Source organism: Azoarcus sp. KH32C (genome assembly GCF_000349945.1).
GTDB lineage: Bacteria > Pseudomonadota > Gammaproteobacteria > Burkholderiales > Rhodocyclaceae > Aromatoleum.
On the sequence record NC_020516.1, the window covers coordinates 964,038 to 1,021,708 of the forward strand.

51 protein-coding genes (2 of these 51 cut by a window edge) are annotated in these 57,671 nt (G+C 64.0%); 18 read left to right on the forward strand and 33 right to left on the reverse strand.

Annotation, left to right across the window (positions count from 1 at the left end; translation table 11 throughout):
- The 4 genes from AZKH_RS04370 to argH all read right to left on the reverse strand — a co-directional run.
- Positions 1-170: the start of an HprK-related kinase A gene (locus AZKH_RS04370; RefSeq protein ID WP_015434529.1), read on the reverse strand. The gene continues 694 nt to the left of window position 1, outside the view; the window shows 170 of its 864 coding nt (coding positions 1-170); its start codon is at positions 168-170; the stop codon falls past the left edge of the window.
- A 35-nt stretch (positions 171-205) separates the two neighbouring features.
- Entirely contained in the window at positions 206-508 is a 303-nt protein-coding gene (locus tag AZKH_RS04375; RefSeq protein WP_015434530.1) for a hypothetical protein, read from the reverse strand.
- Positions 509-529: 21 nt separating this feature from the next.
- On the reverse strand, positions 530-1,306 hold the full coding sequence (locus AZKH_RS04380) for a hypothetical protein (protein WP_041655898.1): 777 nt from the start codon (positions 1,304-1,306) through the stop codon (positions 530-532).
- A gap of 331 nt (positions 1,307-1,637) precedes the next feature.
- Positions 1,638-3,056, reverse strand: a complete 1,419-nt coding sequence (gene argH, locus AZKH_RS04385; protein WP_015434532.1) for an argininosuccinate lyase — start codon at positions 3,054-3,056, stop codon at positions 1,638-1,640.
- A 195-nt stretch (positions 3,057-3,251) separates the two neighbouring features.
- Here argH and AZKH_RS04390 point away from each other — a divergent pair, with 195 nt between their 5' ends.
- The 8 genes from AZKH_RS04390 to AZKH_RS04425 all read left to right on the forward strand — a co-directional run bounded on the left by AZKH_RS04390 (position 3,252) and on the right by AZKH_RS04425 (position 12,092).
- Entirely contained in the window at positions 3,252-4,013 is a 762-nt protein-coding gene (locus AZKH_RS04390) for a LytTR family DNA-binding domain-containing protein (protein WP_015434533.1), read from the forward strand.
- A 157-nt stretch (positions 4,014-4,170) separates the two neighbouring features.
- Entirely contained in the window at positions 4,171-4,542 is a 372-nt protein-coding gene (locus tag AZKH_RS26150) for a hypothetical protein (protein WP_051071640.1), read from the forward strand.
- An 88-nt stretch (positions 4,543-4,630) separates the two neighbouring features.
- Entirely contained in the window at positions 4,631-5,740 is a 1,110-nt protein-coding gene (locus tag AZKH_RS04400) for a polysaccharide biosynthesis/export family protein (protein ID WP_015434534.1), read from the forward strand.
- Positions 5,741-5,823: 83 nt separating this feature from the next.
- Entirely contained in the window at positions 5,824-6,432 is a 609-nt protein-coding gene (locus tag AZKH_RS04405; RefSeq protein ID WP_255345700.1) for a YjbF family lipoprotein, read from the forward strand.
- A complete protein-coding gene (locus AZKH_RS04410) occupies positions 6,429-7,211 on the forward strand; it encodes a capsule biosynthesis GfcC family protein (protein WP_015434536.1) in 783 nt (260 codons plus the stop codon). Before AZKH_RS04405 ends, AZKH_RS04410 begins: the two co-directional genes overlap by 4 nt.
- Positions 7,208-9,361 carry a YjbH domain-containing protein gene (locus AZKH_RS04415; RefSeq protein ID WP_015434537.1) on the forward strand — a complete coding sequence of 718 codons (2,154 nt, stop codon included), beginning with the start codon at positions 7,208-7,210 and terminating at the stop codon, positions 9,359-9,361. Before AZKH_RS04410 ends, AZKH_RS04415 begins: the two co-directional genes overlap by 4 nt.
- A complete protein-coding gene (locus AZKH_RS04420) occupies positions 9,361-9,828 on the forward strand; it encodes a low molecular weight protein-tyrosine-phosphatase (RefSeq protein ID WP_015434538.1) in 468 nt (155 codons plus the stop codon). Before AZKH_RS04415 ends, AZKH_RS04420 begins: the two co-directional genes overlap by 1 nt.
- A gap of 23 nt (positions 9,829-9,851) precedes the next feature.
- The gene (locus tag AZKH_RS04425; RefSeq protein WP_041656845.1) at positions 9,852-12,092 is read left to right on the forward strand and encodes a polysaccharide biosynthesis tyrosine autokinase; all 2,241 of its coding nucleotides are present in this window, start codon (positions 9,852-9,854) and stop codon (positions 12,090-12,092) included.
- A gap of 102 nt (positions 12,093-12,194) precedes the next feature.
- On the opposite strand, the gene AZKH_RS04430 is transcribed toward AZKH_RS04425, so the two are convergent.
- From AZKH_RS04430 to AZKH_RS04485, 14 genes are all read right to left on the reverse strand, one after another.
- Positions 12,195-13,382, reverse strand: a complete 1,188-nt coding sequence (locus AZKH_RS04430; RefSeq protein WP_015434540.1) for a glycosyltransferase family 4 protein — start codon at positions 13,380-13,382, stop codon at positions 12,195-12,197.
- Between the two features lie 10 nt (positions 13,383-13,392).
- Positions 13,393-14,529 carry a UDP-N-acetyl glucosamine 2-epimerase gene (locus AZKH_RS04435; protein ID WP_015434541.1) on the reverse strand — a complete coding sequence of 379 codons (1,137 nt, stop codon included), beginning with the start codon at positions 14,527-14,529 and terminating at the stop codon, positions 13,393-13,395.
- A gap of 9 nt (positions 14,530-14,538) precedes the next feature.
- Positions 14,539-15,666 (reverse strand): NAD-dependent epimerase/dehydratase family protein, encoded by a 1,128-nt coding sequence (locus AZKH_RS04440; protein ID WP_015434542.1) that lies wholly within the window; start codon positions 15,664-15,666, stop codon positions 14,539-14,541.
- Between the two features lie 4 nt (positions 15,667-15,670).
- The gene (locus AZKH_RS04445; protein ID WP_015434543.1) at positions 15,671-16,717 is read right to left on the reverse strand and encodes a polysaccharide biosynthesis protein; all 1,047 of its coding nucleotides are present in this window, start codon (positions 16,715-16,717) and stop codon (positions 15,671-15,673) included.
- A gap of 59 nt (positions 16,718-16,776) precedes the next feature.
- A complete protein-coding gene (locus AZKH_RS04450; RefSeq protein WP_172642453.1) occupies positions 16,777-17,259 on the reverse strand; it encodes a YdcF family protein in 483 nt (160 codons plus the stop codon).
- 88 nt (positions 17,260-17,347) lie between these two features.
- Positions 17,348-18,199, reverse strand: coding sequence for a glycosyltransferase family 2 protein (locus tag AZKH_RS04455; protein ID WP_041655904.1), 852 nt, complete (start codon positions 18,197-18,199; stop codon positions 17,348-17,350).
- Between the two features lie 81 nt (positions 18,200-18,280).
- On the reverse strand, positions 18,281-18,841 hold the full coding sequence (locus AZKH_RS26655) for a DapH/DapD/GlmU-related protein (protein ID WP_015434546.1): 561 nt from the start codon (positions 18,839-18,841) through the stop codon (positions 18,281-18,283).
- A gap of 52 nt (positions 18,842-18,893) precedes the next feature.
- The gene (locus tag AZKH_RS26660) at positions 18,894-20,048 is read right to left on the reverse strand and encodes a glycosyltransferase (protein ID WP_083902987.1); all 1,155 of its coding nucleotides are present in this window, start codon (positions 20,046-20,048) and stop codon (positions 18,894-18,896) included.
- Between the two features lie 135 nt (positions 20,049-20,183).
- Positions 20,184-21,278 (reverse strand): glycosyltransferase, encoded by a 1,095-nt coding sequence (locus AZKH_RS04460; RefSeq protein ID WP_015434548.1) that lies wholly within the window; start codon positions 21,276-21,278, stop codon positions 20,184-20,186.
- A complete protein-coding gene (locus AZKH_RS04465) occupies positions 21,271-22,740 on the reverse strand; it encodes a hypothetical protein (protein WP_015434549.1) in 1,470 nt (489 codons plus the stop codon). Before AZKH_RS04465 ends, AZKH_RS04460 begins: the two co-directional genes overlap by 8 nt.
- 78 nt (positions 22,741-22,818) lie before the next feature.
- A complete protein-coding gene (locus AZKH_RS04470; RefSeq protein ID WP_041655906.1) occupies positions 22,819-24,087 on the reverse strand; it encodes a lipopolysaccharide biosynthesis protein in 1,269 nt (422 codons plus the stop codon).
- A gap of 2 nt (positions 24,088-24,089) precedes the next feature.
- Complete coding sequence (locus AZKH_RS04475) at positions 24,090-25,124, reverse strand: glycosyltransferase family 4 protein (RefSeq protein ID WP_041655907.1); 1,035 nt, start codon at positions 25,122-25,124, stop codon at positions 24,090-24,092.
- 304 nt (positions 25,125-25,428) lie between these two features.
- A complete protein-coding gene (gene tviB, locus AZKH_RS04480; RefSeq protein ID WP_015434552.1) occupies positions 25,429-26,709 on the reverse strand; it encodes a Vi polysaccharide biosynthesis UDP-N-acetylglucosamine C-6 dehydrogenase TviB in 1,281 nt (426 codons plus the stop codon).
- A gap of 83 nt (positions 26,710-26,792) precedes the next feature.
- Entirely contained in the window at positions 26,793-27,161 is a 369-nt protein-coding gene (locus tag AZKH_RS04485; RefSeq protein WP_015434553.1) for a MarR family EPS-associated transcriptional regulator, read from the reverse strand.
- A gap of 486 nt (positions 27,162-27,647) precedes the next feature.
- On the opposite strand from AZKH_RS04485, the gene AZKH_RS26155 reads away from it, so the two are divergent.
- Positions 27,648-28,406, forward strand: a complete 759-nt coding sequence (locus AZKH_RS26155; protein WP_015434554.1) for a hypothetical protein — start codon at positions 27,648-27,650, stop codon at positions 28,404-28,406.
- Between the two features lie 632 nt (positions 28,407-29,038).
- Positions 29,039-29,905 (forward strand): MraY family glycosyltransferase, encoded by an 867-nt coding sequence (locus AZKH_RS04495; RefSeq protein WP_015434555.1) that lies wholly within the window; start codon positions 29,039-29,041, stop codon positions 29,903-29,905.
- A 54-nt stretch (positions 29,906-29,959) separates the two neighbouring features.
- On the opposite strand, the gene ppc is transcribed toward AZKH_RS04495, so the two are convergent.
- Positions 29,960-32,707 (reverse strand): phosphoenolpyruvate carboxylase, encoded by a 2,748-nt coding sequence (gene ppc, locus AZKH_RS04500; protein WP_015434556.1) that lies wholly within the window; start codon positions 32,705-32,707, stop codon positions 29,960-29,962.
- A gap of 214 nt (positions 32,708-32,921) precedes the next feature.
- Between ppc and hemC the strand changes: the two genes are divergently transcribed.
- From hemC to AZKH_RS04520, 4 genes are read left to right on the forward strand one after another with little or no spacing between them, the layout of a single operon-like run.
- Complete coding sequence (gene hemC, locus AZKH_RS04505; protein WP_041655911.1) at positions 32,922-33,869, forward strand: hydroxymethylbilane synthase; 948 nt, start codon at positions 32,922-32,924, stop codon at positions 33,867-33,869.
- A gap of 11 nt (positions 33,870-33,880) precedes the next feature.
- A complete protein-coding gene (locus tag AZKH_RS04510) occupies positions 33,881-34,660 on the forward strand; it encodes a uroporphyrinogen-III synthase (protein WP_015434558.1) in 780 nt (259 codons plus the stop codon).
- 23 nt (positions 34,661-34,683) lie between these two features.
- Positions 34,684-35,901 (forward strand): uroporphyrinogen-III C-methyltransferase, encoded by a 1,218-nt coding sequence (locus AZKH_RS04515; RefSeq protein WP_041656850.1) that lies wholly within the window; start codon positions 34,684-34,686, stop codon positions 35,899-35,901.
- Positions 35,902-35,910: 9 nt separating this feature from the next.
- A complete protein-coding gene (locus AZKH_RS04520) occupies positions 35,911-37,089 on the forward strand; it encodes a heme biosynthesis HemY N-terminal domain-containing protein (RefSeq protein ID WP_015434560.1) in 1,179 nt (392 codons plus the stop codon).
- An 86-nt stretch (positions 37,090-37,175) separates the two neighbouring features.
- On the opposite strand, the gene hemF is transcribed toward AZKH_RS04520, so the two are convergent.
- From hemF to AZKH_RS04570, 10 genes are all read right to left on the reverse strand, one after another.
- Positions 37,176-38,105 (reverse strand): oxygen-dependent coproporphyrinogen oxidase, encoded by a 930-nt coding sequence (gene hemF, locus AZKH_RS04525; RefSeq protein ID WP_015434561.1) that lies wholly within the window; start codon positions 38,103-38,105, stop codon positions 37,176-37,178.
- A gap of 13 nt (positions 38,106-38,118) precedes the next feature.
- Positions 38,119-39,396, reverse strand: a complete 1,278-nt coding sequence (gene purD / locus AZKH_RS04530; RefSeq protein ID WP_015434562.1) for a phosphoribosylamine--glycine ligase — start codon at positions 39,394-39,396, stop codon at positions 38,119-38,121.
- A gap of 19 nt (positions 39,397-39,415) precedes the next feature.
- Positions 39,416-41,005, reverse strand: a complete 1,590-nt coding sequence (gene purH, locus AZKH_RS04535; protein WP_041656852.1) for a bifunctional phosphoribosylaminoimidazolecarboxamide formyltransferase/IMP cyclohydrolase — start codon at positions 41,003-41,005, stop codon at positions 39,416-39,418.
- A gap of 70 nt (positions 41,006-41,075) precedes the next feature.
- Positions 41,076-41,312 (reverse strand): helix-turn-helix domain-containing protein, encoded by a 237-nt coding sequence (locus AZKH_RS04540; RefSeq protein ID WP_015434564.1) that lies wholly within the window; start codon positions 41,310-41,312, stop codon positions 41,076-41,078.
- Positions 41,309-42,337 carry a tRNA dihydrouridine synthase DusB gene (dusB, locus tag AZKH_RS04545; RefSeq protein ID WP_015434565.1) on the reverse strand — a complete coding sequence of 343 codons (1,029 nt, stop codon included), beginning with the start codon at positions 42,335-42,337 and terminating at the stop codon, positions 41,309-41,311. The genes AZKH_RS04540 and dusB overlap by 4 nt, the downstream gene beginning before the upstream one ends.
- A gap of 88 nt (positions 42,338-42,425) precedes the next feature.
- Positions 42,426-44,150: a GGDEF domain-containing protein gene (locus tag AZKH_RS26160; protein WP_231874468.1), complete on the reverse strand. Its 1,725-nt coding sequence runs from the start codon at positions 44,148-44,150 to the stop codon at positions 42,426-42,428.
- 215 nt (positions 44,151-44,365) lie between these two features.
- A complete protein-coding gene (locus AZKH_RS04555; protein WP_015434567.1) occupies positions 44,366-45,517 on the reverse strand; it encodes an FAD-dependent monooxygenase in 1,152 nt (383 codons plus the stop codon).
- Positions 45,510-46,859, reverse strand: coding sequence for an aminopeptidase P N-terminal domain-containing protein (locus AZKH_RS04560; protein WP_015434568.1), 1,350 nt, complete (start codon positions 46,857-46,859; stop codon positions 45,510-45,512). Before AZKH_RS04560 ends, AZKH_RS04555 begins: the two co-directional genes overlap by 8 nt.
- Positions 46,860-46,932: 73 nt before the next feature.
- Positions 46,933-47,604, reverse strand: coding sequence for an N-acetylmuramate alpha-1-phosphate uridylyltransferase MurU (gene murU / locus AZKH_RS04565; protein ID WP_015434569.1), 672 nt, complete (start codon positions 47,602-47,604; stop codon positions 46,933-46,935).
- A 19-nt stretch (positions 47,605-47,623) separates the two neighbouring features.
- A complete protein-coding gene (locus AZKH_RS04570) occupies positions 47,624-48,625 on the reverse strand; it encodes an aminoglycoside phosphotransferase family protein (RefSeq protein WP_015434570.1) in 1,002 nt (333 codons plus the stop codon).
- 108 nt (positions 48,626-48,733) lie between these two features.
- On the opposite strand from AZKH_RS04570, the gene lptD reads away from it, so the two are divergent.
- The 4 genes from lptD (at position 48,734) to rsmA (ending at position 54,556) form a co-directional block, all read left to right on the forward strand.
- The gene (lptD, locus tag AZKH_RS04575) at positions 48,734-51,268 is read left to right on the forward strand and encodes an LPS-assembly protein LptD (RefSeq protein ID WP_015434571.1); all 2,535 of its coding nucleotides are present in this window, start codon (positions 48,734-48,736) and stop codon (positions 51,266-51,268) included.
- 35 nt (positions 51,269-51,303) lie between these two features.
- Positions 51,304-52,620, forward strand: coding sequence for a peptidylprolyl isomerase (locus AZKH_RS04580; protein WP_015434572.1), 1,317 nt, complete (start codon positions 51,304-51,306; stop codon positions 52,618-52,620).
- An 8-nt stretch (positions 52,621-52,628) separates the two neighbouring features.
- A complete protein-coding gene (gene pdxA, locus AZKH_RS04585) occupies positions 52,629-53,603 on the forward strand; it encodes a 4-hydroxythreonine-4-phosphate dehydrogenase PdxA (RefSeq protein ID WP_015434573.1) in 975 nt (324 codons plus the stop codon).
- A gap of 170 nt (positions 53,604-53,773) precedes the next feature.
- Positions 53,774-54,556: a 16S rRNA (adenine(1518)-N(6)/adenine(1519)-N(6))-dimethyltransferase RsmA gene (rsmA, locus tag AZKH_RS04590; RefSeq protein ID WP_015434574.1), complete on the forward strand. Its 783-nt coding sequence runs from the start codon at positions 53,774-53,776 to the stop codon at positions 54,554-54,556.
- Between the two features lie 54 nt (positions 54,557-54,610).
- Here the strand turns inward: rsmA and AZKH_RS04595 are convergent, their stop codons facing one another.
- The 4 genes from AZKH_RS04595 to AZKH_RS04610 all read right to left on the reverse strand — a co-directional run.
- Positions 54,611-54,805 (reverse strand): DUF2892 domain-containing protein, encoded by a 195-nt coding sequence (locus AZKH_RS04595; protein WP_015434575.1) that lies wholly within the window; start codon positions 54,803-54,805, stop codon positions 54,611-54,613.
- Positions 54,806-54,897: 92 nt separating this feature from the next.
- Positions 54,898-55,569 carry a Crp/Fnr family transcriptional regulator gene (locus AZKH_RS04600; protein WP_015434576.1) on the reverse strand — a complete coding sequence of 224 codons (672 nt, stop codon included), beginning with the start codon at positions 55,567-55,569 and terminating at the stop codon, positions 54,898-54,900.
- Positions 55,570-55,595: 26 nt separating this feature from the next.
- Entirely contained in the window at positions 55,596-56,357 is a 762-nt protein-coding gene (xth, locus tag AZKH_RS04605; RefSeq protein ID WP_015434577.1) for an exodeoxyribonuclease III, read from the reverse strand.
- 113 nt (positions 56,358-56,470) lie between these two features.
- A protein-coding gene (locus AZKH_RS04610; protein WP_015434578.1) for an undecaprenyl-phosphate glucose phosphotransferase crosses the window boundary here: on the reverse strand, positions 56,471-57,671 show its 3' portion. It continues 197 nt past the right edge of the window; 1,201 of the gene's 1,398 nt are visible here — the last part of the coding sequence; its start codon lies off the right edge, out of view; it ends in the stop codon at positions 56,471-56,473.

The following is a 57,671-nucleotide window of genomic DNA, read 5'->3' on the forward strand; positions in this document are numbered from 1 at the left end:
CTGCGCACCCCGGCCCCCCGCGCGATGCGGACGTCGAAGTCCGTGAAGGTGTCGGCGCGCCCGGTCTCGACGGCGTCGGGGTAGAAGAAGTCGACATGCGCGCGAACCGACCCGAACGGCGAGCGGAGTCGCAGCGTGACGGGGGCGATTCGGAGGGTTGTGTCGATCAATGCCGTTGCCTCGTCGATGAGGGGCGAGGCCAGTTTTACGCATCCGTCAGGATTTCACGCTGTACCAGTTCACGGATCACGCCGATCACGGTTGTTTCCGTGTCGGTGGTGCGGGATCCGGCGTCGGTGAGATGGTGGACGAGTTCCGCCGTATCCTCCTGGCCCGTCGTGACGATGCGCCGGACGACTTCGTGCGCGAGGGGCGACACGATCCAGTAGTCGCCGGAGTTCCGATCGAAGACGACGGCCGCACCGTCGCCGTCCCACGCGGGCGAGAGAGCAAGGGATCGCCCGGGGTACGGGCGGATCGACGGTCCCGGTGGCAAGGGTGTGGCCAAGCGTGAGGTTGCGACAGGCGGTTACTTGCCCTTCTTGCCGCCGCCGGTCGTCGTTGTGGTGGTGCCGGAGCTGTTGGTGCTGGTTCCCGCGATCGTGCAGACGGATACGAGGTCTGAGGTGAAATCGTAGGTCTGTGTGATGAAGGCGATCACTTCGCTCTCGGTCATGCCGGTGTTGCCAGGGCAGGTCATCGAGGAAGGACAATAGGTGCCGGTGGTCTTTAGCGCATTCCACATTTCCAGAACCTGCCAGCGCTGGATCGGATAGCTCGCGAAGGAACCACCGCCGTTCAGCCATGCGGCAATCAGGTGGCTCATTAGCACGCCGCCGGAAAAGTTGGCCGGAAAGGCCAGGATGGCCCACAGGCTGGTATTGGAAATGGCTCCCGGCAGGATGCTGCTGACCAGGGTGCCCGGCTGGCCGATGACCGACGCCGGATCCAGTATCGAGTGCCCGTTGTTGCAGCCGAGAGAGTCCGTGAGCCCAGTATTGAAGGTCGGTGGAGTGGCGCCGGCCGGCCACTTGGAAAGCGTGTCCTGAAGCTTCCAAACCGTCGGCGAATTTCCGCCGGTACAGGTCACGCTGGCAGGCTGAGCGCTGAGATTGCCACTGATGGCGGCCGACGGGCTTTGACAGCTGACGGCGCCGAGCGCGGTACGTGCCTGGACGGAGAGGAACACCCCCGCACCGCCCGCGGCGGCGCCGATGAAGCCACGCCGGGACCGCACGCTCAAGGGGGGCGTTGCGGCATCGGGCGCTTCAAGCGCCTCTTGGCCGGGCATCGGATTCTTATTCATGGGCATCTCGTTTCCCGTTTGCAGCATCGGTGCGTAGAACAGGCATGGTCTGCTGAAGCCTCAGCAAGATTGGTGCCGCTTTTTACAACATTGCAGATGCCTGTTTTTAAGGTAATTTTTTGTCTGCTGATACACGCGTACTTGGAAGTGTAAGAATCGCCGACACTTCCGGATGGAATGCGCTTCTGGGGCGCACGTTTCCAACCTAGCTCAGGCGAAGGGCCCGAACAAGCCGTTTGTCATGGCCTTCGTGAATTGATTCATGCGGGAGCGTTCGGTGCGCCGGACGGCGCACCGAGGGGGATGCCGCCGGGCGGCGGCATGGACAGCTTTACTGCAGGGCGGCGCGGGCGCGTGCGACAGCGGCGCGGACCTGTTCGGGGGCGGTGCCGCCGATGTGGTTGCGCGAGGCCAGCGAGCCTTCGACGGTGAGCACGCCGAATACATCGTCCTGCAGGCGCTCGGGAGCTCCCGGCACGTGCGCCATCGCCGCCCGCAGCTCGTCGAGCGAGAATTGCGGCAGGTCGCAGCCCTTCACGTCGGCGGCGCGGACCGCCAGGGCGACGGCTTCGTGGGCGTCGCGGAAGGGTAGGCCCTTCTTGACGAGGTAGTCGGCGAGATCGGTCGCGGTCGCGTAGCCCTGCTTCAGCGCGTCGCGCATCGCATCGGCCTTCACGCGGATGCCGGTGATCATGTCAGCGTAAATGCGCAGCGTGTCGATGACGGTGTCCGCCGTGTCGAACAGCGGTTCCTTGTCTTCCTGGTTGTCCTTGTTGTACGCAAGCGGCTGGCCCTTCATCAGCGTCAGCAGCGAGATCAGGCTGCCGTTGACGCGGCCGGTCTTGCCGCGCACGAGTTCGGGGACGTCCGGGTTCTTCTTCTGCGGCATGATCGAGCTGCCGGTGCAGAAGCGGTCGGCGAGGTCGATGAAGCCGACGCGCGGGCTCATCCACAGGATCAGTTCCTCGGAGAAGCGCGACAGGTGGGTCATCAGCAGCGACGACGCAGCGCAGAACTCGATCGCGAAGTCGCGGTCGCTGACGGCATCGAGCGAGTTGTAGCAGACTTCGTCGAAGCCGAGCTCCTGCGCGACGAATTCGCGGTCGATCGGGTAGCTCGTGCCGGCCAGCGCGGCGCTGCCCAGTGGCAGGCGGTTCACGCGCTTGCGGCAGTCGGCGAAGCGCTCGGCGTCGCGGCGGCTCATCTCGAAGTAGGCCATCAGGTGATGGCCGAAGGTCACCGGCTGGGCGACCTGCAGGTGGGTGAAGCCCGGCATCGGCGTCGCGGCGTTGGCTTCGGCGACGTCGAGCAGGTTCTTCTGGAAGTCGCCGATCAGCGTGAGGATCTGGTCGATCGCGTCGCGCAGCCATAGGCGGATGTCGGTCGCGACCTGGTCGTTGCGGCTGCGGCCGGTGTGCAGGCGCTTGCCGGCGTCGCCGACGAGCGCGGTGAGGCGCTTTTCGATGTTGAGGTGCACGTCCTCGTCATCGAGGTTCCAGCCGAATTCGCCGCGCTCGATCTCGTCGAGGATCTGCGCCATGCCGCGCTCGATGTCGGCGAGGTCCTGCGCGCCGATGATGCCCTGGCGGGCGAGCATCTTCGCGTGCGCGAGCGAACCGCGAATATCCTGGCGCGCCATGCGCTGGTCGAAGAACACCGAGGCGGTGTAACGTTTGACGAGGTCGGAGACCGGTTCGGTGAAGCGGCCGGACCAGGCCTTGGCGGGCTGCGAGGAAGTGGTGTCTGTCATAATGTCCGTCTTGCGATGACTGCGCCGTGGCCGACCGGGCGAAGGTCGCGCAGTTCCAGCCGCGGGCGGGGTGCGCCATGATGGCCGCGCGTGCGGTCAACTGGCGGAAAAGGCCGAAAGTATAAAGCAAAAGCCGGGGGACTTCCGGCGGGCGTCCCAGGGCTGCGGGTGCGCGAAACAGGGGGAAAGGTGGCGATGAACGAAGGCGTGTTGCGGGTGGTGATCGTCGATGACGAGGCGCCGGCGAGGGCGCGCCTGCGCGATCTGCTGGGGGACGTCGCGGCGACCCAGCCGACGGTGCTGGCCGGCATGGCGGCGAACGGCGTCGAGGCGCTGCGGCTGATCGAGGCCGGCGAGGTCGATGTCGTGTTGGCGGACATCCGGATGCCGGTGATGGACGGGGTCGAACTTGCCCGCCACCTGGGACGCCTGGAGCGGCCACCGGCCGTGGTCTTCACGACGGCGTACGACCAGTACGCCGTGCAGGCCTTCGAGTTGGCGGCGGCGGATTACCTGCTGAAACCGGTGAGGGCCGAGCGACTCGCGGAGGCGCTTGCGCGGGCGCGACGCAGCCTGCGGCCGGCCGATGAGGCCTTGCAGCGCATTGCACCGGGCGCGCGCCAGCATTTCGGCGTCAGCGAGCGCGGGCGGATCCTGCTCGTGCCGATCGCCGAGGTGTTGTTCCTGCGTGCCGAGCTGAAGTATGTCACCGCGCACACCGCCGAGCGCGAATACCTGCTCGACGAGTCCCTGGTGCAACTCGAAACCGAATTCGCCGGACGATTCCTGCGCATCCACCGCAACTGCCTCGTCGCGCGCAGCGCCGTCGTCGGCGTCGAGCGCGCCGGCGAGCAGGAAGGCGAGGCGCACTGGGAGATCTTGCTCGCCAATGATGCCGGGCGCCTGCCGGTCAGCCGCCGGCAGTGGCCGACGGTGAAGCAGGTGCTCGGAATCTAGGCGGTGGATCGATTCGCGGTCCGGATATGCTCTTCATTTTTAAAGAGATATAGGCCGATGTACTTGTCGTTGTAATGTTATTTGCCTTGCGGCATGCGTATGGATTTAGTACTCTTGCAAGTTGAAATGTACAAATTCTTGCAAATAGGGAGCGAGCATGAAAATCGTTTTCAGTGCTGTTCTTGTCGGGTTGATTGGCATCACCAACGCATACGCCCAGGATCAGGCAGGAGCCCAAGCGGCGCAGTCTGGGGCGGCGTCGGCCAGTTCGGCTGGGTCTGCGGGTTCGGCGGCGGGAACTGAAGCAGCGGCGGGGGCTGAAACGGCCGCAGGGGCTGCGGCGTCGGAAGCCGCATCGGCCGCCGCCATATCCGGCGAGTTGGCGACCGCCGCTCAAGCGGTCGGACTTGCGGGGCTCTCTACCACGAGCCTCGTGGCCATCGGTGCCGGTGTCGTCGCGGTTGGCGCGGCTGCCGGCGGCGCTGCGGGCGGAGGCGGCGGCACGACCGGTACGACCGGTACGAGATAAGCAGCGCCTTCATATTGCTACGCCAATCACCCGCCGATTTTCAGGGCGGGTGATTTTGTTTCACGCATCCCTCCGGTAGTTTCCTTTCATGCTTCGCGTCTCGGTTGTTCTCCCGGCACTTGTCGCCGGCGTGTTTCTTCACGGCTGTGCGTTTGCTCCTGGCCAGTATCTCGATACCGCGCAGTTTGCCGGCGAGCAGTCTCCCGAGAATGCGCGGGTGGAGCTGGTGTCCATCACGCCCAAGCTCCTTGCAATACAGGAGGCCGGACGCAAGGCGGACCAAGTGCCTCGCGCCCTGTTGGACTACTCCCCGGATTCGTATCGCATCGGATCTAACGATGTTCTGCACATCACCGTGTGGGATCACCCGGAGATGACCGCGCCTTCGGGGCCGCAGCAAACGCTGGAAGCGAATGGCCGGGTCGTGCGGCCGGATGGAAGTCTGTTCTACCCTTATATTGGCGAAATCAAGGCCGCCGGCCTGACGATAGAGGAATTGCGAGCCACCATTGCGCGGCAGTTGACGAAGGTCGTCACGAAGCCCCAGGTGGACGTCGCGGTCATCAAGTACGCGAGCCGCAAGGTGGTGCTGTCCGGCGCGTTCAACGACACGACCCAGCAGCCCATCACGTCGGTGCCGCTCACACTGCTCGAGGCGGTCGGCAAGGCCGGCGTCAAGACGCTCGACGCGGACTTGTCCAGCCTCATCCTGAAGCGTGATGGACGCGAATACCGCCTCGATCTCGATGCCCTCAATCGCAACGGCGCGAATCTAGATGGCATTAAGCTGAAAGATGGCGACCAGATCCATCTCGCCTATAACGATCGCCGCCGCGTCTATGTCATGGGCGAAGTCGGCCAGCCGCGTGCCCTGCCGTTCAAGACACGCGACCTTAACCTCTCGGACGTCATTGGCAGTGTTGGTGGCCTGCGCCAGGAAACCGCCGACGGCAAGGCGATCTACGTGATCCGCGGCGTCGAGGATCTCGAGCGCGACACCGCCAAGGTGTTCCAGCTCGATGCTAAGTCGCCGGTGGCCTTCGTGCTCGCAGAGCGCTTCATGCTCCAGCCGCAGGACGTCGTGTTTGTCGGGCCCGCCGGGATCACGCGCTGGAACCGCTTCATCAGCCAGTTGCTGCCGTCTGCCACTCTCCTAAGAACGGGCGTTGGCATCGAAAACGACATTCGCGTCCGCTAATCGGCTTCGGCATCTTGGTTCCCTATCGTGTTCCGGTTGCGGCGTTGTTTGCCGCAGGCGCGCTGAGCGCCTGCTCGCCGCTCATGCGTGGCGCAGTCGACACGTTTCGTGCGAGTGTCGCGTCCCCGCCGGAACTCAACGTGAAACGCGACGACGTCATGGCACGTCCGCGTTATCAGCTCCGGCTCGATAGCCCCTTCGGTGCGGCAGTGATGGTCCTCGGGCGAGTCACCGGATCTGAAGAGTACTGGGTAACGTCGAGCCGGCAGGTGTTCGTCATCGAGCACGGTCTCATTCGGCGTAGCGCTGGTTTTCCCGAGAATCTGGAAGGGACGCGCTTCATCGCCGAATCCGGGCAGTCACCCGATCCTTTTGTGGCTGGTCTGCATCGTATCGGAACCGACACCTACAGCACCCGCGAAGTCGATTGGATGCCCGGCTATCGCTACGGGGTGCGCATCCGCTCGCGTTTTCAACGCGTCGGCATCGAGGAGCATGAAATTCTCGGCGAGCGGCGAAGCTTGCTCCATATCGACGAGCATCTAAGGGGTGAGGGCACCGGCTTCGAGGCGACCAACCGCTACTGGGTCGATCCGCAGGATGGTTTCGTCTTCATCAGCGAGCAATCGCTGTTTCCGGGCCTCAGCGTCCGGCTTACCCAGTTGCGCCCCCGCCGGGAGGCGTCGCGATGATGCGTACGATCCAGCAACTTTTCTTCGTGTTGGTGATGCTGGTCGGGGGAGGTGCCTCGGCGCAGGTCGCGGTGGCCGTGGAGGGCAGGGTCGCGCATCCGGGAGTGCTGGCACTGACGGGGCAGGCGAGGCTACTGGACGCGCTGCGTGCGGCGGATGTGCAGCCGGATGCCTATCTGCTCGGCGCGGCGTGGCTCCATCGGGATGCGATCGCCGCGCAGCGCGAACTCAAGGTCGGCCTGCTGTTCGATCTGGCGGTGGTGGAGCAGGCCGCGCGTCTCGAAGGCAAGGCCGACCTCGGTGAGCTCGCCGGGCGTCTGGCCGACCGAGTGCGTGCCCAGCCGGTCACCGGGCGCCGGACCGACACGCTCGATCCGGTGCGGGTCGAACTCGAGGCGCGCAGCAATCGCCGACTCGGCGACGGCGATCGACTCGTCTTTCCCTCCCGTCCAGTCGACGTGACCGTCACCGGCGCGGTGCAGGCCGACTGCGTGTTGCCCTTCGTCGGCCTGCGCTCGGCCACGCAATATCGTTCCGACTGTCCGCTGCATCCTCACGCCGACCCGGACTGGCTCTACATCGTCCAGCCGGACGGGCAGGTCCTGCGGCGCGGCGTGGCGCTGTGGAACCAGGATCGCGACCAGGCGCTCGCACCCGGGGCGCGTCTCGTCGTGCCGTTGAGCGGAAAGGCGCTCCGCGGCCGTGCTGAAGGTCTGAACGAGGAGCTTGCCGGTTTTCTTGCTACGCAGCCGGTTCCTTCAGCGGAGAGCGCGCGATGACGCGCTCGCCGCTCGCCGTCGCCCTGGCCCTCGCCGGTGCATTCGCCGGTGCATGCGCCGGAAGCGCCGGCGCGCGTGCCGGAGACGCGCTTCCGGCGGGCCCGATGCCGGTAACCGGCGATTTCGGCGGCATCGGCCTGCTGCAGATGCCATCGGCGCGCATGGCCGAGGCGGGTGAACTCGCCGTGTTCTACAGTCGCGTCTCGCCGTATGGCCGATTCGGTTTCACGCTGCAGCCCTTCGATTGGCTGGAAGGCACCTTCCGTTACGCCAGCATCTACAACCGCCGCTATGGTCCGGACGCGCTTAGCGGCAACCAGAGCTTCAAGGACAAGGCCTTCGACCTCAAGCTGCGCCTGCTCCAGGAGGATGCGTTGTGGCCTCAGGTCTCGGTCGGCGGACGGGACATTGCCGGAACGGGCCTCTTCTCCGGCGAATATGTGGCCGCGAGCAAGCGTTTCGGGGACCTCGACCTCAGTTTGGGCATGGGCTGGGGCTACGTCGGCAACGCGGGCCGTGTCGACAATCCCCTGAGCTGGATCGACAAGCGTTTCGATGTCCGCCACGATGGTACGCAAGGCGGGCAGGGCGGCGAATTCAACGCCCGCAGCTGGTTCCGCGGCCGTGCATCGTTGTTCGGTGGCGTGCAGTGGCAGACGCCTGTCCCCGGCCTACAACTGATGCTCGAATACGACGGGAACGACTACCGCAACGAGCCTCTGCACAACCGTCAGGAGCAGGCGTCGCCGTTCAACGTCGGCGCTATCTACCGGCTGTCGGACTGGATCGATGTCCGTGCAGGCTGGGAACGCGGCAATACCGCGATGATCGGCATCGTCATCCATTCCAATCTGAGCCGGCGCAGCGCGCCGACCAAGCTCATGGATCCGCCGGCGCCGCCATTGCGCAAGACGCCGCCGCCGAGCCCGGCGTCCGAGGCCGGCCAGGACTGGTCGCAGGTCGCCCGCACGCTCGAAGACAACGCCGGCTATCGCGTCAGCCGGATCGCGCGGCGCGAGCGCGAGATCGTAGTCGAAGGCGAGCAGACGCGCTATTTCCACGCATCGAAGGCGATCGGTCGGGCCGCGCGCATTCTCGACGCAAACGCCGCAGGCGATGTCGACTGGCTCACCGTCGTCGACACGCGCTACGGCATGCCACTGACCGAAACGAGCATCAAGCGCGACCGCTTCCGCGACGCCGCAGGGCAGGATGGCGATGCCGAGGCGCTCGAAGATCTGCGGCGCACCGTCGAACGCATCGCTCCGTCGCCGCACGTGGACCGCGAGCTTCATCGCGCCAGCGCGTCGCCGCTCACCTACGGTGCCAGCGTCGGCTACCGCCAGAACCTGGGCGGGCCAGACAATTTCATCCTGTACCAGTTCAATGCCAACTTCGACGCCGAATACCGGCTGAGCCCCGGCACCTGGGTGGCCGGGCGGATCAGCGCCAACCTGCTGAACAACTTCGACAGCTTCGATTACACCGCGCCCAGCGGGCTGCCGCGCGTGAGGACCAATCTGCGCGAGTACTGGACACGCTCGGACGTCATCCTGCCGTATCTGCAGCTCGGCCACGCGCGCCGGCTCGACCAGGATCTATACGGGATGATGTATGGCGGCTTGCTCGAATCGATGTTCGCGGGTGTCGGCGGCGAGCTGCTGTACCGGCCGATGAACGAGCGCTGGGCGCTCGGTGTCGACGTCAATGCGGTGAAGCAGCGCGGGTTCGAGCAGGACTTCAGCCTGCGCGACTACAGGACCGTAACTGGCCATGTCACTGGTTACTACCGCGGCGTCCACGACGTATTGGCCAAGGTCAGCGCGGGGCGGTACCTCGCTGGCGACTACGGCGTGACGCTGGACCTGTCGCGCGAATTCTCCAATGGCGTGCGCTTCGGCGCCTGGGCGACCGTCACCGACGCGTCCAAGAAGGCCTTCGGCGAAGGCAGCTTCGACAAAGGCATCTACATCTCGATCCCCTTCGACGAACTCATGACCACATCGACGATGCGTCGCGCCGATCTCGCCTTCGCTCCGCTCACGCGCGACGGTGGCGCGCGTCTCGACCGCGCCTTCCCGCTGTTCGAGCTCACCGAAGGCCGCAATCTCGACCTGTTCCATCAAAATTTCAGCAAGATCATCGAGTGATGCCGAACGAGCCTTTCTTCAAACGCATCCTGGTCGTCTGTGTCGGCAACATCTGCCGCAGTCCGACCGCCGAGCACATCCTCCGCCAAGCGCTTGAAGGCAGCGGCTGCACGGTCGAATCGGCTGGGCTGGCAGCGCTCGTCGGCAAACCGATCGACCCCACCGCGCTCGAAATCCTGACCGGGAAGGAGCAGTCGCCCGCGCCGCACGCCGCACGTCAGGTTACCCCGGCGATGCTCGCGCAGGCCGATCTGATCCTGGTCATGGAAAAGCGCCACCTGCAGGATATTGTCGGCGCTGTGCCGCAGGTTCGCGGCAAGACCTTTCTGCTCGGAAAGTGGCTCGGCGATGCAGAAATCCCCGACCCCTTCCGCAAGGATCGCGACGCCTTCGAGCACGCCTATGTCCTCATCGATCAGAGCGTGACCGCCTGGGCCCGCAAGATATGCCCGACCGTCAGCGCCTGACCGCCCTCCTATACCGAAACTTCATGAAGCCCGCACCCATGCCGCAGCAACAGAAACTGGCACCTCAGATTGCCGAAGACGATGACGAGATCGACCTGCTCCGCCTTTTCGGCACGCTCGTCGATCACAAGTGGCTGATCGGCGGTGTCACCGCGGCCTTCTGCGTCGCCGGCATCGCCTATAGCACCCTCGCGACGCCGATCTACCGCGCCGACGCGATGGTCCAGGTAGAGAAGAAGGCGGCCGGCATTCCCGGCCTGTCCGATGTCGGCGAAATGCTCGGCAAGGAGTCGAAGGCCCTCACGGAAATCGAACTCATCAAGTCGCGTTCCGTTATCGGCAAGGCCGTCGATAACCTCAGGCTCGACGTCATCGCGCAACCGGTACGGCTGCCGCTGCTCGGAAAGTGGTTCGCGCGCCGCTTCAAGCCTTCCGCGGCGGGGGAAGTGTCCGAGGCCCGCTTCGGCCTGAGCAGCTATGCGTGGGGAGGAGAGCGGATCGAACTGTTCCGCTTCGACCTCCCGTCCTACCTGATCGATCGCGATCTGGAACTCACCGTCGGCGAGGATGGCCGCTACGCCGTCGTCGACGACGACGGTGCGCCGCTTCTCGAAGGGCGGGTCGGGGATGAAGTGCAGTCCGGTGAAATCCGCATACTCGTCAGCGATCTCGCCGCGCGCCCCGGGACACGCTTCCGGCTGCGTCGCGCGGACCGCATCAAGACCGTGAGTGATTACCAGAAAAACGTTGAGGTCAGCGAGCGCGGCAAGGATACCGGCATCATCGCTCTGGCGCTCGAAGACAGCGATCCGCGCCGTGCCGCCGAGGTCCTGGACGAAATCAGCAAGCAGTTCGTGCGCCAGAACGTCGAGCGCATGTCAGCCGAGGCAGCGAGCAGCCTCGAGTTCCTCCGTGGCCAGTTGCCGCAGGTGCGCAAGGAGCTGGAAAAGGCCGAGTCCGCGCTCAATGCCTATCAGACCCGCTCGCGCACCGTCGACATCAGCATGGAAGCGCAGGCCGTGCTCAACCAGACCGTTGCGCTCGAAACGCAGATCTCGACCCTGCGGATGCAGCAGGCGGAGATGGACCGCAAGCTCACGCCCGAGCATCCGCGCTACCAGGCCCTGGTCAGCCAACTCGCCGAGCTCACGCGCCAAAAGGCCGCGCTCACAGGCAAGATCCAGAACCTGCCTGAAACCCAGCAGGAGGTGTTGCGCCTCGCGCGCGACGTCAAGGTCAGCACTGAAATCTACACTCTGCTGCTCAACAAGACACAGGAGCTCGACGTCGTTCGCGCGGGAACGGTCGGCAATGCACGAGTCATCGATTCCGCCGTCACATTGGCCGAGGCGGTCAAACCGAAGAAGGCCCTGATCGTGCTGGTTGCGACGCTGCTCGGCGCCATCAGCGGCACTGGCTTCGTGCTCGTGCGCCGTGCCCTCAACCCCGGTCTCGAAAGCCCCGAGGCCATCGAGCAACTCGGCCTTCCGGTGTATGCCGCGGTTCCCTTCAGCGAGCAGCAGAGGATCATTCTGCAGCACAGCCGACGCAGTGCCCCGGGGCGCCCGGCGGATATGTCGCTGCTCGCCGTCAGGCATCCGCATGACCTGGCCGTGGAATCGCTTCGCAGCCTGCGCACCAGCCTGCATTTCGCGATGCTCGAGGCAAATAACAACCGCCTCATGATTTCCGGTCCCAGTCCGGCGGTCGGCAAGTCCTTCATCTCCGCCAACCTCGCCGCGATCGTCGCCCAGGCCGGCCAGCGCGTGCTGCTCGTCGATGCGGACATGCGCAAGGGCCACCTGCACAAGCTGCTCGGCACCGACGCCGAGAACGGCCTGTCCGACCTCCTTGTCCGGCGCTGCGACCTCGCGACGGCAATCCGCGACTCGGCCGTCGAGAATCTTTCCTTCATCCCGCGCGGCCAGATCCCGCCGAACCCGTCGGAACTACTGATGCACGCGAACTTCACCGCCTTCCTCGACGAAGTCGGCAAGCAGTTCGACCTCGTCATTGTCGACACGCCGCCGCTGCTCGCAGTCACCGATGCCGCGGTCGTAGGACGCCACGCCGGCACCAGCCTCATCGTCACCCGCTTCGGCATGAACCCTGCACGCGAGATCGAACTGACGCTGCGGCGTTTCGCGCAGAACGGCATCGAGATCAAGGGCGCCATCTTCAACGGCGTCGAGAAGCGTGCGTCGGCCTACGGTTACGGTAGTTACCGTTACTACCAGTACGAATACAAGTCCGAGAAGGCGTGAGGAACCGAGGTTCTCGGTGACGGAGTGGGGGAGGTGCTGCTGCCGTTGGTCACGCGTGCGGTGATGCGGACGACGATTGAGTGCTTGGCGCGATGGTGGTACTCAACCAAGCGCCCCCACAATCTGCCGCACCGCCTGTTCAGCGGAAAACTGTCGCGCAAACAACTGCCGGCAACGGGTAGGGAGAGCGGGGTCCGCTTCGACCTGCTCCAACAACGCTTCAGCCAGCCTCACCAGTTCATTGACCTCGTTGCGCTCGCACACCTGGCCAACCTTCTCATCACGGACCAACGCCGCCAGATCATTGCCGCGGTTGACGTTGGCCAGCGCCGGCAAGCCACTTTGCATGTAGGTCAGGAATTTGCCGGGAATGTTATGCGACTTGTGGCGCGGGTCCAGCGCCACAATGCCGACGCTGCACTGCGCGTACAGGTCCGGAATCTCGTCGGGGTCGATCTCGTCGAAGAACACCACGTTCGTCAGCCCGCGTGTCTGCGCAGCGGCTTTCAATCGTGCGGCGTCGCTGCCACGTCCCACGAACAAGAAGCCGACATCGCTCCGTGGCCGCAGCCGTTCCGCCAGGTCGAGCAGGATGTCCATGCCTTGCGCCACGCCCATGTTGCCCGCGTACACGAAGACCTTGCGCCCGGCGAGCGGTGTATCGTCCACGCGAATCGTGCACCGGGCTTGCGCAGGCTTGTCCAGCCAGTTCTGCAGCACCTCCAGCGAACGGCCAGATTGTTGGCGCCACTTCTCGAAGTAGGTCAGGTTGCCCGGCGTCTGCACCCCGATCGCATCCGCCACCGAGTACTGGTAGCGCGCCACGGCATCAAAAAACCGGTAGGGCAGGCCGCGCCCCATTAGGCCCATGTCCACCGCCCACTCCGGAAAAATGTCGCGGACGATCAGGTAGCCCTTGCAGCCACTCGCGCGCTTCAGCGCGCTGGCCAACGGCCCGTGAAAAATCGACGGGGCGTACCACACCACGCCGTCCCATCTTTCCCGCGCCAGCGGGCTCTTGCGCACATTGCGCAGCATGGCGAAGGGCATCACCAGCTCACCCAGGGTGCGCCGCACATAGCCAATGTCCTTGGTGCGGGGGGCCCGCAGGCGGAGTACCTCCACGCCGCCGGTGTCCTCCAGGTGCCAGTCGTGATCCAGGTCAGCCGCGGGGAGCATCACCGTCAGCCGATGCCCTTGCCGGGCAAATTCCCGTGACAAATCCCGCAACTGCACCGCCCCGGACGTGCGCAGGGGAGGGAAAGTGTCAGCAATCAGTGCGATTCGCATCCGTGGCCGCTCAATATTTCTTCCACACCACGCGGTTCACGTAGTCCGTATAGCTGTGAATGATGCGCACCACCTTGTCGCTGACATTCGGCATGCCGTAGTCCGCCACCAGCCGCAGGCCACGCTCGGCGCCACGCGGCTGACTGTGCAAAATGGCCAGCCCTTGGCGCACCCGTTCCACCTCCAGCCCGACCATCATCACTGCCGCCTCTTCCATGCCTTCGGGGCGCTCGTGGGCTTCACGCAGGTTCAGTGCGGGAAAGTTCAGGATCGACGATTCCTCGTTGATCGTGCCGCTATCCGACAACACGGCCCTGGCGCGCATCTGCAACTTCACATAGTCGTGAAAGCCCAGCGGCTTCAGCAGGCGCACCAGCGGATGAAAGCGCGCCCCGGTCGCGTCCACGCGCTTTTGGGTGCGCGGGTGGGTCGACACCACCACCGGCAGACCATGGTCTTCGGCCACGGCATTGAGTACCTGCACCAACTTGGCAAAGCTACGGTCGGACTCGATGTTCTCTTCGCGGTGGGCGCTCACCACAAAAAACTGCCCGACCGACAATCCCAGACGCTCCAGTGCACCCGACGCCTCGATCCGGGGCAGGTAGTGGCGCAGCACCTCGTACATCGGGCTGCCCGTCTTGATCACCTGGTCGGGCGGCAAGCCCTCGCGCAGCAGGTAGTCGCGCGCGATCGTGCTGTAGGTGAGGTTGATGTCGGCCGTGTGGTCGACGATGCGGCGGTTCGTTTCCTCCGGCACACGCTGGTCAAAGCAGCGATTGCCCGCCTCCATATGGAAGATGGGCACCTTGCGCCGCTTGGCCGGGATCACCGACAGGCAACTGTTCGTGTCGCCCAACACCAGCATCGCCTCTGGCTGAACTTGGGCCAGCAGACCGTCCACCGCGGTAATGAGGTTGCCAATGGTGTTGGCGGCACCGGTGCTGCCTTCTGCACTGTTCAAAAAGAAATCCGGCTTTCGCACCCCCAGGTCGTCGAAGAAGACCTGGTTCAGCTCGTAATCGTAGTTCTGGCCGGTATGCACCAGCACGTGTTCGCAATGCGCGTCCAGCGCCGCCAGCACGCGCGACAGGCGAATAATCTCGGGCCGGGTGCCGATCACGGACATGACTTTAAGTTTTTTCATCTTCTTCCTTTACAACGGGCAGGCGTAGGTATCCGGCCGCGCCCGGTCGAACACTTCGTTCGCCCACAGCATCACCACCATCTCCTCGCTGCCGATGTTCGTGATGTCGTGCGTCCAGCCCGGCACGGTTTCGACAATCTCGGCCTTGTCGCCGCGCGTCACCAGGTCGTGAGTCTCACCGGTCTGCATGTGGCGGAACTTGAAGCGTGCCTCGCCCTTGATCACCAGGAACTTCTCGGTCTTCGTGTGGTGGTAATGGCCGCCACGGGTGATGCCGGGGTGTGCGGTAAAGAAGGAGAACTGCCCGCAGTCGGGTGTCTTCAGCATCTCGACGAACACGCCGCGCGCATCGCCGTGCTGCGGCACAGCGTAGGCGAAGGATTCGGGCGGCAGGTAGCTCACATAGGTGGCGTACAGCGCACGAACGAAGCCGGTGCCCACGCGCTCAGTCATCAGCGTGTCGCGGCTCGCGCGGAAGGTTTCGATCAACCGCGCCATCTCGCCCACCGTGGTGGTGTATTGCGGCGTCACCGTCGCAAAGCCCTCGGCATCCACCGCCGCATCGGCGCCGTCCATGACCTGGATGAAGCGCTCGACCACGTCGTCCACGTACACCAGCGTCACCGATGCCGCCGGCTCATTGATCCGGATGGGCAGGCCGCGCGCGATGTTGTGGCAGAAGGTCGCCACCGCCGAGTTGTAGTCGGGCTTGCACCACTTGCCGAACACGTTGGGCAGGCGGAACACGTGCGCCGCGGCCCCGGTGCGCGCCGCAAAAGCCTGCAGCGCCACCTCTGCCATCCGCTTGCTGGTGCCGTAGGGGTTGTCGCGCGCCGCCTGGATCGACGACGTGTAGACGATCGGCAGCAGTTTACCGCGCGCCTGCATCTCCGCGTCCACCGCCGCGACCAGTGCCGCGGTCAGTTCGGCATTGCCGGTCAGAAACGCGCGCGGGTCCTGCGGGCGGTTCTCGCCCGCGAGGTGAAACACGAAGTCCACCCCCTGCAGCAGGCGGGGCAAATCGGCCACCGCTTGCGCGCGGGTGAAGCACATCACCTCCACGTCCTTGCGCTCGGCCAGATGCTGCCGCAGGTTCTTGCCGACAAAACCGTTGGCGCCGGTGATCAGGACCCTCATCGCCTCAGCACTCCTCGACCGCCGCCGCTTCACCGCGCGCAATGCGCTGCATGCCTTCCAACTTCAGCAGCAGCTTCGTCATGCCCTCGATATCCAGGCGCGTGGTGTTGTGTGAGTTGTAGTCCTCGCCGTGCGTGGTCTGCGTCAACTTTGCCTCGCCTTCGTCCACGAACTTGGCGTAGTTCAGGTCGCGCCCGTCGGGGGGCACGCGGAAGTATTCGCCCATGTCGTCGGCGCAGGCGCGCTCCTCGCGGCTTAGCAGCGCCTCATACAGCTTTTCGCCGTGGCGGGTGCCGATGATGTGCACCGGGTGGTCCGGCTTGCCCATCAAGCCGGTGATCGCGCGCGCCAGAGTCTCCACCGTCGTGGCCGGCGCCTTCTGCACGAAGATGTCGCCGTTGTTGCCATGCTGGAACGCGTACAACACGAGGTCCACCGCATCGGCGAGCGTCATCATGAAGCGGGTCATGGTCGGGTCAGTGATCGTGATCGGCTTGCCCGCCCGCACCTGCTCCACGAACAGAGGAATCACCGAGCCGCGCGATGCCATCACGTTGCCGTAGCGCGTGCCGCAGATCGTAGTGCCAGTGCCTTCCAGATTGCGGCTGGCGGCCACCATCACCTTCTCCATCATCGCCTTGGAAATGCCCATCGCGTTGATCGGATACACCGCCTTGTCGGTGCTCAGGCACACCACGCGCTTCACCCCGGCCGCAATCGCGCCATTGAGCACGTTTTCGGTGCCCAGCACGTTCGTGCGCACGGCCTGCATCGGATGGAACTCGCATGACGGCACCTGTTTCAGCGCCGCCGCGTGGAACACGTAATCCACCCCGCGCAATGCGCTGGCGACGCTGCGTTCGTCGCGCACGTCGCCGATGTAAAACTTCAGCTTGGCGTGGTTGTAACGCTTGCGCATGTCGTCCTGTTTCTTCTCGTCGCGGCTGAAGACGCGAATTTCGTCAATATTCGTATCCAAAAACCGCTTCAGAACGGCATTACCAAACGAGCCGGTGCCACCAGTAATCAACAACGTCTTGCCTGAAAACATAAGCCAATCCCAAAATATCGCCGTACAGACATACGCCAATACATCAAAGCGCAAAATTGTCAATACCGCATGCGGTAGTAAATATAGGCCAAAGGTTCCCGAAACCAGAACATAACCACGCGAAATACATAATCTAGGTCAAAGCGATGAATCAACCGGCTTTGGCGCAAATAGACAGAACCTGCAAGGCCGAGGCGATTTCGCAAATAACGAAGTCGGGGCATATGCAAAGCGTCACTAACCACAATCGCAATGCATCTTGAATCTCCGGCCAATTCGCGCTCCACCGCCTGCATTTCCTCAAAGCTGTTCGCTGTGCTCGGCCATTGCTTCAACAACAAATCGGGCACCCCGCACTGCCTCATGACCTCAACCCGGTCAGGGACAAACCGCTCCTGATTGCCCCCGGTCAATACCACTCCTTCGCGTCCATGTCCCATGTGGAACAGGTCACAGGCTATGTTCAATCGCTCCCCGGCCACGCCGCCGCCAAGAACAACAATAAGGGGGGCAAGTTCATCCAACCCATCCTCGCCTTCCATGAACAAACCAGCCGACCCCCAGCATCCGATCAACACGAGGCAGGCAAGACACAGACTTCCACGGAAATGGCGACAAATAGTCATAAAGCTATTTCTTTACTCCGGCAGTAGCGTCTGACGAAAACAACTTCATTTCGAGATACTTGATATCAATAAGCAGCGGATACCAAAGCGCCTGCAAGAAGTGGTAAATGAACGCTGGCATGCCTTCCAGAAAGCCTCCCGTCAAAACATAACGGTAGAAGAAATAGAAAAACGGCCGGATCAAAGGCGGCATTCGATTCCACACCTTGTAACGCAACCACCGCTTGCGTTGCGCCTGGGTACCGAATAATTTGGCGTCGATTTCCTGATAGCCCGCAGCATCGCGGGAATTGAACAACTCTACGGCTTCACGCGTGGCATAGCCGTTGTGCTTGGCAATCCAGTCACTCACACCTTTGCGGTCTTCATGCATGAAATCCTCGCGCAAGCGACCGGTTTTGCCATCGACCACCAGGTGTTCGTTAACGGCCCGGTCCTCGCAGCGAGCCTTGCCATGCCGGAACAGCCGCAAAATCCAGGTCGGGTAATAACCCCGGCGAATCCAGCGCCCCATCCAGATCAAGCGCCACTTAATAAAAAAGCCGTTCTCTTCCGGCGAGCGCGCTACCAGCGCTGAGATCTCCCGCTTTAGAGCATCCGGCAACCATTCATCAGCATCCAGAAACAAAACCCATTCACTGCGAATTGGCAAACGATCGATCGCAAAATTTCGCTGCTTGGCGTAATTCTCGAATTTGTGCTGTACGAACACACAATCGAATTGCCTAGCCACCAACTCCGTCTGATCCGTGCTGAACGAATCGACGACAAACACCTCGTTCGCCCAACCCTGAACGGAAGTCAGGGCCTGGGCGATATTCTTGTCTTCGTTGTAAGCAAGAATGACTACGGACACGCCGTCCTGCCTCAGTTCAGAAACATCTCGCCCAAAATATGCCATATGCAAAATTATTGTCTCGAATTAATACAAAACAACCTAAGCATCAGCTCCTCTGACCAACTCCCTCCTTTTAATGGGAACACAGGGATGCCCAACACAAATAGCATCCTCCGGGAGGTCCTTAACAACCACGCTGCGCGCTCCAATGACTGCCATCCTCCCAATGCGAACACCCGGGCCGATATAAACATCTGCGCCGACAAATGCACCGCTACCAATTTGTATTTGACGGGTTACTAATCCAAAATACGGATCAGTATAATCATGCGATCCTGTATTTAAGTTTACGCCATATGATATCGATACATAGCTGCCAATATTAACAATGTCTAGATTGTAAACCAACGTATCAAAATCAATTGAAGAGCGCTCACCCATCCGTAAATTCCATGGCATATAGACAACCGCATTGGATGATATATAACAATTTTTCTCTACCGCTGCCCCAAACAAATTCAACAAAAATACCCGCAATTGTTTTGACGGAGAGTATTTAAATAGGGTTTTTTGGATAAGCAGCCAGAGGGCTAAGCGTAATTTTGTGGCTATGCTAAACGAAGGTCTCGAAGGCTTTAAAGAAATTTGCTCGCTTTTCATATAAACTCCGATGCCACTAAGCCTAAATAACAGAGCCCATCGCTGCCAAACATTAGTCAAGCCGAACACAAGACGGAATTTCCCCGCCATCAATTAGCCATCTATACACGCCAGACATCTCCTTTGCGATTCGATTCCAAGAAAAGTCCGATAGCATCCAATCGTGTCCGCGCCTTCCCATCGCCATAATCGAGTCTTCAGCCATGGCCAAGGCGTCGTCCAGGCACTCCACCAAAGGATTAACACCCACATCAATCCACCACCCAGCTTTTCGCTCCCTCAGTCCTTCCCAAGGCGCCCCTTTTGTCACAATTACAGGAGTTCCGGCGGCCAATGATTCGGCCACGGTCATCCCAAAGTTTTCTGAAAAGGTCGGCAAAACAGTTAATGTCGCATCTCGATAAGCGGCTAGTTTTTGCGAACCATACAGCGGTCCATGGAATGTCACCCGGCCAACATTCAATCGAGCTGCAAGGCTTTGCAGTTCAGCCAAGTATCCATCAGCATCAGGGCCAATGATCTGCAAGTCCCAATCGGGGTAACGTCTGAAGACTGCCTCCCATGCCCGCAACAGATTTTCCAGGCCTTTGATTTTGTGAATTCTTCCAAGAAACAATAGGCGCTTGCGCTCCCCGGTTGATCGCTTTATCAAATCCGGCACATCTATGCCGTTTGGCAATACGCAGACCGGTTGTTCAAAGCCGCTGTTTCTTATATCTTGATATTCGTTGTGAGCCGTTGCATGAAAGCAATTCGCCTGTCGTATGGCTCTATTTTGATATGTGTGCCAGAAAAGCCTCTTTTGCCACTTATTGATTCTTAATGCAACATCCGACAACGTGCCTCTGGGAGAGACTATCAATGGTGACTTATTGCCACGTCGAATCAATCCAGAATACACGTTCGGCATCATCCATAAGCTGTGATTATGGAAGACTTTCCGCCCGTCGGTCCTGGCTTGCCCTTGTAGCCATTTATACATTTCCGGAGAACGGCCAAGGCGTTTAGGGCCCTGCCCCAAAGGAAATAACTTTAAAAATGGCCGGTTGCATTTTGTAGGATGCCAATCTAATGCCGCCAATGTTACGTCGTGACCCTGAGCCGTCAATGATTCACATAGGCGCACCACAGAATAGGAAGGTCCGCCAGCGTCCTGAATAACTGAAGGTATGGTGTGAACGGTGGAAACGTAAAAATCTTCAATCATCACGCGTGCCCGCTCAGGGAAAATATCAGAGCCAAGACGCGCCGGGGGCAGCAAAGATGGCATGGGTCTAGCGACGTCATATGCATTTTCAATGTCAACATTGCAGAGAAGGCTATAATGCCGTAACAGCGGGAGTTATTTATATATTTTGCCTAGCGGAATGGCATCGCTGTTTTGGGTAAACCCTTTCTGCTTTCCCGCCAAGGTATCCAGCAACAACTCCAGCCGATGACGATAGGTATGTTCGGCATGGGCACGTCGCATGGCGGCCTGCCCGATAACGTGGCGCTCATCCTCTCTTGGCAGCCAGTAATCAATCTTTACCTTTAGATCGGCCATGCTCCTGAAAGTCACGAGCTCGGCCCCGTCGTCAAAGAGATGCGCAATACCGGGGCGCCAATCGACCATCTGGAAGGCTCCAGCTCCTGCCGCTTCGAAACAACGAACATTGACACCCCAAACCTCACCACAGTGCAGATTGTTGACGACGATCTTTGCACCTCTGAAGGCTCGGGCCTTTTCATGGCCATAAACCCCGCGGCCTTGGTGCATACCCGCGACTGGCCCGGGCATCATCCATAGCGGCGCAGGGTTGCCCCATAGTTTTACGTTGTAATCGGAGAGGTGCTTGTAGCAGGCAACTCTCCAGGAATGCTGATTCCCGGCTGTCGTAATATCGCAGGAATAGGGAGTGAGATCGCCGAGCGTCTCCTCGCTGATCCAATGGCGCTCAGGGTTAAAGCTCTCTGGCAGGTAATAGACGGGACTTTTCAGCACGTCGCCCAAGGCATGGCAAATGAAAGGGTCCTTGAAGAATAGAGCGTCGTATGGCGAATTCATGAAGAATCCACGGCCGAAATTTACGATCGCATCAGGAAACCACATTGCCACTTGTGCACCACTGCGGCGCTTCAGTTCCGCAACCTCGTCCGGCCAGAGAAAATCATGCGCGACGATGATGACGTCCAGCGGTTGCTGCTCCACGGTCTGCCAAAGATCATGCATGCGCCGGGCGCGAATGCTCGGTAGGCTATCGGTTGCCGCATGCACAACGCCCAGAATCTGGTCGAAGCGATGCCACAACTTCCCTTTCTTGCGCGCGGAGCGTAAGCCCGGTTCAAAGCGCCTGACGGAATGGCCCATTTGCACCAGCGTCTCCGCAATGTGCAGCGCAAACCCTTCGGCATAGTATTTGCCAATAATCAGGATGCTAAATGACGGTTTAATCACGGCGGATCATTTCGTTGAGAGATTTGAATTTTGAAATCTTTCTTAGCCGCCCAGGGAAAAACGCTCTCTGCAAGCGATCGAAGATCATGACATAGACAAGAAGAACGATGGGCGAGGAGGCTGCATAGATCGTGTGAATTTCCTGCAAGCCACTTGCCCTCGCCAGAAAGGCGAAATAACCGACCAAGGGAATCAGGTGTAAAGTGGCGCGCTGGATCAAGTAACGCGAGGTCGCAAAATAGAGCCAGCCTAATAAGCCCATACCGATCAGGACCCCCGGGATGCCGAACATCCAGTACAACTCGGTCGGCAGCATCATCGCGGTCGAGGTGGTTGCCGACTCGGGGCTATCAGCCTTGCCGAGATACCACGTAAACCAGGCACCCGGCATGTACTGCGGCTTGCCTGGCCACAAGAAACGGGGGATGAAAATGCTCGCGAGGCCTTCAATCAGGACCGGCCCGATCAGGCCATCGCGTTCAGCGATCTGCATCACCAGACCACCCTGCTCCGCAGAGGCGCCTCGCGTCAGCCAGTTGGCGGCACTTTCTGCTGCCGTTTCCGTAAAGCCATCGCGCTCCCACCGCGCTATCACACGCGAAGCCACTTCGGCGATATCTGTTTTTTGCGTCGCGCTGCCACCGGCGTGTTCCCAGTTGGCCTTCCGCCATTCCTGAGTAAATGGAAAGAGAAAGACCACGATGACGACAGCGCAGCCCAATAGAAGCATGGCGCGATTCAAGGTCATGCGGCGAAAAATGGGCAACAGGATGGGCAATGAAACTAACGCTGCCTCGCCTTTCATGCCGGTCTGGAGTGCCATCACGTAGAGAGGGAAGAGCGCAAGCAGCGCAAGCCAAGACTTAGGTTTGCCAAGGGCGTATTTGGTTCGACCGCCGAGCAGAACGGCAATCGCCCCAATGGAGAACAACCGTAGAAGCTCAGCCGTCATCCCGAGTGCCGCGAGGAGACCTGCGGCACTCAGAAGTAGATATGTCCCCAATGAAACGGCATAGATCATGAACATCGTGCGAGGCGCAGGCTCAACCATGATCGAAACGGGATGCTTGCCTTCAAGCCGACGCCAGATCAGCGTAAATACAATCGCGGCGAGCAGGAATACCAGTTCTGCTTGGAACTGATACTCGAAAGGGACAATCTCGCGCACTGCCAGCACGGCGCCAATCATGCCTGCCTCAGCAGCATTTCCAGAGACAACGAGGCCGAGTGCAGTCAGCGTTTTGCTGAATAGCTGCATGAGCAACATAAGCGTCAGGAAATCCGGCATTACCGCTTTTTCGGTCAGTCGGAATCGATGCAGGACAATCACACCACAATAGGCTTGCCCCAGCATCAACACGCCGACGGTTGCCTGCCAGGCGTCGGCAGGAAAGGCGACGATGACGAGCACCCCAAGAAAACCCCAGACCAAGCCGAGCAAGGAATAGCGAGAGATCATCATCGATGGCTCCCGCCGCAGCCACTCGCGCTTGATCGGGGCAATGGGATTAGATTGGGCATAAATGCGACTTTGGTCATCTCAGGCTGTCCTACGCTCACAGTCGAGCCAAGGCCTAGCCAACACGTAGGACAAGATCAGTTGGGCACCGAAATATGCCGGAACGGCAGTCGCTGCACCCCACAAGCCTTTTTGAAGGATGCAAAAAAAACCGATGACGACTGCAAAAATAGCGCCCGCCGTTTCGGCGATGAAGACCCTCTTGGTGGCTTCATTCGCGTAGCAGACCCGGTTCGCCACATGTGAAAGGATGAGGAACGAATAGCCTCCGACAATCCATGGCAACAATTCAGAGACGCCCTGATATTGGCTTCCAAGTAGCAGACTGGCTATCCAGGAATGCCCGACCACAGTCATCGCTGTAGCAAGGCATGAGCCGCAAATAACCAGCAAGGCCCATTTTTTCAGGTAACGGCGAGCCAGGGCCGAATTGCCTTCAACCAAGGCTTGTTGGTAGGCCGGGCGAACCGTTGTTTCGATAATGCCGCCAAGCATGCCCACAGGGCGGCTGGCCAAGCCGTAGAGGGCCACATAGAGGCCAACGTCGGCCGGTGTCAATAGTGCGCCGATCATGTAGCGATCCGCCATCCCGGAAACCCAGCCGATCAAACCCAGCGGCAGGAGCGGCAGGGTGTAAAGCCAGAAACGATGGGCCAGTGCCTGCTGCTCGCCCTCGGAGTACTTGTTGCTTTCATCGCTCGGCACGTAGCGGCGCATGACAAACCAACTGGTCGCGGAAGCCACGAGAAAGGCGAGCAGTACTAGGCTTGTATCCATGTGCCACACCGACACGAGAAAATAGGCGCAAATTGGCCGCCCCCAAGCTTCGATCACCCCCCAAATTCCACAGGGGCGAAATGCCCGCAGCGCGTTCATATAGGCCATATTGCCCATGCGAGCGATATCGACAACAACGAGCAGGGCCAGCATGAGTAGATCAAAGGCGTTCACATAATCGAACCACAGGCCCGCCACTGCGGCGAGAATGGTTGGTGGAAGGACGTACAGGGCGAGTTTGCTTAGCTGATGACGGGCCACCGCCTTGACTAAGGGCCCCTGATGACGGAGGAAATATTCCGGATAAAAACGCAGCAATGCCTGCATGGTGGGGTTGGCGATGGCGGCCGAGGCCAAAGCAACCGCTCCCAGCCACAAACTGACCTGGCCAAACACGCTCGGCGACAGAATTTCCGTTAATAGGCGCACGCCGATCAATTGACCGAGTGCCGACAGCCCTTGCAAAACGGCCACCCAAGCACCATCAGATACGAGGGAACGTTTCCGGTGCATCGTCACAGCGCCTCAAACACGCAGTGTTCATAAGCCAATTCAAAGTTGCGGATGCTGAACTTCCCCTCGATCAAGTCGCGCCCTTTGCGCCCCATTTTCTGCCTGAGCGCGGCATCGTCGGCCAACTTGCGGATGTACTCTGCCAACATCGGCACGTCGCCGTACTCAACCAGGAGGCCGCTCTCCCCATGCACGATAACGTCAGGGGTTCCTCCATGGTTACCCCCGATGCATGGCTTTCCTTGACCCATCGCCTCAAGAAAAACGATACCGAATCCTTCTTTCTTGCTTGGCATGACAAATATGTCACAGTCGTGATAGGCGGCGGCGAGATCTTCGTCCGACAAACTGCCCCAAAAAGTGACCTGATCCGCTACACCAAGGTCTGCACATACCTGTTTCAGTCTCGGCTGGTCGCCACCAGACCCGATCAAATTCAGGTGAATTGAGGCGTTCGCAGGCTTGAGCACGCGGAGGGCTTTGAATATGTCTTCAAAGCCCTTATAGCGCTCCGACTTATCCTGGCGCGCAACGCAAAGGAGTTTTACGGCACCGCTCAACTTGAATGCAGTCGAGGGGGTGCCCAGGCGCTCGTCGGCGCACAGAGGTATGATGCGAAATAGACTTTGACGGATTTCATTGAGCTGAGCACAGACGTCCGCGGTATGGCGGGTGGTGGCGATGATTCTCGTAGCGGCTTTTAGCGCGAGGCGGTTGATGAACGGAACCTTCCGCCAAGCCTCTATGCCGTGCAAAATCACGTAATAAGCATTCACCCGCCCAAGCGTTTTGAGTGCATAGGCAACCGGAGCCAGCGCAAGATGCCCGACAAAAAGCACATCAACTTTGGGTGCCGATATCAAGGCGTGGGCGACCAAACTTGGCTTTGACCGATTGCCTCCCCAGACCTCGATGGATCCCGGTATCGCAGGATGCCGGCGCAGTTCGTCAGTGCTGTCATTGAGACTGAGGCAGATCCCGCCGCAGATGCGCCGCTTGTTCTGCAACGTGCCAATCACTTCCGCAATACGAAGCATGAAGGACTGGATTCCGCCACGAGTACATGCTTCGGAGGCAAGTAGTCCAACGCTTCTGGTAGGCAGGCTGCTATCAGTCACGTTATTTTGCATTTTCGAAATCTAGAGATCATGAATACATTGATAAGTCAGAGGTTTAAGGTTTATTTATTTCGTATGTCCAAACCCCGCCGCTGCTCAAGATTCAACTGGTTTCAGCCTGGTGCGAGCCGATGAAGCCGGCCACGCCGGTTATCAGCCAGATTTTAGGGGCCTGCTGCAGGGTTTGCGGGAGTTGTTCGTAGCGGGTCATGTGATGTGCCCCTTACAGTCGGCCGTCGGCTGCGCCGTAGGGCAGGATGCTCTTGACGTCGAATACGGCTGCGCCGGGCATGCCAAAGCCTTTGATGCCCGCCTCGCCCAGTTCGACGAATTGCTGGTGGGGCACGGCCAGCACGATGGCGGCGTAGTGGCCGGGCCGGGGTGCGTGGGCCAGGCAGTCGATGCCGTATTCGTGGCGGGCCTCGTCGCGGTCGATCCATGGGTCATACACGTCGACTACGGTGTTGTAGCCCTGCAGGGTGCGGACGATGTCGACGACCTTGGTGTTGCGCACGTCGGGACAGTTTTCCTTGAAGGTGAGGCCTAGCACCAGGATGCGGCTCTCGAGCACCGGGATGCCCTTGCGCAGCATGAGCTTGACGGTTTCGTCGGCGACATGGGCGGCCATACCGTCGTTGATGCGGCGGCCGGCTAGGATGACTTCGGGGTGGTAGCCGACTTCTTGCGCCTTGTGGGTGAGGTAGTACGGGTCCACGCCGATGCAATGGCCGCCCACCAGACCGGGACGGAAGGGCAGGAAGTTCCACTTGGTGCCGGCGGCTTGCAGCACTTCGAGGGTGTCGATGCCGAGCTTCTTGAAGATAAGGCTGAGCTCGTTCATCAGCGCGATGTTGAGGTCGCGCTGGGTGTTTTCGATGACCTTGGCGGCTTCCGCAACTTTGATGCTGCTCGCTTTGTGGGTTCCGGCGGTGATGATTTGAGCGTACAGCGCGTCGACCGTGTCGGCCACGGCGGGTGTACTGCCGCTGGTGACCTTCTTGATGGTGGGCAGGCGGTGTTCCTTGTCGCCGGGGTTGATGCGTTCGGGGCTGTAGCCGCAAAAGAAGTCGATGTTGAAGACGAGGCCGCTTTCGCGTTCGAGCACGGGCACGCAGACTTCTTCGGTGGCGCCGGGATAGACGGTGGACTCGTAAATGACGATGGCGCCCTTCTTGAGCGCGCGGCCCACGGTAGTGCTGGCCTTCACGAGCGGGGTCATGTCGGGCCGGTTGGCTTGGTCGACCGGGGTGGGCACGGTGACGATGAAGATCTGCGCCTGTTTCAGATCGGCCGCATCGGCGCTGAAGCGCAGTTGGCGGGCGGTAGCGAGCTCTTCGGGGCTGCATTCCAGGGTGTGGTCCTGCCCCGCCTGGAGCTCGGCCACGCGGGCGGGGTTGATGTCGAAGCCGATGACGGGGCGGATCTTGCCGAATTCGACTGCGAGCGGCAGACCGACGTAGCCGAGGCCGATGACGGCGAGTTTGATGTCCGAGAGGGCGTGCATGGTTGACGTTTGTATGGCTGATTACGGACGGAGGATGCGAAAGGGGCGAGCGTGGGCTAGTGGCGGTCTGATCGAGCCGGGTTTCATAGGCCCTTGCTCTCCGCTTCCAGTTGTGCCTGGCGCAGGGATTCGATCTCGATGTGCAGGGCCTCGTATTCGGCTTCCTTGCGGGCGAGATAGCAGCGGGTGAGCTGGACCCGGTTGGTAAAGCCGGCGGGGGTGAGCAGGTAGATGAGCTTGTTGAGCTTGTGGTCGCCCCGGCTGAAGTTGCTTGCCTTGACCAGGCCTTTCTCGATGAGGCCGTTAAGCAGGTAATTGGCCTTGCCCATGCTCACCCCCAGCCGCCGCGCCAGCTCGCGCTGGGTGATGTCGGGTTCGAGCTCGAGGATGCGCAGGAGCTTGAAGTGGGCTTCGTCCTTGGGGGTCATCGGGCGGTGCGGCGCTGAATGCATGATGCATTTTGCTCAAAATTGAGCGCGCATTATATCGGGATATGCGAATTGTGTGTCGCAAAATCGGGGGCGTTGGGGGCTGACGGTATGCGACCCCACTGTGGGGCAGGAAACTGGCCGAGCCGCATGTAAGAAATTCCGACAATCGCCTTGGGGGGCACGGGTATTGGATGCGTCAATGCTGAAGGATTATGGCAAAAGGATTGATATAACTATTCGTATTAGCCGATGGGCGACCGTCGTGCACCGAGCCGAGACTTTCTTCTCGCGACTGCCAAAAATTTCCGCAAGCGCCTGTGCATTCCTTGCTTGACACGGGATGAACTTCTTCACGCCGATGTTTCGGGGGGAGTTTGTCGGTCGATCTTACAGCCGGCGCTCGGCTTGCTGATGGTGCGCTGCAAGTGTTTGATCTGATGTTGAAAAAAATTGTGGCACGCACAATGCCTCGGGTTGGTCATGAAACGACAGCTGTAGGGGGTCGCCATGCCAGCCAACCATCCTGCGCTTTTGTCTTGTCGCCTGCTCGCCCGTGTCGGCGAAATCTTGGCGTCCTTGTTGCTGCTTCCCCTGGTGGTGACCGCTGCCGGCTGTACGACCGTTGGTCTGCAGGAGGCCGAGGCCCTTCAGGCCATGGACTTCGGGCCGCGGGAGGAATTGCGGGTCTGTGTGCTCGCGGACGAGGGCGTCACCGACGACGATGCGAAGCAGCTGGTGGATGAGGTGCGGCAGGAGTTTGCCGCGTTCGGGCTGGACGTCAGCGTTCCGTGGATCAGGCGTTGGGAGCGCTCGGGGTTCGCGTTGGAGGGAATCGTCAGCGACGTGTGGCGCCGTCCGCTGGAAGCGCCATGCGATCGTCTGCTGACGCTTGTGGGGCGTAACTTCGGCGATTTCCTGTGGGGGCTGGTCGGCGTAGAGGTGCTGGGGGCGGTGGACACGCCGACGCGGACGCGGGGTTATGTCGTCGCGAAGGTGCGTTCGCTGAATCAGCTGTTGAATTCTCCGTCCGAGGTTGCGATTCATGAGTCCTATCACTTCCTGGGCTGCGAGCACGACCTGAACCTCTCCGCCTGCTACGCACGCATTCGCGATCTGAAACGGATCGCGCACGCCAATCGTGACGCGGGTATTGATTTCTTTCCCGGCCTTTCGCCAAAGGGGACGCCAATCAAGTCCCGCCTAGCTGCAAACGCAGTCATGGACGAGGCGATCAAGTTGGCGCGAGTAGCGCGAAGCGGCGAATAGCACTGGTCCGAGTCCCGTGACTCAGCGTCGCTGGTCGGGGAGCATTCTGCTCCTGCCGGTAGCCCCCTAGGGTTATGACTAAGCGAGTAGGAATCGCGCAGGGATAGACATTCGGATATGCCCCGCCGTGGGTGTCGTCGTGCTCGATTCACCTACTGTTGGCTCGCGGCTTGCAGTCGCTGGTATCCTTCCCGGAAAATGCGATGTGGATATCAAATACGGCACATGAAATGCCATTCAGTAGTTCAAAAGGCGTATAAAAAATATTTTGATCTCGATCAAAAATATGTTTTATCTATACGTAAATGCTTGATGGATTTAACAAATGCCATGTAGCATTATGTAACGAAGTGTGGGCGGCGGTGCTCCTATCGCCGAAAGCTTGCCGGGACAACATAAGAATACAAATAGATATGCTGAATGGAATGCTTGGCGCGTCGACCTTTCTTGCGCATCTATTCCTCCCGGCCGCTTCTACCGCGGCCACGATCCTCGCCCTTCTGAGGCCAGCGTCACGTTGGGGGCTGGTCGATCGGCCTGGCGGCCGCAAGCAGCATGCGGGAGAGGTTCCGGTAGTGGGTGGCGTTGCTATGGCTTTGGCATATCTGATCGCCATGTTGTGGGGGTCGCCAATGAAGTACGGGCAGGCTTACCTGCTCGTCGGTGGGCTGATGCTGGTCGCACTCGGGGTGATCGACGACCTGAAGGATGTGGCGGCAAAAAAGAAGCTGCTGTGGCAGGCCATTGCGGCGCTCGTGATGGTTGTGCCGACGGGGAACTATTTGCAGGACCTCGGCGATTTGTTTGGTGTCGGGCACGTGACGTTGGGTGTGCTTGCGCTGCCCTTCACTGTCGTTGCGTTCGTCGGGCTGATCAACGCGGTCAATATGTCCGACGGCATCGACGGCTCGGCGGGCGGACTGGTGGCGACCTCGGCGCTATGGCTGTCGGTGCTGGCGTCGCTCGCGGGACGCCAGCTGCTGGCGCTTGAGCTCGTCATGCTGTCCGGGGTGACCTGCGGGTTCCTGCTGTTCAACCTGCGGACGCCACTGCGCAAGAAGGCGGCCGTTTTCATGGGTGACGCGGGCAGCATGATGCTCGGCGCGTGCCTGGCGTGGTTCGCGGTGCACATCACGCAGTCGCCGATTTACAAGGGCTTGCCGCCGCCGCCTATCGTCGTGCTGTGGGTGCTGGGCTTGCCGGTGTTCGACACGGTGGTGCTGATGTGCCGGCGCATGCGGCAGGGGCGAAGCCCCTTCTCGGCGGGGCGCGATCACATGCACCACATCTGGACTCACGCGGGCTTCTCCATCGGTCAGACGACGGCGATCCTAGTGACCGCGCAGGTGGGCCTAGGCGCGATTGGTGTGCTCGGGTGGCACGCCGGCGCGCCGGAGTGGCTGCTCTTCGTCGGATACGTCGGCGTGTTGTTCCTGCACCGTTCGCTGGCCAGCCATGCCTGGATCGCCTCCAAATGGCTGCGGCTGCATAAGCCCTGAGCGCCGGGTCCGAAGCTGGCGCTCAGGGCTCGGCGTTCGCCGCGCGCCCTTAGTTTAGCCGCTGTTGCGCAGGCCCGCCGCGATCCCGTTGATCGAGAGGTGGATCCCTAGCCGGATGCGCGCGTCTTCGTGGCTTTCGCGGTGACGGCGCAGCAGTTCGACCTGCACGTGGTTGAGCGGGTCGAGGTAGGGGAAGCGGTTGCGGATGGAGCGCTTCAGTAGGGGGTTGTCGTCGAGGAGTTCGGTCTGGCCGGTGATCGCGAGCAGGGCGTCGACCGTGTCCTGCCATTCCGTGCGGATGCGGTTGAAGATCTCCTCGCGCAGCTTCGCGTCTTTTACCAAGCCTGCGTAGCGCGACGCGATCGCGAGGTCGGACTTCGCGAGCACCATGTCCATGTTCGACAGCAGCGTCGCGAAGAAGGACCATTCCTTGTACATCGCCTGCAGCCGCGCGAGGCCGTCGTCCGGGTTTGCTGCGCGCCAGGCCTTGACCGCCGAGCCGAAGCCGAACCAGCCGGGCAGCATCAGTCGGCATTGCGCCCAGCTGAATACCCAGGGAATCGCGCGCAGGTCCTCGATGCGCGTGCCCTTCTTGCGCGAGGCGGGGCGCGAGCCGATGTTGAGTTCGGCGATCTCGGAGATCACGGTCGATTCCCAGAAGTAGCGCTCGAAGCCTTCGGTCTCGTAGACGAGGCCGCGGTAGGCGGAGAACGCCGCGTCCGAGAGTGCCTGCATCGTGTCGAGGAAGTCGGCGCGCGGGGCCGGTGAGCGGTCGGTCAGCAGGCTCGCTTCGAGGGTCGCGGCGACCAGGACTTCGAGGTTGCGGCGGCCGACTTCCGGGTTGCCATATTTTGCCGCGATGACTTCGCCCTGTTCGGTGAGCCGGATCTGCCCCTGCACGGCGCCGCCCGGCTGGGCGAGGATCGCCTGGTAGCTCGGCCCGCCGCCGCGGCCGACCGAGCCGCCGCGGCCGTGGAAGAGCCGCAGGCGCACGTTGTGGCGCGCGAAGACTTCGACGAGGCCGATTTCGGCCTTGTACAGCGACCAGCCCGAGGTCAGGAAGCCGCCGTCCTTGTTGCTGTCGGAGTAGCCGAGCATCACCTCCTGCAGCTGGCCGCGCGAGCCGAGGAGGCTCATGTAGCCGGGAAGCGAGAACAGCCGGTCCATCACCGACGGGGCGTTGGCGAGGTCATCGATGGTCTCGAAGAGGGGGATGATGTTCACGTCGAGCGCTTGCTCATGCGGTCGCAAGAGGCCCGCTTCCTTCAGCAGCAGCGCGAGCTCCAGCATGTCCGAGACGTCGTCGGTCTTGGAGATGATGCAGTTCGTGATCGCGGCCTTGCCGAAGCGCAGGTGCGCGGTGCGCGCGGCGCGGAAGATCGCGAGTTCGCCTTCGGTCTCTTCCGAGTAATGCACGTGCGGCGAAGCGAGGGGGCGCGGCGTCGCGAGCTCTTCGAGCAGCAGCGCGCAGCGGGCCTCTTCGCCGAGGGCGCGGTAGTCGACCTCGGGGCGTGCCGTCGACAGGAGCTCGGCGACGACGCGCTCGTGCACGTCGGAGTTCTGACGCAGGTCGATCGGCGCGAGGTGGAAGCCGAAGACGCGCACCGCGCGGCGCAGGAGGCGCAGGCGGCCGCGGGCGAGCGCGGCCGAGCCGTTCGCGACGAGCGAGCGATGGATCGTGTCAAGGTCGTCAGCGAGTTCGGCAGCGCTCGCGTAGGGTTCGGCTGCGGCGACCGGGTGGCGCGGCGGTTCGATGCCGAGGAGTGCCCGATGGGTTGCCGCAAGGCGCGCGTAGATGCCGGTGATCGCGCGCCGATAGGGTTCGTCGTTCCGATGCGGGGAGTGGTCGGGCGAGTGCTCGGCGAGCGCGAGCAGTGCGTCGGAGGCGCTGACGAGGCCCAGTGCGAGCGACAGGCGGGCGCCCAGTGCGTGCAATTCGTCGAGATAGAAGCCGAGCGCGAGGCCGGCCTGCAGCGCGAGCGCGCGTTCGAGGACTTCGGCGGTGACGAAGGGATTGCCGTCGCGGTCGCCGCCGATCCAGCTGCCGACTTTCAGGAAGGCAGGCAATTCCAGTGCGCCCAAGGCCCCGTCGCGTTCGGCGAGCTGGTCTTCGAGGTGGGCGTAGAGGCGCGGCAGTTCGCGCAGGAAGGTGCTGTCGAAGTACGACAGGCCGTTCGCCACTTCGTCGAGCACCGACAGCTTCGCGGGGCGCAGCATGCGCGTCTGCCACAGCGTCAGCACCGCGCTGCGCAGCGTCTCGTCGCTGTCGTCGCGTTCTTCGGGCGTCAGCGCCATGCGGTCGCGCTGGTCGAGGAGGCGCGCGATGTCGGTCTGGCAGTTGAGGATGCTCTTCCTCTGCACTTCGGTCGGGTGCGCCGTCAGGACGGGGGTGACCTCGGCGGTGTCGAAGAAGGCGGCGAGTTCGCCCGGCGTGTGGCGTCCGTCGAGCGCCCGGGCGAGGGCGTGGGCGAGGCTGCCTTCGCGCGGCGCCGAGCCGGCGAGGAGGTGAGCGCGCGTGCGGCGAATGTGGTGCTGGTCCTCGGCGATGTTCGCGAGGTGGGAGAAATAGCTGAAGGCACGCACGACCTGGATCGTCTGCTCGCGCGACAGGGCGTCGAGGATGCCTTCGAGTTCGAGACGTGCGGCGCGGTCGTCGTCGCGGCGGAAGCGGACCGAGGTCTGGCGGATGCGTTCGATCAGGCCGAACATCGCTTCGCCTTGCTGGTCGCGCACGGTGTCGCCGAGCACGCGGCCGAGGAGTCGGATGTCTTCGCGCAGCGGCGCGTCCTTGTCTTGAGTCATGAGTCAGCGTTCCTTGGGGTTGGTGCGGTACGGCGCGCGAAAAGAGTGCCGAAAAGGGTGCATCAGGCAACCATGCTAAAATGATTATTTAGGGTCCCGCCATTGGCGCGAACCCTGATGTTGCAATGCGGAAAATCGGCGGCAATTCCGGCGATTCCGATCTACGATTTCGACCTTATCCTAATCCCTTCCTTCCGTGACGAGTCTGCCCACCGTGAGCGCTACTTCCGCCGTCTTTCCTCCGCCCGAACGTATCGTCATCGCCACCCGCGAGAGCCGTCTCGCGCTGTGGCAGGCCGAGCATGTCAAAGCCCGCCTGGAGTCGCTGTATCCCGGCTGCCGTGTCGAGCTGCTGGGCATGACGACCCGCGGTGACCAGATCCTCGATCGCCCGCTCGCGAAGGTCGGCGGCAAGGGGCTCTTCGTCAAGGAGCTTGAAACGGCGCTGCTCGACGGGCAGGCCGACATTGCCGTGCATTCGATGAAGGACGTGCCGATGCAGCTCCCCGAGCCCTTCGCGCTGCCCTGCATCTCGGCGCGCGAAGTGCCGCTTGACGCCTTCGTCTCCAGCCGCTACGCAAGCCTCGCCGACATGCCTCCGGGCGCTGTCGTCGGGACGTCGTCGCTGCGCCGCGAGTCGCAGTTGCACGCGATGTATCCGATGCTTAGCGTCACCAGCCTGCGCGGCAACCTCGACACGCGTCTGCGCAAGCTCGACGAAGGCCAGTACGACGCGATCATCCTCGCGGCCGCCGGCCTGAAGCGCCTCGGTCTCGCCGACCGCATCCGCTCGGAGCTGCCGTCTGAAGTGTCGCTGCCGGCCGCGGGCCAGGGCGCACTCGGCATCGAATGCCTTGCGAACCGGCCGGAAGTCGCTGCCTGGCTCGCGCCGCTGAACGACGCAGACACCTCCGCCTGCGTGCGCGCCGAACGTGCCGTGGCGCGCGCGCTTGCCGGCAGCTGCGAGGTGCCGCTCGGCGCCTACGCCGAAATCCGCGCCGGCAAGGTCTGGCTGCGTGGCTTCGTCGCGATGCCCGACGGCAGCCGCATCGTGCGTGCCGAGCACGAAGGTCGGCCCGAAGACGCCGAGGCGCTGGGCTTGGCGCTGGCCGAGGACCTGCGTTCCCAGGGGGCGGAAGAGATCCTGGCGCAGCTCGGCTGATTGCCGTCGAGGTGTCCGAATTGACAGCAGCTACGCTGGCCGGCCGCCATATCGTGGTGACCCGGCCGGCCGGGCAGGCGGACAGCCTGTGCGAAGCCATCGAGGGGCGCGGCGGGATCGCGATCCGTTTTCCGGTGTTGGCGATCGGCGCGGTCGAGGACAGGGCGCCGCTCGACGAGGTCACGGGGCGTCTCGATGAATTCGACCTCGCCTTCTTCGTCAGTCCGAATGCCGTAAGCCACGCGCTGGACGCCGTGCTCTCGCGCCGGCCCTGGCCGGCGAGCGTGAAGGTCGCGACCGTCGGCAAGGGCAGCGAGCGGGCGCTGGCCGGCTTCGGCTTCCGCGACGTCATCGCGCCGCAGGAAGGCTTCGACAGCGAAGCGGTGCTCGCGCTCGATGCATTCCAGACGGCCGCGGTATCCGGCCGCAAGGTCGTGATCTTCCGCGGTGATGGCGGGCGGGACCTCCTCGGCGAGACCTTGCGCGCACGCGGTGCCGAGGTCGAATATGTGACCTGCTACCGGCGCTACTGTCCGGAGTTCGATCCGTCGCCGCTGCTGCGGCTGGCGGCAGCGGGGCAGCTCGATGCGATTACGCTGACGAGCAGCGAAGGCGTCGGCAACCTCGTTGCGATGCTCGGCGAGGGCGCGTCCGTCGTGTTGGCGACCGTCCCGGTGTTCGCGCCGCATCCACGGATCGTCGCACACGCCGCCGCGGCGGGCTTCCAGCGCGTCATCGAAACGCCGGCCGGCGACGAGGGCCTGATCGCCGCCCTCGAATCTCATTTTTAATGCGCCTCGGTTACACTCTGGCTATGAACGAAGAACAATCTGCCCTGACACAGCCTTCCGCGGTCGACGCTTCGGCCGCGTCCAGCCGCGAAACCCCAGGCGCGGCGACTTCCGGTAATCGCCCGCCGGCCGCGGCAGGCGGCTCCAGCTGGCCGGGACTGCTCGCGGGCGTCGCTTTCATCGCGGTGGGTGCCCTCGGGTGGCAGGTGTATGAGTTGCGGACCGGTGTCGCCCAGGTGCGCACCGAGGTCGCCCAGCGCATCACGAGCAGCGAGGCTGCGGCCGGCGAGGCTCGTACGCTCTTGCGGCAGCAGCAGGACTCGCTCGCCTCCTTGCAGGGCAAAATCGGCGCGCTCGAAGCCCAGGTCGCCGCGACCGAAGGGCAGGCTGCGGCGCTGCAGTCGCTGTACCAGGAGTTTTCCCGCAACCGCGAGGATCGCGCGATTGCAGAAGCCGAGCAGGCGGTGAGCGTCGCCGCGCAGCAGCTGCAATTGGCGGGCAATGCGGATGCGGCGTTGATCGCGCTGCAGGGCGCCGAATCGCGTCTGGCCGCCCAGGATCGCGGCCAGTTGTTGCCGCTGCGCCGTGCGCTCGTGCACGACATCGATCGCCTGAAGGCGACGCCCCAGGTCGACGTGCAGGGCATCGCGCTGCGCCTCGAGGGCCTGCTCGAAGCGGTCGACAGCCTGCCGCTGGCGTTCGCCGGCGAATTGGCGCCGAACGCGCCGGCCGCGGGGTCCGCTGCCGCCGCGGGTGATGTGCCCGCGCTCGAATTCGTCAAGGCGCTCGCGCGCGACATCTGGCACGAACTCGTCGCGCTGGTCCGCGTCGAGCGCCTCGACCAGTCCGAGCCGGTGCTGCTCTCGCCGGCGCAGAGCACCTTCCTGCGCGAAAACCTGAAGATCCGGCTGCTGACGGCGCGACTCGCGCTGCTCGCCCGGGACGGTCGCACCTTCGCGGCCGATCTGGCGCAGGCCCACGGATGGATTTCGCGCTTCTTCGACCAGCGTGACGAAAAGGTGCAGAAGGCCCTGGCGGCGCTGACCGAGCTGCAGACGACGCAGGTTCGCGTGGAGCAGCCGAGCCCCACGGAAAGCATCGCGGCGCTGCGCATGCTGCAGGCGCGCGGAGCGGAGTCCGGCGGCAAGCCGACGCCCGACGCGTCTTCGCCGGCACGTCCTGCCCCTGCGGGCAAGGGAGCCGAGCCGGCGCGGCCCGCCGCGAACGGCGGCGCGCGCTGAGGAGCCGACATGCGTGCCTTGATCTGGCTGATCGGTATCTTCGCGCTCGCCGTCGGAGGAGCGATGCTGGCGAGCATCAACACTGGCTACGTGCTTCTGGTGTTGCCGCCGTGGCGGATGCAGCTGTCGCTGAATCTCCTGATCGTGATTCTCGTCCTCGGTTTCGTGCTGGCCTACGGGGTCCTGCGCCTTGTGAGTAAGACGCTCGCGCTGCCGGGCCGGGTCGGCGTGTTCCGCGAGCGTCGCCGCAAGGAAGTCGCTGGCCGCGCCTTGCGGGATGCGGTGCGTGCGCTGTTCGAAGGCCGTTATTCGCAGTCCGTGAAGCTCGCCGAGTCTGCGTTCAACGGTGGCGAAGCGCCGACCGTGTCGGCCCTCGTGGCGGCGCGGGCGGCACATGCGATGCGTGACGACACGCGCTATCGCATCTGGATCGGCCGGGCGACCGACACCGAGGGCGAGTCGCGGGTCGCGCGGCTGATGACGGAGGCGGAGCTCGCGGTCGAAGGGCGGCGTTTCGACGAAGCGGCCGAACGGCTCGAGAGCCTGCGTCTCGCCGGCCAGCGTCACATCGCCGCGCTGCGCCTGTCGCTGCGTGTCGCGTCAGCCCTCGCGCAATGGGAAGAGGTGATTCGGCTCGCGCGCCAGCTGCGCAAGCATCGGGCGCTCTCCGGCGAGCAGGCGCAACTCGTGCTGCGCCGAGCGCATCTCGAACGCTTCCGCGAACTCGCCGGCGATGGCGACGGGCTGGCGGCTTATTGGCGCGCGATTCCGGCCGATGAGTTGAACGACCGCCGACTGGTTGAGCGCGCCGTTCCCCTGATGGCTGCGGCGGGGCAGGGCGCGCTCGTGCGCAGGACGCTCGAGCGGCTTCTGGAAACGGACTGGGATAGCGGGCTCGCACGGCTCTATGCTCACTGCGGCGGCGCCCAGGCGGTCGAGTGTCTGGCGCGTGCCGAGAAGTGGCTGCTTCAGCATCCGCAGGACGCGGGCTTGCTGTTCGCGCTCGGTCGCCTGTGCAGCGAGGCGCAGCTCTGGGGTAAGGCGCAGAGCTATCTGGAGGTCTCGCTGAACCTCGCGCCGACGATCGAGACGCATCTCGCGCTCGCCGGGCTGCTGGAGCGTCTGGATCGCGCGGAGGACGCCCAGGTCCATTATCGCGCCGCCGCGCAGCGCGTCGCAGCGAGCTGATTTACCAAGCTTCTCCAATCGAAAACGGCCGCTCCTCGGAGCGGCCGTTTTGCTTCAATCTTGGTGCCGGCTGACGCGGCCTTGGCTCAACACCAGTCGCGCGGCTTCAGGTATTCGTCGTAGAGCACCGCTTCTGCGCTGCCCGGTTCGGGATGCCAGTCGTAGCGCCATTTCACGATCGGCGGCAGGGACATCAGGATCGATTCCGTGCGTCCGCCCGATTGCAGGCCGAACAGCGTGCCGCGGTCGAACACGAGGTTGAACTCGACGTAACGTCCGCGTCGATAAGCCTGGAAGTCGCGCTCGTGTTCGCTCCAGGAGTTGTCACGCCGGCGCTGGATGATCGGCAGGTAAGCCGCGAGGAAGGCGTCGCCGACACTACGCGTCAGACCGAAGGCGCCGTCGAAGTCCTTCTTGCCGTCGGCACCGAGGTCGTCGAAGAATAGGCCGCCGGCACCGCGCGCTTCGTTGCGGTGCTTGAGGAAGAAGTAGCTGTCGCACCACTCCTTGAGCCGCCGGTACTCGGCCTCGCCGCCGAAGGGCAGCACCGCGTCGCGGCAGCTGCGGTGGAAGTGGCGAACGTCTTCTTCGAAGGGGTAGTAGGGCGTGAGGTCCATGCCGCCGCCGAACCACCAGATCGGCGCTGCGTCCGGCTGATTGGCCGGTGGCAGTGCGATGAAGAAGCGCACATTCATGTGCACGGTCGGGCAATAGGGATTGCGCGGGTGCAGGACTAGCGACACCCCCATCGCCTCGAAGGAGCGGCCCGCGAGCTCGGGGCGGTGTGCCGTCGCCGACGCGGGCATCCCGGCGCCCATCACGTGCGAGAAGTTGACGCCGCCGCGCTCGAAGAAACGGCCTTCCTCGATCACCCGCGTGATGCCGCCGCCGCCGCCCGGGCGGTCCCAGGTGTCGACGCGGAAGGGCTGGCCGTCGAACTCTTCCAGCGCGCCGACGATGCGCTGCTGCAGCCCGAGGAGGTATTCCTTGACGGTGGCGGAATCGACGGCGCTCATGTGCTGGTCCCGGTTAGTTCTTGCGGGCGACCGCGCGATGGCCGATGTCGCGGCGGAACTGGCGGCCGTCGAAGAGGATCGCGTCGGCGACCTCGTAGGCGCGTTTCTGCGCGGTGCGAACGTTGTCGCCGAGGGCCGTCACGCACAGTACGCGACCGCCGGCCGTGACGACGTGACCGTCATTGTCGGCCGTGCCGGCGTGGAAGACGTGGGCGTCTTCCTGCTCCTGCGTCGGCAGCCCGGCGATGCGGTCGCCCTTGCGCGGCGCTTCGGGATAGCCTTCGGCGGCGAGTACGACGCCGAGCGCGACGCGGCGGTCCCATTCGGCCTCGACCTGATCGAGACGGCCGTCGATGGCGGCTTCGACGAGGTCGGACAGGTCGCTCTTCAGGCGCATCATGATCGGCTGGGTTTCCGGGTCGCCCATGCGGCAGTTGAACTCGACGACGCGAGGATGCCCGGCGTCGTCGATCATCAGGCCGGCGTAGAGGAAGCCGCTGTAGGGCATGCCGTCGGCGGCCATGCCGGCGAGCGTCGGCATGATGATCTCGCGCATCACGCGGGCGTGGACTTCGGGCGTGACGACCGGGGCGGGCGAATACGCGCCCATGCCGCCGGTGTTGGGACCCTGGTCGTTGTCCTTGAGGCGCTTGTGGTCCTGGCTCGTTGCGAGGGCGAGCGCGTGCTTGCTGTCGGCCATGACGATGAAGCTCGCTTCCTCGCCGCTCATGAACTCCTCGATCACGACGCGGGCGCCCGCATCGCCCATGCGGTTGTCGGTCAGCATCATGTCGATTGCGGCATGCGCTTCGTCGGCGGTCATCGCGACGACGACACCCTTGCCGGCGGCGAGGCCGTCGGCCTTGATGACGATCGGTGCGCCCTCGGCATTCACGTAAGCATGCGCCTGCGCGGCATCCGCGAAGGTCTGATACTTGGCGGTCGGGATGTTGTGACGGATCAGGAAGCGCTTGGCGAAGTCCTTGGAGCTTTCGAGCTGCGCGGCGGCCTTGGTCGGCCCGAAGATGCGCAGGCCGGCTTCACGGAACGCGTCGACGACGCCGGCTGCGAGCGGCGCTTCCGGCCCGACGACCGTGAATTCGACCTGTTCGCGCCGAGCGAGCTCGATCAGGTCCGGAATCGCGGTGACGGCGACGTTCTCGAGCAGCGGCTCACGTGCGGTGCCCGCGTTGCCCGGGGCCACGAGGACCCGCGTCACCTTCGGCGATTGGGCGAGCTTCCAGGCGAGTGCGTGTTCGCGACCGCCCGAGCCGATGACGAGAACTTTCATGTGCTTCTCCGTGCTGCAATCAGTGGCGGAAGTGGCGGAAGCCGGTGAAGACCATCGCAACGCCCTGTTCGTCGGCGGCCGCGATCACCTCGGCGTCGCGCATCGAGCCGCCCGGCTGGATGACTGCGGTCGCGCCGGCCTGTGCCAGTACGTCAAGGCCGTCGCGGAACGGGAAGAAGGCGTCGGACGCGACGACCGAACCCTTGACCGTGAGGCCGGCGTTCTCGGCCTTGATCGCGGCGATGCGGGCGGAGTCGACACGGCTCATCTGGCCGGCGCCGACGCCGACGGTCATGCCATCGCGGCAGAAGACGATGGCGTTCGACTTGACGTACTTCGCGACGCGCCACGCGAAGAGGAGGTCGCCGAGTTCCTGTTCGGTCGGCGCGCGCTTGGTGACGACCTTCAGGTCGGCAACCTGAATGCGGGCTTCGTCAGCGCTTTGCACCAGCAGGCCGCCGCCGACGCGCTTATAGTCGAGCGCGCCCGCGGGCTTGCCGAGCGGGCACGTCAGTACGCGGACGTTCTGTTTCGCGGCCAGCAGCGCCAGCGCGTCGGCCGTGTAGGCCGGGGCGATCAGCACTTCGAGGAACTGGGCCGAGACGGCTTCGGCCGCGGCGCGGTCGACTTCGCAGTTGAAGGCGATGATGCCGCCGAAGGCCGAGGTCGGGTCGGTCGAGAAGGCCTTGCGGTAGGCGGCGAGCGGCGACTCGGCGATCGCGACGCCGCAGGGGTTGGCGTGCTTGACGATGACGCAGGCGGCGATGCCGTCGTCGAAGGCCTTGACGCACTCCCACGCGGCATCCGCGTCGGCGATGTTGTTGTACGACAGTTCCTTGCCCTGCAATTGCTTGTAGGACGCGATCGCGCCTTCGGGGGCGTTCGGCTCGCGGTAGAAGGCCGCCGACTGGTGCGGGTTTTCGCCGTAGCGCAGGTCCTGCACCTTGTCGAAGGCGATCTGGAAGCGTTCCGGATAGGCCTGCTTCGCGACTTCGCCCTTGTCGCCGAAGGTCAGCGCGGTCAGGTGGTTGGAGATCGCGCTGTCGTAGCGGGCGGTGTGCGTGAAGGCCTTCACCGCGAGGGCGAAGCGGGTCTTGTAGCTCAGCGCGCCGTCGTTGGACTTCAGTTCGGCGACGATGGAATCGTAGTCTTCCGGATCGGTGACGATGCCGACGCCGCCGGCTTCGGTGCCGTGGTTCTTGGCCGCCGCGCGGACCATGGTCGGGCCGCCGATGTCGATGTTCTCGATCGCATCTTCGAGCGTGCAGTCGGGCTTGGCGACGGTCTGCGCGAAGGGGTAGAGGTTCACGACGACGAGGTCGATGCGCGAGATGTCATGCGCGGCGATCGTCTCCATGTGCTCGGGCAGGTCGCGGCGGGCGAGGATGCCGCCGTGGACCTTGGGGTGCAGCGTCTTGACGCGTCCGTCAAGCATCTCGGGGAAGCCCGTATGTTCCGATACGTCGGTGACCGGCAGGCCGGCCTGGCGCAGCATGGTGGCGGTGCCGCCAGTCGACAGCAGCTTGATGCCTTGCGCGTGCAGGGCCTGGGCAAATTCGAGGACGCCGCGCTTGTCGGAGACGCTGATCAGGGCTTGGGAGACTTTCATCATCGGGATCGCTAAGGACAATCGGAAAACTGGATGCCGGCATCGCTCATTCGCGGCGCCGGCAGGGCGATTACAGCAATTCGTATTCGGTGAGCTTGCGGCGCAGCGTGTTGCGGTTGATGCCTAGCATCTCCGCGGCCACGGTCTGGTTGCCGTTGGCCTGCCGGAGGACGAATTCGAGCATCGGGCGTTCGACGTTGCGGATCACCATCTCGTAGATCGCGGACGGTTTTTCGCCGTCGAGATCGCGGAAGTACTGATCGAGGGTGCGCTGCACCGAGTCGGCGATTTCGTTGGGACGGGTCATGCTGCGAGTTCCTGCGGGAGTTCTGCTTCGTCTTCGTAACTGAGGCGGGCGTCCTGTTCGGCAAGCGTGCCGAAGAATTCGTCAACCGCCGCGAGTTGCGTAGCGACGTCGGGAAGCTGGTTCATCGTCCGGCGGAAGGCGGCGGAGCCGACCAGGCCTTTCGTGTACCAGGAGATGTGTTTCCGCGCGACTTTGACCCCGGTGTCCTCGCCGTAGAAGTCGTACAGGTCGTGCAGGTGTTCGCGGCAGACCTGCAGGATTTCGGTCACCAGCGGCGGCGGCAGCAACTCGCCGGTCGCGAGGAAGTGCTCGATCTCGCGGAAGATCCACGGCCGGCCCTGGGCGGCGCGGCCGATCATGACGCCGTCGGCGCCGGTGCAGTCGAGCACGTGCTTGGCTTTCTGGGGCGTGGTGATGTCGCCGTTGGCGATCACCGGAATGCCGACGAGCGACTTCACGTGGGCGATCGTGTCGTATTCGGCTTCGCCCATGTACTGGTCGGCACGCGTGCGGCCATGGATCGCGATCGCGCGGATGCCGGAGGCTTCGGCGATGCGGGCGATGGTCGGGGCGTTGCGGTTCTGGCGGTTCCAGCCGGTACGGAACTTGAGCGTGACCGGGGTGCCGGGCACGGCGCCGACGACCGCTTCGAGGATGCGGGCGACGAGGGGTTCGTCCTGCATCAGTGCGGAGCCGGCCATCACGTTGCAGACCTTCTTGGCCGGGCAGCCCATGTTGATGTCGATGATCTGGGCGCCGTTATCGACGTTGTGACGGGCCGCGTCGGCCATCATCTGCGGATCGGCGCCGGCGATCTGCACCGAGATCGGCTCGACTTCGCCTTGGTGGTTGGCACGCCGGAGCGTCTTCGCGCTGCCGTAGAGCAGCGAGTTGGACGTGACCATCTCGCTCACCGCGAGGCCGGCGCCGAGCTTCTTGCAGAGCTGGCGGAACGGACGATCGGTGACACCCGCCATCGGAGCGACGACGAGATTGTTGCGCAGGGTGAAGCCGGCGTACTGCATGGGCGGGGAGGAAAGGCGGGGAAAGTCGCGCATTTTACCCCATGCGGCGTCAGGGGAACACGCGAAAGCGTGCCCCTTGCCGAATGCGTCACGTGCTCTGTGGCGGAAGTGCCGCAGCGTCGGCGGCCGGTTCGGCGGCGGCCGAGCCGGCGAGCGGTTCTGCGCGGGTCGTGCGATTGCGGCCGGCTTCCTTCGAGCCATAGAGGGCGGCGTCCGCGGCTTCGATGAGCCCTTCCGGCCCGGCGACGGAAATCTCGGGGAAGGCCGCAACGCCGAGGCTGATCGTGACCTTGAGCCCGTCGACTTCCGCGGCCTCGATATCGCAGCGCAGCCGCTCGGCGACGCTGAATGCGCCGTCGAGCGTGGTGTTGGGCAGGATGCCGACGAATTCCTCGCCGCCGTAGCGGCACGCGAGGTCGTACTTGCGCAGCGCGTCGCGGAAATTGCGTGCGACCGCCTGCAGCACGCGATCGCCCTGGTCGTGGCCGTAGGTGTCGTTGAATTTCTTGAAGTGGTCGATATCGAACATGACCACTGCGAGCGAGGCGCCGGTGCGCGTCGAGCGGACATATTCGGTGGCGAGTGTCGCGTCGAGATGGCGGCGGTTGTAGAGGCCGGTGAGGCCGTCGGTCGTCGAAAGCCGCCGCAGTTCTTCCTCGAGGCGCTTTTCCTCGGTGATGTCGCGTAGCAGTGCGGCCGAGCCGACGACGTTGTTTTCGCTGCCGAGGATCGTCGAGGCGAAGACCTGGAGGATGCGTCCCTTGTATTCGGTCGTCACGGCGGCATGGGTGGCGTCTTCGCCGAGCCAGGTGCGCATTTCGTCGGGGTTGTCGAGAATGTGTATAAAACCTTCCTCGACGATCTGGCTCGCCGGCTTTTCGAGCAGGCGCTCGGCGGCGGGGTTCACGAGGACGATGTCGCCGTGGTTGTCGGTGACGACGATCCCTTCACCGGCGCCATGGATGATCGTCGTGAGTTTGTCCTGTTCGCGCCGCAGACCGTCGTAGGTGGTCTTCAGCTCCGAGGTCATGTGGTTGAAGCTACTGGCCATCCGGCCGAGTTCGTCGCGAGTCTGGATCGGCACCTGGTGGTCGAGGTCGCCACCGGAAACCCGTGCCATCGCGTTCGTGACCTTTTCGAGCGGCTCGACGACCGTGCGTCCGAGCATGTAGCCGGTGAGCATCATCGTCGCGGCCAGTGCCAGCGCCAACGCGCCGATGGCGTATTGCCGGACTTCATAGATGTCGCGTTCGACGGACGCCAGCGAGGTCGTGAGCTTGATGACCCCGCGCACCTTCTCGCCTTTGCCGTGGCATTTGCTGCACGAGTCGATGAAGCGGATCGGCGCGAGGAAGGTCAGGATGCGGTGGCCATCCTCGCCGCGCTCGTAGATCGGCAGGGTCTTCGCGGTTTCGACGGTCTGCAGCAGGTTGGGGTCGTCGGCCGGCAGCACCGGGATGCGCATCTCGGTCTCGCGCGGCGCGAAGGTTTCCTCGCCGCGGCGCTTGTTCACGGCGAGGATCGTCTTGTTGTCGCGGAAGGCCTCGTCGCCGTTGGTGCGCAGGATGCGGAAATCGAGGACGTCGGAGACCTTCTTGAGGCGGTCCGCATAGGATTCGGCGATGTCGGCGGAACCGGCCAGCATCACCGCCTGCAGGCCCTGCGCGACGCTCTCGGTCAGCTTCTCCATCGTCCGCTCGTTCTGGCGGAGAACCGACTTTTCCTGATAGTGGGTGTAGAAAAACGCCATCGCCACCAGCACGATCGTCACGGCGATACCGACGGCAAGGGTGATCTTGTAGCGAATCCGCATGTTGTGGTTCATCGTGAAGTGATGTAAGTGGCCGCGAATTGTTTGGGCTGCATCATAAACGACCTGACTCCGAGTAGGGGAAACGGATCAGCGACGATTCGACTTTTCGCATAGTGCCGATGACGTTTGAATGCCGCGTCGGTCGGCGGGGGCGCGGCTGCGGCGTATTCCGCCGAAAGTCTTAGCGCAAGCCTGTGTCGCGATGCGGGGCGCCGCTAGAGCCAGGCACGGGCGCCGAACATCATGCGTCGCGCGATGAAGTGGCGCAGGGGCGGCAGCATGTCGAGCGCGAACAGGGCCGCGCCGCGGGCGTGATGCAGCGGACCGAAGCCGTTGCTGAAGATGCGTACCAGACTGTCGGTGAAATGGATGGCGCCGAAGCGGTCGAGGCGGCGGCTGTTGCGGTAGGCGTCGAGTGTGCCGGCTGCGCCGGGGTCGCCGCGATGTTCGGTGAGCGCCTGCGAGAGCGCCCACACGTCGCGCAGCGCGAGGTTGAAGCCCTGGCCCGCGACCGGATGGAGGGTCTGCGCGGCGTTGCCGAGCCACGCGGTGCGCTGTCCGACGGGATCGCGGCGGTAGCGCAGGCCCAGCGGGAAGCGCTGGCGGTCGTTGATCGCGGTGAGTTGGACGCGGGTGCCGAAGGCCGACTGCAGCCGGGCGAGATAGGCGTCGTCGTCGAGCGCGAGCAGTTCGGTCGCGCGTGCCGGCGGGACGACGTGCACGAGCGCGTAGTCCTTGCCGTGAGGCAGCAGTGCGATCGGGCCTTCGGAGGTGAAGCGTTCAAAGGCGACGTGGCCGTGCTCGCCCCGGACGGCAACGCGGCCGATCAGGGCGTGCTGGTCGTAATCCCGGGTCACGACCCCTTTGGCGTCGGGCTGAAGTCCGCCCTCGGCGCAGGCGACGAGGCGCGCGCTGCAATCGGTCCCGTGCAGCGCGGTGCCCGAGCCGGCGAGGCGGATCTCGACGTGTTCGGCGCCCGGCTCGAATGCAGTGACTTCGGTCTCGTCCATCACCGGAATGCCGGCGGCGTCGACTGCTTCGCGCAGCGCCGCCGCGAGAGCGCCGGCAGCGAGTACGTAGCCGAGCGCGGGCACGCCGTAGTCGTCCGCGTCCAGATGCGTGCGGCCGAACCCGCCCTGCTGCGAGATGTGGATGTGCCGGATCGGTGTCGCCGGCAACTGCGGCCAGACGCCGAGGCGTTCGAGCGTGAGGCGGGTGCCGTGGGCGAGCGCGAGCACGCGCGGGTCTTGCGTGACGGCGGCGCGGGGGCGGGTGTCGGCAAGCGCGACACGCAGGCCGCTGCCGCGCAGCGCGAGCGCCAGCGAAAGGCCGACCGGCCCGGCGCCTACGATCAGCAGGTCATGCACCGTCGAGCCCTTCGCGCATCGCTTCTTCGATGTCCGCGACCGTTCGCGGGGCGCGCTCGGTGATGTATTCGCAACCGTCCGTGGTGACGACCGCGTCGTCCTCGATGCGTACGCCGATGTTCCAGAACGCTTCCGGTACGTCGGGGGCGGGGCGGATGTAGCAGCCGGGCTCGACGGTGAGGACCATGCCCGGTTCGAGGACGCGCCAGTCGCCGTCGCGCTTGTATTCGCCGGCGTCGTGGACGTCGCGCCCGAGCCAGTGGCCGGTGCGGTGCATGTAGAAGCGGCGGAAGTCGCCTTGTTCGATCACGGCGTCGAGGGTGCCCATCAAGAGGCCGAGGTCGAGCATGCCCTGGGCGAGGACCTTCACTGCGGCGTCGTGCGGTGTGTTCCAGTGCGAGCCGGGGTGGATCTCGGCTTTCGCCGCGGTCTGGGCGGCGAGCACGAGTTCGTAGATGTCGCGTTGCGGGCCGGCGAAGCGGCCATTGACGGGGAAGGTGCGGGTGATGTCCGAGGCGTAGCCGTCGAGTTCGCAGCCGGCGTCGATCAGCAGCAGGTCGCCATCGGCCATCAGGCGGTCGTTTTCGACGTAGTGCAGCACGCAGGCGTTGGGGCCGCTGGCGACGATCGAGGGGTAGGCGGGCGACTGGCTGCCGGCCCGGCGGAAGTGGTGGATCAGTTCTGCTTCGATCTCGTATTCATACTGGCCCGGGCGGGTCGCCGCCATCGCGCGGCGGTGGGCGTCGCCGGAGATTTCGCCGGCGCGGCGCATGACCGCGAGTTCGCTTGCATCCTTGATCAGCCGCATCTCGTCGAGTTCGGCGCGCACGTCGCGGATCGAGTGCGGCGGCACGGTGCCGGCACGGGCGTTGGCGCGCACGGCATTCAGCGCGCGCATCACGCGGGCGTCCCAGTCGTTCTCGTAGCCGAGGCTGCACCACAGGACGGGCTGGTTCGCGAGCAGTTCGGGCAGGCGCAGGTCGAGGTCGCCGATCGTGTAGGCCTCGTCGAAACCGAAGCGCTCGCGTGCACCGTCCGGGCCATGGCGGTAGCCGTCCCAGATCTCGCGCTCCTCGTTCTTCTCGCGGCAGAAGAGGATCGACTTCGGCGTGTCGCCGGCGATCAGCACCACGACCGCTTCGGGTTCGCCGAAGCCGGTCAGGTAGTGGAAGTAGCTGTCATAGCGGAAGGGGAAGGAGGTGTCGCGGTTGCGCGCGCGCTCGACCGCGGTCGGCACGACGGCAACGCCGCCTCCCTGGGCCGCGATGTGCGCGAGCAGGCGTTCGCGGCGTTCGCGGAAGGGCGCGATGTCGAGCATGGAGAGGTCCAGGGGCGTATTCATCGGATCATTATTGCATGCATGAACTGTCGGGTTCGACCGGCCCGTGCCGGTGGCGTTCAGGTGTCAGGGCGCATCAGCCTTTGAGCCGTGCGTCGAGCTCGGCGAGCCGCGCTGGCGTGCCGACGTCGAGCCAGTAGCCCTCATGCAGGGCGCCGCCGACGCGGCCGGCGTCCATCGCGTTGCGCAGCAGCGGGGCGAGGGGCGCGCGGTGGCCCGGCTCGATGCCGGCGAAGAGGCTGGGGTGATAGACGCCGATGCCGGAAAAGGTCAGCAGCGGGCCGCCGTTGCGATACACGCGTCCCTCGGTGAGACGGAAGTCGCCTTCCGGGTGGTGCGCGGGATTCGGGATCAGCAGCAGGCGGGCGAGATCGCCGTCCGCGGCGACGCCGGCCCCCCAGTCGCGCAGCGCAGCCGGATCGGCGTCGCAGAAGATGTCGCCGTTGATGACGAGGAAGGGCTCGTCGCCCAGCAGCGGCAGCGCCTTGCGGATGCCGCCGGCAGTTTCGAGCGCCTCGGCTTCGGCCGAATAGCGGAGGCGCAGGCCGAAGCGGCTGCCGTCGCCGAGGGCCGCTTCGATCATCGCGCCGAGATGGGCGTGGTTGATGACGATGTCGCTGAAACCGGCTTCGCGCAGGCGTTCGAGATGCCAGACGATGAGCGGTTTGCCGCCGGCTTCGAGCAGCGGCTTGGGGCAGGCGTCGGTTAGCGGGCGCATGCGTTCGCCGCGCCCCGCTGCGAGGATCATTGCGTGCATTGGGGGGCGCTCAGAAGGTGTAACCGACTTCGACCGGTTCGGGGTCGAGGTGGTCGAGCAGTTTCAGCAGCGGCCCAAGGTCGCGGTAGCGCTTGCAGGCGCGGCGCAGGTAGTCCATCACCAGCGGCATGTCGCGCAGATACCCGTCCTTGCCGTCGCGGTGGTAGAGGCGGGCGAAAATGCCGAGCACCTTGATGTGGCGCTGCACGCCCATCCATTCGTAGTCGCGATGGAAGTCGGAGAAGTCGGCGCGCACCGGCAGGCCGAGCTTGCGTGCCGCCTCCCAGTAGCGGGCGAGCATGTCGAGGGTGAAGTCTTCTTCCCAATGGATGTAGGCGTCCTTGAAGAGCGAGGCGAGGTCGTAGCTGAGGGGGCCGTAGACAGCGTCCTGGAAGTCGATGATGCCGGGGTTGGCGCCTTCGGCGAGGTACATCAGGTTGCGCGAGTGGTAGTCGCGGTGCACAAAGACCTGGGGCTCGGCGAGGTTCGCGGCGAGGATCTTGTCGAAGGTCGTCATCAGCGTCGCGTGCTGGCGCTCGTCGAGCGTGACGCCCTTGTGGCGGGCGATGTACCAGTCGGGGAAGAGCATAAGCTCGCGCAGCAGCAGTTCGCGCGAGTATTCGGGCAGTGCGCCGGGGCGGCTCGCCTTCTGGATCGCGATCAGGGAGCCGAGCGCATCGGCGTAGAGCGCGTGGGCGTTGTCCGGCGTCAGCGCCGCGAGGTAGGTCGTGCTGCCGAGGTCGGACAGCATCAGGAAGCCTTGTTCGAGGTCCTGCGCGAGGACGTCCGGGACGTGGGCGCCGGCGCCGCGGAAGAGGTCCGCGACCTTCAGCCAGGGGCGGCAGTCCTCGTGCGAGGGGGGGGCGTCCATGATCACCCGCGTCGTGCCGTCGGCCAGTCGGATGCGGAAATAGCGCCGGAAGCTCGCATCGGCCGAGGCCGGCGTGAGTTCGAATTCGGCTCCCGGAAGTTGGGCGTGCAGCCAGTCGTTCAGTTGGGCGAGTCTTTGCACCGGGTTCTCCGCGACGCTTCGTGTAAAATCCGCGAGTTTATCAAAAGGCCGCAGTCATGCCGGCAGGCATGGGGAGGAAGCGGCCCTCATCCAGGATTGGGGAAGCGCTTGCGCGAATTGCCATTAAGAACGCAGTTGCGGCTGATTCCACTGCTGCTGTGCTGTATCTCCAGCTCCGCCATGCCGGCCGGGCTGGGCCCGCTCGTCGTTTCGCCGGATCTCGTGCGCGAGGGGGGCGGCAAGGCGCCGGTTCCGTCGGCTTCGCCTGCGACGGCAGGACAGGCGGCGCCGACGACCGGTGCTGCACGCACGACGAGTCCGGCGGGCCCGAAGGCCGGATCGCCGGGCGTGACGACGAAGCAGGGAACGACAAGCGTCGTCCAGCCCGTGCCGACGGCGCCGGAGCTGGAGCCGGGCGCCACCGAGATCCGTGCCGAGCACATTCGCGGCACGCGCTCGGTGGAAACGATCGCCGAGGGCAATGCCGAGGTGCGGCGGGATGACATGGTGCTCACCGCCGATCGTATCGAATACCGCGAGATCGACGACGAGGTTCATGCTGTCGGCAACGTGCGCCTCAAGGATACGGAGGCGTCGATCGCGGGGCCGGAAGCCCGGATGAAGCTGACCGAGCATCTGGGACAGTTCGATACGCCGGACTACTGGTTCAAGCGTGAGCCGCACGAGAAGACCGGTATCGATGCCGCCCACACCAGCCCGTGGTCGAACATGCCGCTCAAGAGCGGCAGCAAGTCTTCGTCGCGGCAGAAGCAAAGCCAGGCGACTTCCGCCCAACGCGAAGTGTCGGGGGGCGGCCATGCGGACGTGATGTACTTTCAGGGCGAGAACCAGTACGAGCTGAAGAACGCGACCTGGTCCACCTGCCAGGCGAGCGATCCGGACTGGTACATCAAGGCGCCGGAACTTCATCTCGACTACGACCGTGAGGTCGGCGAGGCGCACAATGCGTCCATCGTCTTCAAGGACGTCCCGCTGCTGTGGTGGCCCTGGGCCGACTTCCCGCTCGTCGGGCAACGCCAGTCCGGCTTCCTGTCGCCGACCTTCGGCGTGTCCAACAAGGTCGGCCTCGATATTTCCATTCCCTACTACTGGAACATCGCGCCGAACTACGATGCGACGATCGCGCCACGCTTCATGGGGCGTCGCGGTACCCAGCTCGCGACCGAATTCCGCTACCTGACGCCGACCGAGAAGGGCGAGAGCCGGATCGAATGGCTGCCGCGCGACAACGTGACGGGCGAGGACCGGGCGCTGGGCTCCTTCCAGCACCAGCAGATCCTCATGCCCGGCGTGTTTGGCTCGATCGATGTCAACGGCGTGTCGGACAAGCACTATTTCGAGGATCTCAGCTCGCGCGTGTCGCTGTCGTCGCGCGCGACCCTGCTGCGCGAGGGGCGGCTGAGCTACGCGACCTCCGACTGGTGGAACGCCTCGGCAGTGGTGCAGAGCTACCAGACGCTGTCGGGCGTCGCCCCCTACCAGCGACTGCCGCAGCTCACCTTCAACGCCAATCGCAACGAACTCGCCGGCGGAACGTCCCTCATCCTGCGCTCGGAGTTCGTGCAGTTCCGGCATGTCGACGAGGACAAGCCCGAAGGCAATCGCCTCACGCTGTATCCGCAAGTCGCGCTGCCCTACGAGCGCGCCGGCTACTTCGTGACGCCGAAGTTCGGCGTGCATTACACGCACTACGACCTCGACAACGGCTTGCCCGCGGTGCCGGGCGGTCCGCTGACGGAAGGCCGGACGATCAATCGCACCCTGCCGATCTTCACGCTCGACAGCGGCCTGATCTTCGAGCGCGACACCTCCTTCTTCGACAAGGCCTATGTCCAGACGCTGGAGCCGCGCCTGTATTACGTGCGTGTGCCGACCCGCAATCAGGACGAGATTCCGGTCTTCGACTCCGCGCGCTACGACTTTGGTCTCGCACAGATCTTCTCCGAGAACCTGTATTCGGGCGGCGACCGCATCGCCGATGCGAATCAGGTCACGGCTGCCGTGACGTCCCGCCTGGTCGATGGCGAAACGGGAGCCGAGCGCCTGCGTGCGACGGTCGGACAGCGCTTCTATTTCGACGACCAGCAGGTGACCCTGCCCGGCGAGACGCCGCGCACCGGACGCCGCGCGGACATCCTCGGCGTGTTCAGCGGCCGCGTGAGCCGCAGCACCTCGCTCGACTCGGCGTGGCAGTACAACCCGCGCGACAGCCAGACCGAACGCTTCAACTTCCGCGTCCGCTACTCGCCGGATATCGGGCGCGCGCTGAACCTGTCGTACCGCTACTCGCGCGACGTGCTGCAGGATCTCGACCTGTCCGGTCAATGGCCGCTCGGTGGCGGTTGGTACGGTGTCGGCCGCATTACCCGCTCGCTCAAGGAAAACCGGATTACGGAATCCATCGCCGGGATCGAGTACGATGGCGGCTGCTGGGTGTTCCGCGCCGCGCTGCACCGTTTCGCTACCAACCCCGAGGATGTGACCCAGGCCTTCTTCGTGCAACTTGAATTCAATGGCCTGACGAGCGTCGGTTCGAGCCCGATCAACCTGCTCAGGCGCAGCGTCGCCGGCTACGGGAAGATCAACGATCCCGTGGGCGACCGCATCTTCGGCACCGACTGACCGCCACTCGCTCCCCACGAGAATTTTCACTGATCATGATCCGCATTCCCTCGCGTCCGGGCCTTGCCCTGGTTCTTGCCCTTCAATGCACGGGCGTCCTGCTGCCGACTTCGGTAGCCGCCCGGCCGGTCGAAGTCGACCGCATTGCCGCCATCGTCAACAACGAAGTCGTCACCACCGTCGAATTGAAGGAGCGCGTCGCGCAAATCACGCGCCAGCTCAACCGCCAGGGCACGCAGCTGCCGCCGGCGGACGTGCTCGAACGGCAACTGCTCGAGCGCATCGTGCTCGAGAAGGCGCAAATGCAGCTCGCGAAGGAATCCGGCATCCAGGCCGATGACGCGACGCTCGAACGCGCGATTAGCCGGATTGCGGAAAACAACCGCATGAGTGTGTCCGACCTGCGCGCTGCACTCACGAAGGACGGCATCAGCTGGGAGCAGTTCCGTGACCAGATCCGCAGCGAGATCGTGCTGACCCGCCTGCGCGAACGCGAGGTCGAGAACCGCGTGGTCGTGACGGACGCGGAGATCGACAATTACCTCGCCACCAACCCGGAAGGCGTGTCGAACGAGGAGTTCCAGCTCGCGCACATCCTCGTGCGCATCCCTGAGGGGGCGAACCAGCGCCAGCTCATGGAGCGGGGCGCGCGGGCCGAACAGGTGCTGACGCGGCTGCGCGCGGGCGAGGATTTCAGCCGTCTCGCCGCCGAATACTCCGATGCCCCCGACGCCTTGACCGGCGGCGCCTTGGGCTGGCGTACGCGGGATCGCGTGCCGGGTCTGTTCACCGACGTGGTGGGGCAGCTCAAGCCGGGCGAGGTTTCGGGCATCCTGCGCAGCGCCGCGGGCCTGCATATCGTCAAGCTGGTCGACAAGCGCGGCGGCGGCAGCGCCGGCCCGGTTCAGATGCAGCAGACGCGCGCGCGCCATATCCTGATCCGCACGTCCGAAATCGTGTCCGATGCCGAGGCGGAAAACCGCCTGCGCGCCCTGCGCGAGCGCATCGTCAACGGCGCGAACTTCGCCGATTTGGCGAAGGCGAATTCCGGCGATCTGTCGGCCGCGAAGGGGGGCGACCTGGGTTGGCTGAATCCGGGCGACACGGTGCCGGAATTCGAACACGCGATGGATGCGCTGAAGCCCGGCGAAGTGAGTCCGCCCGTGAAATCGCCTTTCGGCTGGCACCTGATCATGGTCGAATCGCGCCGCATGCAGGACGTGTCCGACGAGCGCAAGCGCAACGCCGCGCGCAATGCGCTGCGCGCGCGCAAGTCCGACGAAGCCTACGAGGAATGGCTCCGCCAGCTGCGTGATCGCACCTACGTCGAATACCGGCTCGACAAGGAATAAGCGAGGTCGTGGCGAAAAAGCCTGTCCTGGCGGTCACGAGCGGCGAGCCGGCGGGCGTCGGCCCGGAGCTCTGCGCGCGGCTGCTCGACCGGCAGTGGCCGGCGCGACTCGTCGTGCTCGGCGATATCGGGCTGATTCGCGAACGGGCCGGCGATGGGGTGCCGGTCGTTGCGTATGAGGCGTCGGCGGAGCCGTCTTCGGGCGCGCTGGAAGTGCTGCACCTGCCTTTGAGCGTGCACGCGCGTGCTGGCGTCCTCGACCCGGCGAACGGACGCCACGTGCTCGCGCTGCTCGACCGCGCGCTTGCGGGTTGCCGCAGCGGAGAATTCGCCGGGATGGTGACGGCGCCGGTGCATAAGGGCGTGATCAACGATGCCGGGGTGCCGTTCAGCGGGCACACGGAATACCTTGCCGAGCACACGGGCACGCCGCTCGTCGTGATGATGCTGGTCGGCGGCGGGCTGAGGGTCGCGCTGGCGACGACCCATCTGCCGCTCTCGGCCGTGCCCGCGGCAATCACGCGCGAGGTGCTGGAGGAGACGCTGCGCATCCTGCACGCCGATCTCGTCGCGCGCTTTGCGCTGCCTGCGCCGCGCATCCTCGTCGCCGGACTGAACCCGCATGCAGGTGAGGGCGGGCACATGGGGCGCGAGGAGATCGATGTCATCGCGCCGGTGCTCGAAAAGCTGCGCGGCGAGGGGATGCATCTCATGGGGCCGTTGCCGGCCGATACGCTTTTCGTGCCGCATACGCTGGAGCAGGGCGACGCGGTGCTCGCGATGTATCACGACCAGGGCTTGCCGGTGTTGAAACATGCGAGCTTCGGCGGTGGTGTGAATGTGACGCTGGGGCTGCCGATCATCCGGACTTCGGTGGATCACGGGACGGCGCTGGATCTGGCGGGGACAGGGAAGGCCGATCCGGGGAGTCTGTTTGCTGCCGTGGAGTTGGCGATTCACATGGCGGCGGGAGCTCGCAGTTAGGGCGGAAGAATCGTTTGGCAGATTGTCGGTAATCCGCCCGCGCGTCGGCGGCTTCCGGTCCTCGTTGGCGCGGGGCGGACGCCTCGGCCCGAAAGCCGCCGCCGCGCGGGCTGCGTGCTCCGGGCGACGACCTTCGTGGCTTCGCTCATGAACAACAATAGAGATAGCTGATGACTGAGCATCGTGCCCGAAAGCGTTTCGGGCAGAATTTTTTGTCCGATCCGAACATTATCCGCAAGATCATCGATGCGATCCGCCCGTTGGCGGGGGAGACGATGGTCGAGATCGGGCCTGGCCTGGGGGCGATGACCGATCCTCTGGTCGAGCGGCTGGGGCATCTGAATGTTGTCGAGATCGACCGCGACCTGATCGCGCGGCTGAAGGAGCGCTATACGCCCGAGCGGCTGACGATCCACGAAGGCGATGCACTGAAGTTCGATTTCGCGACGCTGGGAGCGCCACTGCGGGTGGTCGGCAACCTGCCGTACAACATCTCGACGCCGCTGCTCTTCCACCTTGCGAGCTTCGCCGAGAGCGTCAGCGACATGACCTTCATGCTGCAGAAGGAGGTCGTGATGCGCATGGTGGCGGAGCCGGGGACCGACGATTACGGCCGCTTGTCCGTGATGCTGCAGTACCGCTTCCGCATGGCGCGGCTCTTCGACGTGCCGCCGGGAGCGTTTCGTCCGGCCCCGAAGGTGACCTCGAGCATCGTGCGCATGGTGCCGCTGCCCGCGGCCGAACTGGGTGCGAAGGACGAGGCGCTGCTCGAACGTATCGTTGCGGCGGCCTTTGGGCAGCGCCGCAAGACGCTGCGCAATACGCTGCGGGATTTTCTCGGCGAGGAAGATTTTGCCGCCCTCGGACTCGATCCCGGGCTGCGCGGCGAGCGGCTGTCGGTGGCGGAGTATGTCGCGATCGCCAATCACATCAGCGCGCGCGACGCCGCATAAGGCGCATGAAAAAGCCGGGAAGATCCCGGCTTCGTTGGCGATCGCGGATCGCGTTCAGGCTTTCTTCATCGGGCAGGTGTTGAGGCCGAGCAGGGTGTAGGCCGGGCACCAGCCCATCAGGCCGGTCACGAGCGGCACGACCCCGATCCAGGTCCAGGGCGTGCCCATGCCCAGGGCTGCGAGGGTGATCAGCAGCAGGCCCGCGATGATGCGAAGGATCTTGTCGATACCGCCGACGTTGGTTTTCATGGTCTTCTCCGGTTGGGTTTACTGAAATGTGAGCCTATTTCAGCACCGGAGCGGGCGAAGGTCTGTAACCTCGGTTACACAGCGTTCCCGTGCTAGCGTCCTTCGCTCGCAATCCGACGCAGGCCGGCCGGGTCGAGGATCTCGATCTGTTCCCGCGACAGGCGCACCAGTCCTTGTGCGGCAAAGCCTTTCAGCAGCCGGCTGACGAACTCGCGCACGCTGCCCAATTCGTCCGCGAGCTGCTGGTGCGTGACGTGCAGCAGCCGGCCCTTGCCGAGCAGTTGCGCCGCGAGGCGCTGGTCGAGGCGGCGGAAGGCGACTTCCTCGATGAGTTGCATCAGGTCGGCGATGCGTTCGGCGAAGAGGTGGAAGACGAAGTCGCGGAACACCGGTTCGGCGAGCAGGGCGTCGAATTCCGCCTTCGGCAACAGGAGCAGCAGGGTGTCGGCTTCGGCGATGCCGCGGGCGTTGTAGTCCTCATGGCCCAACAGGCAGGACGAGGAGATGATGCAGGTCTCGCCCGGCGCGACGCGATAGAGCGGTAGTTCGCGGCCGTTCGGAGCGCACTTGACGACGCGCACCGAGCCTTCGAGGACGAAGGGGAAGCCCTCGCAGGCCTGGCGGTCGTCGAAGAGCATGGCGCCTGCGGGCACTTTCGCCCAGCGCCCGGCCGCGAGTACCCGGCGCTGGGCGTCCGCAGACAGGCCGGCGATGATCGGGTAGCGGGCCGCCAGGCGGTCCAGCTCGGTGGCGTTCAGGCTCATGGCTGCATCATGCCACGTCGGAGCGATCAGCAGACGAGCTCGATCATCACCGGGGCGTGGTCCGACGGGCGTTCGAGCTTGCGCGGGGCCTTGTCGATGACGCAGCTGCGGCACTGGTCGAGCAGTCCGGACGAGAGCAGCAGGTGGTCGATGCGCAGGCCGAAGTTGCGGCGGAAGGCGCCCATGCGGTAGTCCCACCACGAGAAGCTGCGCTCGGGTTGCTCGAAGAGGCGGAAGGCGTCGATGAGGCCGAGCGCGGTGAGGCCGGCGAAGGCGGCGCGCTCCTGCGGCGAGACATGGATCTCGTCCTTCCAGTCCGGGTGGGCGTCGCGGTCTTCGGGCGCGATGTTGAAGTCGCCGCCGAGCACGAGCCGCTCGTGCGAGCGCAGTTCCTCGCGCAGCCAGTCGGTCAGTGCCGCGATCCAGCGCATCTTGTACTCGAACTTCTCCGATCCGACGGCTTGGCCGTTCGGAAAATAGGCGCTGACGACGCGCACGCCCCCGATGGTCGCCGCGATGATGCGCTTCTGGTCGTCGACGAAACCGGGGATGCCGGTGGTGACGTCTTCGAGCGGGGCGGGGCTGAGGATGGCGACCCCGTTGTAGGTCTTCTGGCCGCTGAACACGGCCTTGTAGCCTGCCGCTTCGAGTTCGGCGAGCGGAAAGGCCTTGTCTTCCATCTTGAGCTCTTGCAGGCACAGCGCGTCGGGGCGGTTGGCGGTGAGCCAGTCGATGACGTGCGGCAGGCGGACCTTGAGCGAATTGACGTTCCAGGTGGCAATCTTCATGCAGGCGGCGATCCGGTGGTGGGCAGGGGCGGGATGTCTGTCCGCCATTGTGCCAGTCGCGGCGGGATCGCCGCCATCGCGTCCGACGTCGGCGTGAGGAGTGCCGCCGCGCTTCAGTATGCGTTGCGATCCTTCACGACCAGCAGCGCGGTCTTGATGATGATCCAGAGGTCGAGCCCGAGCGACCAGTTGCGCAGATAGTCGAGGTCGAACTCGATGCGCTTCTGCATCTTGTCGACCGTCTCGGTTTCGCCCCGGTAACCGTTGACCTGCGCCCAGCCAGTGATGCCCGGCTTGACCTTGTGCCGGATCATGTAGCCCTTGATCAGCTTGCGGTAGGTCTCGTTGTGGGCCACGGCGTGGGGGCGCGGGCCGACGATGCTCATCCGGCCCTGCAGCACGTTGAGGAATTGCGGCAGTTCGTCGAGCGAGGTGCGGCGGATGAACGCGCCGAAGGGGGTGATGCGGCTGTCGTTGCGGGTCGCTTGGCGGACGTTGTCGCCGTCGTCGCAGACCGTCATCGAGCGGAATTTGTACACGAGGATCTCGCGGCCGTCGAGGCCGTAGCGGCGCTGCCGGAAGATCGCCGGGCCGGGCGAGGAGAGTTTCACGCCGATGGCGACGGCGAGCAGGACGGGGGTGAGCAGGAGCAGGATCAGCAGTGCGAGGACGAAGTCGGACGCGCGCTTGATGAAGTTGTTGAGGCCCGTGAAAGGCGTCTCGCAAACAGCGACCACCGCCATGCCGCCGACGTTGTCGAGGCGGCCCTGGATCAGATCGGTGACGAAGATGTCGGGCACGAAGTAGATCGATGCCGTGGTGTCCTTGAGGTCGTCGAGCAGGGCGAGGATGCGCGGCTGCGGGGCCATCGGCAGTGCGAGGTAGATCGCCTCGACATGGTGGCGCTTGACGAAGTCGGCGAGCTCGGCGATGCGGCCGAGGACCGGCGCGCCGCCGCCTTCGGGCAGGCGGGAGGCCGGACGGTCGTCGAAGTAGCCGACGACGCGCGTGCCGAGGTAGGGATGGCGATGGAAGCGGCGCGCCAGTTCGAGGCCGATGTCGTTGAGTCCGGCGACTACCGCGATGCGCTGGTTGTGGCCCAGCGCCATCCACTTGGGCAGCGTGAGGCGCGCAACGGTGTGGGCCGCCGCCATCGCAACGGGGGTTGCGGCGAGCCAGGTCATCAGCATCGACCGGGGGAAGTAGTGCAGATAGCCGCTGACCGAGCCGAAAGCGCCCGCGATCGCGACGAACAGAACCCAGTTGGTGATGACTTTGCGCATCATCGTGTGCGCGTTTTCATGCAGGCCGATA

Bases quoted from the DNA above. Each gene is read 5' to 3' on its own strand.
- AZKH_RS04380 (WP_041655898.1), bottom strand. From the start codon at position 1,306: ATGAATAAGAATCCGATGCCCGGCCAAGAGGCGCTTGAAGCGCCCGAT.
- argH (WP_015434532.1), bottom strand. From the start codon at position 3,056: ATGACAGACACCACTTCCTCGCAGCCCGCCAAGGCCTGGTCCGGCCGC.
- AZKH_RS04390 (WP_015434533.1), top strand. From the start codon at position 3,252: ATGAACGAAGGCGTGTTGCGGGTGGTGATCGTCGATGACGAGGCGCCG.
- AZKH_RS26150 (WP_051071640.1), top strand. From the start codon at position 4,171: ATGAAAATCGTTTTCAGTGCTGTTCTTGTCGGGTTGATTGGCATCACC.
- AZKH_RS04400 (WP_015434534.1), top strand. From the start codon at position 4,631: ATGCTTCGCGTCTCGGTTGTTCTCCCGGCACTTGTCGCCGGCGTGTTT.
- AZKH_RS04405 (WP_255345700.1), top strand. From the start codon at position 5,824: ATGCGTGGCGCAGTCGACACGTTTCGTGCGAGTGTCGCGTCCCCGCCG.
- AZKH_RS04410 (WP_015434536.1), top strand. From the start codon at position 6,429: ATGATGCGTACGATCCAGCAACTTTTCTTCGTGTTGGTGATGCTGGTC.
- AZKH_RS04415 (WP_015434537.1), top strand. From the start codon at position 7,208: ATGACGCGCTCGCCGCTCGCCGTCGCCCTGGCCCTCGCCGGTGCATTC.
- AZKH_RS04420 (WP_015434538.1), top strand. From the start codon at position 9,361: ATGCCGAACGAGCCTTTCTTCAAACGCATCCTGGTCGTCTGTGTCGGC.
- AZKH_RS04425 (WP_041656845.1), top strand. From the start codon at position 9,852: ATGAAGCCCGCACCCATGCCGCAGCAACAGAAACTGGCACCTCAGATT.
- AZKH_RS04430 (WP_015434540.1), bottom strand. From the start codon at position 13,382: ATGCGAATCGCACTGATTGCTGACACTTTCCCTCCCCTGCGCACGTCC.
- AZKH_RS04435 (WP_015434541.1), bottom strand. From the start codon at position 14,529: ATGAAAAAACTTAAAGTCATGTCCGTGATCGGCACCCGGCCCGAGATT.
- AZKH_RS04440 (WP_015434542.1), bottom strand. From the start codon at position 15,666: ATGAGGGTCCTGATCACCGGCGCCAACGGTTTTGTCGGCAAGAACCTG.
- AZKH_RS04445 (WP_015434543.1), bottom strand. From the start codon at position 16,717: ATGTTTTCAGGCAAGACGTTGTTGATTACTGGTGGCACCGGCTCGTTT.
- AZKH_RS04450 (WP_172642453.1), bottom strand. From the start codon at position 17,259: ATGGAAGGCGAGGATGGGTTGGATGAACTTGCCCCCCTTATTGTTGTT.
- AZKH_RS26655 (WP_015434546.1), bottom strand. From the start codon at position 18,841: ATGAAAAGCGAGCAAATTTCTTTAAAGCCTTCGAGACCTTCGTTTAGC.
- AZKH_RS26660 (WP_083902987.1), bottom strand. From the start codon at position 20,048: ATGATTGAAGATTTTTACGTTTCCACCGTTCACACCATACCTTCAGTT.
- AZKH_RS04465 (WP_015434549.1), bottom strand. From the start codon at position 22,740: ATGATGATCTCTCGCTATTCCTTGCTCGGCTTGGTCTGGGGTTTTCTT.
- AZKH_RS04470 (WP_041655906.1), bottom strand. From the start codon at position 24,087: ATGCACCGGAAACGTTCCCTCGTATCTGATGGTGCTTGGGTGGCCGTT.
- AZKH_RS04475 (WP_041655907.1), bottom strand. From the start codon at position 25,124: ATGCTTCGTATTGCGGAAGTGATTGGCACGTTGCAGAACAAGCGGCGC.
- tviB (WP_015434552.1), bottom strand. From the start codon at position 26,709: ATGCACGCCCTCTCGGACATCAAACTCGCCGTCATCGGCCTCGGCTAC.
- AZKH_RS04485 (WP_015434553.1), bottom strand. From the start codon at position 27,161: ATGCATTCAGCGCCGCACCGCCCGATGACCCCCAAGGACGAAGCCCAC.
- AZKH_RS26155 (WP_015434554.1), top strand. From the start codon at position 27,648: ATGCCAGCCAACCATCCTGCGCTTTTGTCTTGTCGCCTGCTCGCCCGT.
- AZKH_RS04495 (WP_015434555.1), top strand. From the start codon at position 29,039: ATGAAGTACGGGCAGGCTTACCTGCTCGTCGGTGGGCTGATGCTGGTC.
- ppc (WP_015434556.1), bottom strand. From the start codon at position 32,707: ATGACTCAAGACAAGGACGCGCCGCTGCGCGAAGACATCCGACTCCTC.
- AZKH_RS04515 (WP_041656850.1), top strand. From the start codon at position 34,684: ATGAACGAAGAACAATCTGCCCTGACACAGCCTTCCGCGGTCGACGCT.
- AZKH_RS04520 (WP_015434560.1), top strand. From the start codon at position 35,911: ATGCGTGCCTTGATCTGGCTGATCGGTATCTTCGCGCTCGCCGTCGGA.
- hemF (WP_015434561.1), bottom strand. From the start codon at position 38,105: ATGAGCGCCGTCGATTCCGCCACCGTCAAGGAATACCTCCTCGGGCTG.
- purD (WP_015434562.1), bottom strand. From the start codon at position 39,396: ATGAAAGTTCTCGTCATCGGCTCGGGCGGTCGCGAACACGCACTCGCC.
- purH (WP_041656852.1), bottom strand. From the start codon at position 41,005: ATGAAAGTCTCCCAAGCCCTGATCAGCGTCTCCGACAAGCGCGGCGTC.
- AZKH_RS04540 (WP_015434564.1), bottom strand. From the start codon at position 41,312: ATGACCCGTCCCAACGAAATCGCCGACTCGGTGCAGCGCACCCTCGAT.
- dusB (WP_015434565.1), bottom strand. From the start codon at position 42,337: ATGCAGTACGCCGGCTTCACCCTGCGCAACAATCTCGTCGTCGCTCCG.
- AZKH_RS26160 (WP_231874468.1), bottom strand. From the start codon at position 44,150: ATGCGGATTCGCTACAAGATCACCCTTGCCGTCGGTATCGCCGTGACG.
- AZKH_RS04560 (WP_015434568.1), bottom strand. From the start codon at position 46,859: ATGAATACGCCCCTGGACCTCTCCATGCTCGACATCGCGCCCTTCCGC.
- murU (WP_015434569.1), bottom strand. From the start codon at position 47,604: ATGATCCTCGCAGCGGGGCGCGGCGAACGCATGCGCCCGCTAACCGAC.
- AZKH_RS04580 (WP_015434572.1), top strand. From the start codon at position 51,304: ATGATCCGCATTCCCTCGCGTCCGGGCCTTGCCCTGGTTCTTGCCCTT.
- rsmA (WP_015434574.1), top strand. From the start codon at position 53,774: ATGACTGAGCATCGTGCCCGAAAGCGTTTCGGGCAGAATTTTTTGTCC.
- AZKH_RS04595 (WP_015434575.1), bottom strand. From the start codon at position 54,805: ATGAAAACCAACGTCGGCGGTATCGACAAGATCCTTCGCATCATCGCG.
- AZKH_RS04600 (WP_015434576.1), bottom strand. From the start codon at position 55,569: ATGAGCCTGAACGCCACCGAGCTGGACCGCCTGGCGGCCCGCTACCCG.
- xth (WP_015434577.1), bottom strand. From the start codon at position 56,357: ATGAAGATTGCCACCTGGAACGTCAATTCGCTCAAGGTCCGCCTGCCG.